We start from the raw sequence: 57,671 nt of genomic DNA on the forward strand, positions 1-57,671 counted from the left end.
GAAGATTTCCCATTACGCATTTAAAAGATAGAATGATAGGCACTGTGGATAACCAAAATGGAAGACAAGACAAGGAACGCAATGTGGTCTTAGGTACTGGTGATGTAAATATTGCCGCTGTAATGAAGGCTGCAAAGGAAACAGGTGTAAAATACCACTTTATTGAGGATGAGTCTTCTAGGGCCTCCCAACAATTGCCAATGCATTTAGCGTACTTAAAATCTTTGGACTATGATGTAAAAGCTGTGGATGCAACGGTACAAAAACTCCATAAAGCAATGATTGCGGCAGATTCCCTAAATCTATACAATCTCACCGCTGAAGAATTGACTTATGGACATTCCAGTGGAGCCATAGAAAATCAAGATGCTTATGTAAATGCATTGCTGGACGGCACCTCTGATTTTTCAAAAATCGATTTTAAAGACCAGGATATTACCATAAAAGGGGATGTGGCATGGGTTCGTGGAATTATGGATGCGGAATTGATAAACCCTGATAAAAGTCTTAATCCCATCACTCTTAAAATATTGTATGTGTTTACCAAGGAGAATGAATATTGGAAACTTCTGGCAAGGCAAGCAGTACGGTAAAAACACAGGGAACTATCAATAAAAGGATATAAACGTACTGGTACGTATATTCGCGCGTTGCTCGAAATTATGAAAAACATTCTGTTAGCCCTAATAATCTTGCTTTCATTGACTGCTTGTGATTCGAAAAAAGGCAACTCAGTAGAAAAAAACACTAAGGGAACTATAAAGCCAGTGTCAGATTTAGGCACTCAAAAAACAGAACTGACTGAATTAGAAAAAGAAGAAATTTTAAGAAAAGAAATTAATACTCAATATCTAGCTGAATTATCAAAATGTTCTCAAAATATAAACGCAGTAACTGATTTTAATGGTAAAAAAGAATTTTGGAGAATTTGCGAAACCGACAACGGAAAGAGAATAATCCAAATTAACTCACACGAAGGAACAGTACTTTATGGAGAAGTTTATTTTGAACTTAATGGCGAATTAATTTACGCAGAGGAATCCATAAAATATACGCCGATTAATCATTACGTTCTTCAACCTTGGACTTGCCAATTTTATGCAGAAAAAGGGAAACTTGTTTCTCTAATGTCTTTAGGTCATGGAAAAACAGAAGATGACGAATGGAATCCTGAAATAATATTTGAGATGCATAAAAAAAGAAAAACGGAATTGAATAATATTGTGGAAGATATAAAATAACTGTGCTAGTAATTACTAAACCGAGAAGCCTGTGCTTATTTACAAAAACTGCCAAATCTTTTGGATTTGACTTTAAATTGAAAAACTTTTAACAACTAAATAAATATCAAAAAAAATGAAAATCAAAATTATTGTCCTACTAGTAAGCTTTATGACATTCAATGCCAATTGCCAACAGGCTACTTCAGTAGATAAAAAGGGCATGGTAAAAGTAACCATATTATATCCTAACGATGAAGGAAAAACATTTGACATGGACTACTATACCAACAAACACATGCCAATGGTTGCAAATTTATTGGGAGATTCTCTAAAATTATTAGAAATTGATGAAGGGATATCCGGTAGAACACCAGATGAACCAATCCCATACTTGGCCATTGGATATTTATACTTTGATAAGCTTTCGGACTATCAAAATTCTTTTGGGCCAAATGCTGAAAAAATAGTCAGCGATATTCCAAACTATACCAATGTTCAGCCAGTGGTACAAATTAGTAACGTATTGCAATAACCTTGTAAAGGTAAGTCGCTAAAAGACCTATAAATAGAAAACTAAATATTATGAAACAAATACTTATTCTAACTGCCATTATGCTGCTTAGTGCGGTTAAATCACCTTTATTTGCTCAACAGGATAATTTTATTAAAGACTATTTAGAGCGCTGGGAAAATTCTCGCAAGTATTTAATTCTTGTGGCAGAAACAATGCCGGAGGATAAATACGACTTTAAAGCAACACCAGAATCATTGAGCTTTGCCGAAAATTTAATGCATATTGGGTTTGCCCTCGATTGGCATAGTCAATCATTGTTGGGTGGACGAGAAGCTAGAGATTGGAAGAGCGATACTACCTTTAAAACTGCAAATAAAACTAAGGATGAAATGATTGCAACAATTAATAAAGCATTTGATGAGTCTATTACTTTGATTAAACAGTTTGATACAACTCAACTTGAAGATAAGCTGGATTATTTTGGATTAAATAGATCTAAGCGACAAATTTTCTCATTGCTTGCTGACCACGTAACTCACCATAGAGGGCAAATGCTTGTTTATATGAGGCTAAACGGACTTGTTCCACCTAGATATGTTCTGTTTCAATAATTTTTAAACAAATTGAATACCTGTTATCAATTAAATTAGTGAATCAGATGTATTGCACTTGGGAATTCTAATGATTAAATATGCAATGCTCTATCATCAGTTGCTGCTAAGGCTGCTTCTTTAACAGCTTCTGCATAAGTTGGGTGTGCATGACTCATTCTAGAAATATCCTCGGCAGAAGCCCTAAATTCCATTGCAGTAACTCCCTCAGCTATTAAATCTGCCACACGAGCACCAATCATATGGATGCCCAGTACCTCATCAGTAGCTGTATCGGCTAATATTTTCACAAATCCGTCTATATCCATACTGGCTCTAGCTCTACCTAAAGCTCGCATAGGAAATTGACCAACTTTATAAGAGACACCAGCTTCTTTAAGTTCCTCCTCTGTTTTACCAACAGCGGCAACTTCTGGCCATGTATAAACTACACCTGGAATTAAGTTATAATCTATATGAGGTTTTTGTCCTGCCAAGATTTCTGCAACCAAAGTACCTTCTTCTTCAGCTTTATGAGCTAGCATAGCGCCTTTTACCACGTCACCAATTGCATAAATGTTAGAAACATTTGTCTGTAAATGCCCGTTTACCTCTACTCTACCTCTATCATCCAATTTTACACCGGCAGCTTCCGCATTCAATCCATCTGTATAAGGCCTTCTTCCTACGGAAACCAAACAATAATCTCCTATTAATTCTACTTCCTCACCTTTTTTATTGTCAGCCTTAACAATGATTTCATCGCCTTTTCTTTCAACGGATTTTACCTTATGGGAAAGATTGAATTTCATTTTGCCCTTTTTAAGTGCTTTCATCAATTCTTTGGAAAGTGCACTATCCATGCCCGGGATAATACGGTCCATATATTCCACAACGGTTACCTCAGCACCCAATCTTTTATATACTTGTCCCAATTCCAGACCAATTACGCCACCACCAATCACAATCATGTGTTTTGGAATCTCTTTAAGTTCCAAAGCCTCCGTAGAAGTAATGATTCGTTCCTTATCCAACTGTATAAAAGGCAAACTAGAAGGTTTAGAGCCTGTAGCAATAATAATATTCTTTGCTTCAATGGTTTCAGACTTCCCATCATTCTTGGTAATGTTTACATGCGTAGCATCTTTAAAACTACCAACCCCTTCAAAAACATCAATTTTATTTTTATCCATCAAAAACTGAATGCCTTTGGTGGTTTGATCCACAACGCCCTGCTTGCGAGCAATCATTTGCCCTAAATTCACTTTTACCTCTCCAGGAATTTCAATTCCATGTTCTTCAAAATGCTTTACTGCATCTTCATAATGATGTGATGAATCCAACAAGGCTTTGGACGGAATACATCCAACATTTAAGCATGTACCGCCCAAGGTTGGGTATTTTTCAATAATTGCAGTTTTCATTCCCAATTGTGCACAACGTATTGCTGCAACATATCCTCCAGGTCCTGAGCCTATAATGGCCACATCGTATGAACTCATATCTATTTTTTGAATTTAAAACATAACAAAATTAGCACTATTTTTTGTGTTAAGGCAATGTACGGCATCTAAAGTTTGTTGGCGTTGTGGACTATAAAGCTATTGCAGTAGTATTTTTTACTTCATTTATTACAAAAGAGCTTTGTGTACTGCCAATATGAGCAATAGCCGTTAGCTTGGTTACCATGAAATCTCTATACGCTTCCATGTCGCTTACATTTAATTTAAGAATGTAATCATAGTCCCCACTTATATGATAGCATTCTGTTACCTCTTCTAGTTTTAGTACCTGCCTTTCAAACTGTAACACAAATTCTTTTATATGCTGTACCAATTTTACATGGCACAATACCGTAAAAGCCTTGTTTACGGCCTTTTTATTGACCAAAGCCACATACTTTTCTATCACCTTATTCTTTTCCAAACGTTTTATGCGCTCATAGACCGCAGTGGTGGAAAGACCTAGGTTATTGGCATATTCTTTTGTGGTCTTTTTACTATCTGCTTGTAAAAGACCCAATAATTTTAAATCAAGCTCATCTAGTTTCAACATGATATATTTTCGGTTTATAGCTAAAAAAATGATTTATTTAATCTTAAATTCTATATATATTCATAAATATAGATTTATTTTCTATAAAAAACTTTTATAATTGATTTTAAAACTAAATAAATTTACTTTTATTTAAAAATAAATCATGAAACCCAATTCATCTGACAATATACAGGACTTGCAATACTTTGGAGAATTTGGAGGTGTAAACCCTTCAATATCAGATTCATCAACCTATACCTTTATATCAGCAAAAACCATGTTCGATACATTTGAAGGCAATACAGAAGGCTGTTATCTCTATAGTAGACACTCCTCCCCTTCCAATCTATACCTTGGGGAAGCATTAGCAGCCTTGGAAGGAACAGAAACCGCCAATGTATATGCAAGCGGCATGGGAGCCATTACTTCTGTACTTCTACAATTGTGTAATATTGGGGATGAAATAGTAAGCAGTAGAACTATTTATGGTGGTACTTATGCCTTTATGAAGAACTTTTTAAAGAAATTCAACATAGGAACTTCTTTTGTAGATATTACCAACATTGAATTGGTGGAGCAAGCCATCACCCCAAAAACCAAAATGATTTATTGCGAAGCCGTTAGCAATCCTCTCTTGGAAGTTGCAGACATAAAAGCGTTGGCGCAACTTGCTAAAAAACACAATATTCCTTTGGTCGTGGACAATACGTTTTCACCCTTATCCATTGCTCCCGCAAAACTAGGTGCAGATGTTGTTATTCATAGCCTTACAAAGTTTATTAATGGTAGTAGCGATTGTGTTGCAGGCGTTGTGTGTGGTACAACTGAATTTTGCCTCAGTCTAAAAGATGTAAATAGCGGTGCAGGAATGTTACTTGGAAGCACGTTAGATAGTCTTAGAGCAGCTTCCATCTTAAAAAACTTGAGGACATTACACATAAGAATGAAAAAGCACAGTGAAAATGCTTTGTACTTAGCTCAGAACTTTGAAAAAGACGGACTAAAAGTAGTCTATCCAGGGCTTAAATCGCATACAGGTCATACCTCCTTTAAAAATCAAATGGTGAGTGAGTATGGATATGGTGGACTCATGACCTTAGATGTTGGTTCTTTAGAAAAAGCCAATGAATTTATGGAATTAATGCAAGAGAAAAATCTTGGTTACTTGGCAGTAAGCTTAGGCTTTTACAAAACACTTTTTAGTGCCCCTGGCACATCTACCTCTTCAGAAATTCCAATAGAGGAACAAAAAGAAATGGGCTTGTCAGACGGGCTTATCAGATTTTCTATAGGATTGGACAATGATATTCACAGAACTTATGAAATGATGAAAAACTGCATGAAAAAATTGGGGATACTCAATAAAAAAGAAATGTCAGTTTAATCCGTTTGCAGAACAAAGGGCAAAATCGTAATATTACGAGGAAACCAATTGAATTTATATGCAAAGTCAGAACATTAATCCAACAGATCCACAAGACGAAAATATTGTAGAGAACAAAGAATTGAACATTTGGGAAGCTTTGATTCCCGTAATTGCCTTGGTAGGCATGCTTTTCTACAATGTGTATTTTGCTTTTGGGGATGATGCTTTGAGTGGCAGCAATCAATTTATTCTTCTTTTGGGTGCAGCAGTAGCTGCTATTGTTGGTTTTTTCAATAAAGTATCTTACAAGCAAATGTTGGAAGAAGTGGCAGAAAATGTTAAATCTACCACAGGAGCCCTGCTCATTTTACTTTTTGTAGGCTCTTTGGCTGGTACTTGGTTGATAAGCGGTATTATTCCATCCATGATTTATTACGGATTAAAAATCTTAAATCCATCTATATTTTTACCTGCCTGTGTGGTAATTTGTGCTATTATTTCTATTGCCACGGGGAGTAGTTGGACTACCTCTGCTACCGTAGGTATTGCATTGATTGGTATAGGGAACGCATTAGGCATCAATCCTGGAATGACAGCTGGTGCCGTAATCTCCGGAGCTTATTTTGGAGATAAAATGTCCCCATTGAGTGATACTACCAATTTGGCACCTGCAATGGCGGGGGGAGAATTGTTCAGTCATATAAAATACATGACCTATACCACGGTTCCTACAATAATTGTCACACTTATCATATTTATTGGTATTAGCCTTTCTTTGGATGTTAAGGGCGTTACGGATACAAGTAGTATGTTAAATGCAATTGAAGCGTCTTTTAATATTAGTCCCTGGCTATTTTTGGTTCCAGTAATTGTGGTGTTGATGATTATTAGAAAAACGCCGCCATTAGTTGCTTTAATGGTAGGTACTTTATTAGGAGGGGTTTTTGCTTTAATCTTTCAACCAGATATTGTTGCGAATATTACAGGGAGTTCCAAGTTGGATTTTCTTTCAGGATATAAAGGCATTATGACCGCCATGACAGTTGACACAGCGGTAGAAACATCGAATACCGTTTTGAATGATTTATTTTCATCAGGAGGTATGAGCGGAATGCTTGGAACCATTTGGTTAATTGTCTGTGCTATGGTTTTTGGCGGTGTTATGGATGCCATTGGCGCCCTGTCTAGAATAAGCGGTGCCATTCTTAATTTGTTTGATTCTATCTTTGGATTGTTCTTAAGTACGGTAATAAGCTGCGTAGGTTTAAACGCTATTGCTTCTGACCAATACTTGGCAATAGTAATTCCAGGAAGAATGTATGCCAAAGCATTTAGAGACAAAGGATTGGCACCTGAAAACTTAAGTAGGACTTTAGAGGATTCTGGTACGGTTACATCTGTTCTTATTCCATATAATACGTGTGGAGCCTATCAATCTGGTGTTTTAGGAGTGGACACCATGTCATATGCCGGTTATGCATTCTTTAACTGGTTAAGTCCGTTTACTACCTTAATTTTTGCTGGTTTCAGAATAAAAATAAAACAACTTACTTCTAAATAGTTTTATAATTATTTTGTTTAGGGACCTATAAAATACAATCAGCTTTTTTAACTATAAGGCAATTATAAGCAGGTGTTCATACGTATAAAAAATCTTTATAAACGTATCAAATATTTCAATGAAAATTATCGAATTGATTATTGTAAATTTGAGGAGATAGGTAAAAAAAATTAAACTAAATACATATGAATAATTCGTCTAATAATAGCAATGGTGAAAGTAAATGTCCATTTATGAGTGGTACATTAAATCAAAGTGCTGGTGGGGGCACTTCTAATCGTGACTGGTGGCCAAATCAATTAAAGTTGAATATTCTACGCCAAAATTCTCACTTGTCCAATCCAATGGGAAAGGGGTTTAACTATGCTGAGGAATTTAAGTCCTTGAACTTAGTTGATGTAAAAAAAGATTTATATGATTTAATGACAGACTCACAAGAATGGTGGCCAGCCGATTATGGGCATTATGGTCCATTTTTTATTAGGATGGCATGGCATAGCGCAGGTACTTACCGTATATCCGATGGTCGTGGTGGTGGTGGCTCTGGAACGCAACGTTTTGCTCCTTTAAATAGCTGGCCAGACAATGCCAACTTAGACAAGGCCCGCTTATTGCTTTGGCCTATTAAAAAGAAATATGGCAAAAAATTATCTTGGGCAGACCTCATGATTTTAGCTGGTAACTGTGCTCTTGAATCCATGGGATTTAAGACATATGGATTTGGTGGTGGTCGTGAAGATGTTTGGGAGCCGGAAGAAGATGTTTATTGGGGAGCTGAACAAGAATGGCTAGGTGGTGACAAGCGCTATACAGGCGACCGAGACCTTGAAAACCCACTAGCAGCAGTTCAGATGGGACTAATTTATGTAAATCCCGAAGGTCCTAATGGAAACCCTGACCCAATTGCTGCTGCAAGGGATATAAGAGAAACTTTTGGCCGTATGGCAATGAATGATGAGGAAACCGTTGCACTTATTGCTGGTGGTCACACATTTGGAAAAACCCATGGAGCTGCTGACCCAAACAAATATGTGGGGTTAGAACCTGCAGGCGCCAGTATTGAAGAACAAGGTTTAGGATGGAGAAATACTTATGGAAGTGGCAATGCAGAATATACCATTACAAGTGGGCTTGAAGGAGCTTGGACCACAACTCCTGCAAAATGGAGTCACAATTTTTTTGAAAATCTATTTGGATATGAATGGGAACTATATAAAAGTCCCGCTGGAGCCAATCAATGGAGACCAAAAGATGGTGCAGGAGCTGGTTTAGTGCCAGATGCCCATGATTCAACAAAAAGTCATGCGCCATTTATGTTAACAACGGACATTGCCTTGCGTATGGATCCAATCTATGAAGAAATCTCACGTCGTTTTCATGAGAATCCTGAAGATTTTGAAGATGCTTTTGCAAAGGCTTGGTATAAATTAACACACCGTGATATGGGTCCTATTGGTCGTTATCTTGGTCCAGAAGTACCATCAGAAGAATTAATCTGGCAAGACCCCATCCCATCAGTTAACCATAAGTTAGTAGATGATAATGATATTACTGCCCTCAAAGGTAAAATACTAGATTCTGGATTATCAGTATCAGAACTTGTATCTACAGCTTGGGCTTCGGCATCTACATTTAGAGGTTCTGATAAACGTGGTGGAGCCAATGGAGCTCGTATACGTTTAAACCCTCAAAAGTATTGGGAAGTAAACAATCCTGTTCAGTTAGGAAAAGTGCTTGATGCTCTTGAAGCCATTCAAAAAGAATTCAATAGTGCTCAATCCGATGGTAAATCAGTTTCCATGGCTGACTTAATTGTACTTGGTGGATGTGCTGGTATTGAAAAAGCGGCCAAAAATGCTGGTTTAGATATTTCTGTACCATTTAGCCCAGGACGAGCAGATGCAACATTGGAGCAGACAGATGTAGAATCATTTGCTGTACTAGAACCATTTGCAGACGGATTTAGAAACTATTTAAAAGGGAAATATACAGTTTCTGCTGAAGAAATGTTGATTGACAAAGCACAATTATTAACTCTTTCTACTCCAGAAATGACAGTTTTACTTGGCGGTATGCGTGTTCTCAATACAAATTACAATCAATCTAAACACGGTATCTTAACCAATCGTCCAGAAACTCTTACCAATGATTTTTTTGTAAATCTTTTGGACTTGGGTACAACATGGAAAGCTACTACGGAAGCCGAAGAGCTTTTTGAAGGACGCAGCCGCACCACTGGAGACCTAAAATGGACGGCAACACGTGTGGATTTGATCTTTGGTTCCAATTCTGAACTACGTGCACTAGCTGAAGTCTATGGATGTGAAGACTCAAAAGAACAATTTATTCAAGATTTTGTATCAGCTTGGAGCAAAGTAATGGACCTAGATCGTTTTTAAACACATTTTTATTTAAATAAAAAAAGCCTTTCCATAATTGGAAAGGCTTTTTTCTTGGGCAATACAAAATTTATGATTTCGAAAAAAATAATATATCCCCTTATTTTATTTAGAAGAGCATTATTAAGAATCAGGCTGTTTTTTTAACTATTTTTTTGAATATCTCTAAATTTTATAGGTGTTTTTTGGTGCAATTTGAGTTCATTATTCTTTCATAAATCTTTTCTATACACCATGTATAATATCATGGAAATAGAGTCTATTTTTGCAACATATTTAACCTTAAAAAAGTAATAAAGAATGGCAATTGTTGGAAAAAAATTCCCAAATATCAATGTTAATGCAATAGATGAGTTAGGCGATACATTTAAACTAAATATATTGGAAGAAGCTCAAAAAAATAACCAAAAAGTATTATTGTTCTGGTACCCAAAAGATTTCACTTTCGTTTGCCCAACAGAACTGCATGCCTTCCAAGCAGCTTTAGGTCAATTTGAAAGTAAAAACACTAAGGTGATAGGCGCTTCTTGTGACACAGCAGAAGTACATTTTGCTTGGCTAAGCACTTCAAAAGATAATGGTGGTATCGAAGGTGTTACCTATCCTATTTTAGCAGATAGCAACAGAAATCTAGCTACAACCCTTGGAATATTAGATATTAGCAACGAACAATATGATGATGAAACTGGTATTTTATTAGTTGATGGCGACAATGTTACCTATAGAGCAACATATTTAATTGATGAAGAAGGAAAGGTATTCCATGAGAGCGTTAATGATATGCCATTGGGGAGAAATGTAAATGAATATTTAAGATTGATTGACGCCTATACACATGTACAGGAAAAAGGAGAGGTATGCCCTGCAAACTGGGAAGAAGGAAAAGAGGCAATGAACGCAGATAGAGCTGGTGTTGCAGAATATCTTTCAGCACAAACTGTATAAACTATAAATTGTTATGATATTAGAATTAGAAAACGATAACCTGCAAGAACTGGTATCTAAAAACAAAACGGTTGTGGTACAATATTCCGCCTCTTGGTGTGGCAATTGTCGCATTATGAAGCCAAAGTTAAAAAAGGAGGCATCAGAAAATACAGATGTCATTTTTATAGTGGCCGATGCGGAAAAATTTCCAGAATCAAGAAAACTTGCCAAAGTGGACAACTTACCCACATTCGCAAGCTTTGTAAATGGAGAGTTCAAAAATCAGGTTCAGACGAACAAGTATGATGTTTTAAAAGAATTTGTACATGAAGTTGCCAGTAATTAAACATCTTACAGGGTTCATTGATGAGCATGATGAGGATTATGTAGTCGAAACAATTGAGACTTTGGAAGCTTTGACCGAAGTTTCATCCTTAAAAGATGAGGAATTAGATGTAATTGGTGAGCTAATATCTAATATGTATGGAGCGTTGGAAGTACACAAATCCATAAAAGAAGGTGTTCTAAAAAAAGACGCGCTCAATGAGTTTATGAAACGGGTTACTGGTTCTATCGATACATAAAAATTCTAAAAAGCAAAGTAAGCCTTTCCTATATGGAAAGGCTTTTTGTTTTTATGAAGGTAGATTTCATTTATATTTTTTAATTTCACGCAGAATTAAAAACACTATCTCATGGCTACAATAACCTTAAAAGGGAATCCAATACATACTTTAGGAAACTTACCAGAAATTGGGAGTTCCGCTCCTAATTTTAACCTTACAAAAAATGACCTTTCCACAGATAGTTTAAGCAACTATGAAGGAAGAAAAGTGGTTCTTAATATATTCCCTAGTATTGATACTGGTACTTGTGCGCAATCTGTGAGACAATTTAATACTGAAGCAGCCGAGCTAGAAAATACTGTTGTTCTGTGCATTTCCAAAGACCTTCCCTTTGCACAAGCTCGCTTTTGTGGCGCAGAAGGAATAAGTAATGTGGTAATGCTTTCAGATTTTAAAGATGGATCTTTTGGAAAAGCGTATGAATTAGAATTTACAGATGGGCCATTAACAAGCCTGCTTTCTAGATCTATTGTGGTTATAGATGAACAAGGGAAAGTAATCTACACGGAACAGGTTGCAGAAACAACCGAAGAACCAAATTACAAAGCTGTACTTGAAGCCTTGATGGATGCCTAAAGAGAATTTTTTTGTAAACAGATTTAAAAGTGTTGGGTTTGCCCTAAGAGGTGCATTGCTTTTGATTAGAACGGAAGCTAGCATTAAAACTCAGGTATTTATTGCTCTCCTAGTTACGGCAGCTGGTTTTTATTTTGAAATTTCTAGTATAGAATGGATCATGCAATTATTTGCTATTGGTATGGTTATGGGTGTTGAAGGGGTTAATACTGCCATAGAAAAAATAGCAGATTATATTCAGCCAGAGTTTGATAAAAAAATTGGGTTTATCAAAGACATTTCTGCAGGAGCTGTCATGTTGGTCTCCATAGTTGCTTCAATTATTGGACTCATAATTTACATTCCAAAAATATTTTAAAAGTTCATAACTAGAGCTTCGATTGTAAATTTGTAATTTAGCTCCAAATAAGCAAAACATTTAATGGCAAAGAAAAGAACAAAGTCAAAGCCAAAACCTAAACCCACTAAAAAAGGCTTTTCTTTTACCCTGTCCAAGCAAAATAAAATTATTTTGGGAAGTCTCCTTATTCTTCTCAGCATTGCTATGTTCTTTTCCTTTGTGTCCTTTTATTTTACATGGCAAGATGATCAAAGTTTATTGTCAGAATTTGCAAATAGAAACCAGCAAGCCAAAAATCTTTTGAATAAATTTGGCGCTAGTGTGGGTCACTTTTTTATGTATCAAGGCTTTGGGCTATCATCATTTATTTTTCCGTTTCTTGTTTGTATAACAGGACTTTACATGTTTCTAGGTCTAGACAAAAAAGGGTTGTTGGGTAAATGGATATGGGGATTTGTATTTGTCATCTGGTTGTCAATTGCTTTAGGGTTCTTTGCCATGACCAGACCACTTATGGGAGGTTTAATTGGCTATGAAATGAACGATTTTCTTCAGGATTACACAGGAAGAATTGGGGTACTCCTTCTTCTTATGTTTGGGTTAATGATTATACTGGTTCGCTTTTTTAAATTTACACCTGATGGAATCGTTAGCTATTTTAAGGAGCGTAAAAAATCAATAGCATCCGAATTTAATACCGAAGAAGCCAATGATGAAAATGGCGTTTTATTTGAAAAAGAAGATTCGGCTCCGGTAATTCTTGATACATACACTCACAAAGAAAATATTCCTAAGCTTAAAAAAGACCCTATTAAAGAGCAGCTAGAGATAAACATGGTTGAGGAAGAGGTTATTGAAGAGGAAAAGCTTGAAATGAAGGTCGAAAAAATTACTGAGGAAAAAGAGCTGACCAAGAATGTTGCCGATAAATTAGTAGAAGATTATGGTGAATTTGACCCAACACTAGAACTTGGGAATTACAAGTTTCCAGTTCTTAATTTATTGGAACAACATGGCTCAGGAACTGGCATTACCATAGACCAAGACGAGCTGGAAGAAAATAAAAATAGAATTGTAGATACCCTTAAAAACTACAAAATTGGCATTGCCCAAATTAAAGCAACCATTGGCCCAACAGTTACGCTATACGAGATTGTCCCTGAAGCTGGTGTACGAATTTCCAGAATAAAAAATCTTGAGGATGATATTGCCCTTTCACTGGCAGCATTGGGAATTAGAATTATTGCCCCTATTCCAGGAAAAGGAACTATTGGTATAGAAGTTCCAAATAAAAAGCCATCCACTGTATCTATGCGGTCCGTGATTGCTTCCAAAAAATTTCAAGAATCCAAAATGGAATTACCCATTGCTTTTGGAAAAACCATCAGTAATGAAACTTTTGTAGTGGACTTGGCCAAAATGCCCCACTTGCTAATGGCTGGTGCAACAGGTCAAGGTAAATCGGTTGGGCTTAATGCAGTGCTCACATCACTTCTATATAAAAAACATCCAGCAGAAGTCAAATTTATCTTAGTGGATCCTAAAAAGGTAGAATTAACGCTCTACAATAAAATTGAACGGCACTTTTTAGCAAAGCTACCAGATTCTGAAGAAGCCATTATTACGGATAATACAAAAGTGATTCATACCCTAAATTCTCTTTGTATTGAGATGGACAACAGATATGAGTTGTTAAAAATTGCAATGGTCCGTAATCTAAAAGAGTACAATACCAAATTTAAGGCACGCAAACTAAATCCAAATGATGGACATAAGTTTTTACCCTACATCGTATTGGTTATTGATGAGTTTGCAGATTTGATTATGACTGCTGGTAAAGAGGTAGAAACACCCATTGCTAGGTTGGCACAATTGGCCAGAGCTATCGGTATTCATTTAATTATAGCAACACAAAGACCATCCGTTAATGTAATAACTGGGCTTATAAAAGCAAATTTCCCTGCTCGTATTGCCTTTAGAGTTACTTCTAAGATAGATTCAAGAACCATTTTAGATTCCCAAGGAGCAGATCAATTAATTGGTCGAGGAGATATGCTGTTTACACAAGGAAATGATATTACTCGACTGCAATGTGCCTTTGTAGACACTCCAGAAGTTGAGAAAATAACAGAATATATTGGTTCTCAACGAGCCTACCCAGATGCTCATTTATTACCAGAGTATGTAGGTGAAGATTCTGGCACAAGTCTTGATAATAATATATCTGATCGGGATGCCATGTTTAGAGATGCGGCAGAAGTTATTGTTATAGCACAACAAGGTTCAGCATCTTTAATACAACGAAAATTAAAATTGGGATATAATAGAGCTGGTAGAATTATTGACCAATTGGAAGCAGCAGGAATTGTAGGCCCATTTGAAGGCAGCAAAGCTAGACAAGTTTTAGTCCCAGATATGTATGCTTTAGATCAATTATTGAACAACGAAACAAATTAAGACAAATGAAACGAGTATTTCTTTTTATTGCACTTTTTATAACTTCAATCACTATTAATGCCCAAAATTCTTCCAAGGCCAAATCGTTGTTGGACGAGGTGTACAGCAAAGTAAAGAGTTACGACAATATCTACATCAATTTTATACATTCTCTTAACAATGCCGAGGCCAATATAAATCATGAGACCAGAGGTGATGTAACAATGCAGGGGGATAAATATATATTTAATTATATGGGTTCTCAACAAATGTATGATGGTAATAAAGTTTACACTATTGTTCCAGAGAATGAAGAAGTAACCATTGAGGACAAATCAACAGATGACAATACCATAACACCTTCCAAAATGCTTACATTCTATAAGCAAGGACATACTTATGCATGGGACATTCTGCAAAATGTTCAAGGAAGAAAAATTCAATTTGTAAAGCTTACCCCTATTGATACCAATTCAGAAATTAAATCTATTTTATTGGGGATTGATGTAGAAACAAAACACATTCATAAACTTATTGAGACTGGCAGCAATGGTACTAAAACAACGATTACTGTTAATTCTTTTAAAACTGACCAGCCTTTGTCAAAAACCTTGTTTACTTTTGATGAGAATAAGTATAAAGATGAAGGATACTACATCATAAGAAGTTAGCCATTGCGAATTCTAGACCGATATATACTACAAAGGTTTCTATTTAATTTTTTCAGCTCGTTTGTTATATTGATGTTCATCTTCATATTCCAAACAATCTGGCTGTTTATAGACGATTTAGCAGGTAAAGGTTTAGATATCGTAATCATTGGTAAATTTATTTTTTATTTAATGCCTAATCTTACGGAAAAAGTACTTCCCTTAACCGTATTACTTTCCTCCATTTTAACTTTTGGGACTTTTGCGGAGAATTATGAGTTCGCAGCCATGAAAGCATCTGGTATTTCCCTACAGAGGGCTATGATGAGCTTAATCGTGTTTGTGGTTATTTTAGGTGGTGTTACTTTCTTTTTTGCAAACAGTGTTATCCCTGCATCAGAACAGAAAATATATAATCTTAGAAAGAATATTGCCAAAGTAAAACCTGCAGTTGCCATTGCAGAAGGTGTTTTTAGTGATTTTGAAGGTACTGGCGAAGGAACCAATATTAAAGTGAACCGTAAATATGGAGACAACGACCGATTTTTGGAAGATGTCATCATACACAAAAAGAATAAGACCAACATTAATAACACTGTCATAAAGGCAAAAACTGGTGAACTGGCGAGTAGTAAGGATTCGGATATTCTTCAACTTATTCTTAAGGATGGTCATTATTACGAAGAAATAAAATCTGATGGGAAAAGCAAAAGCAATGACCAAATGTACCCTTTTGCAAAATCTAACTTTGAAACCTATACTATAAATATTGACTTATCTGATTTTAACAATGTTGACTTAGAAGAGGAAAGAAATATAAGTACGGATAAGATGAAAAACATATCGCGCTTATCCAAGGACATAGACTCTATTAGAAAAGACAACCATAAAATAGTATCGGAATTTTCAAAAAATATTACTAACAGAATGGGGGCTTTTGTTGTAACCCCAAAAGATACTTTAAAAAAGAAAAAAATGTCCGCCCAGGATAGTATAAGAGCAGTTTCGGCAAGATCATATAAGGAATCCAACGAAACACCTAAAGACTCTTTTCAAAGCATCATAGGATTATTTAAGGAATGGCAAAGAGAACAATTACTCAGCCAGGCAAAAAATTCCACAACGAACATAATTAATTCCATCTCAGGAAAAAAAGAGGATATAGACAGACGATACAAAATTTACAATCTACATATTTTATCCCTACATAAGAAATATGCTTTGGCTTTCTCATGCATTATACTCTTTTTTGTTGGTGCGCCTTTGGGTGCCATCATAAGAAAAGGCGGGTTAGGCTTACCAATGGTCATTGCTATTGTTTTATTTTTAACTTATTATTTTATAGGGGTTTTTGCTGGTAATTATGCCAAAGAGGGTGTTATTCACCCTATGTTAGGAGCATGGGTTTCTACCTTAATAATGTTACCTTTGGGTGTTATCTTAACAAAAAGAGCTACAGCAGATAGAGGTCTTACGAGTTTTGGAAATGTCATAGATTCAATAAAAAACTTGTTCAAAAAGAGAGAAAAAGAAGAAGCTGAGGTATGAATGTAACCATGGAAAAAAGTATTCAACTCAATACCATAGAAGAAGCTATTGCCGATATAAAAAAAGGTAAAGTTATTATTGTGGTTGATGATGAGAACAGGGAAAATGAAGGAGATTTTGTTGCAGCAGCAGAATTGGCCACTCCAGAGATGGTCAATTTTATGGCTTCCCATGGAAAAGGGTTAATATGTACACCGCTAACAGAAAGCAGATGTACCACTCTTGGATTGCATATGATGGTAAGCCATAATACCGATGCCCTGGAAACTGCTTTCACCGTATCTGTAGATCTTAGAGGAAATGGAGTGACTACAGGTATCTCTGCATCGGACAGAGCCAAAACTATATTGGCATTAACCAATCCAGATACAAAATCACATGATTTAGCAAGGCCAGGACATATTTTTCCATTGGTTGCCAAGGAAGGTGGTGTTTTACGTAGAACGGGGCATACAGAAGCTGCCATTGATTTTGCAAGGTTAGCTGGATTAAAACCCGCTGGTGTTATTGTTGAGATTATGAACGATGACGGCTCCATGGCCAGACTGCCGCAACTAATAAAAGTTGCTAAAAAATTTGACTTAAAAATAGTTTCCATAGAGTCCTTGGTTGCCTATAGAATGGAGCATGACAGTCTTATTGAAAAAGCAAATGATTTTAATATTAAGACCCGTTTTGGCGAATTTAGATTGCGTGCTTACAAACAAACCACCAACAATCATGTACATATTGCATTAACGAAAGGAAGTTGGGGAAAAGATGACAAGGTATTGACAAGAATAAACTCCACCTTAATTAACAATGACATATTGGGGACATTGACCAACAACCCTGACCAAAAATTGGAAGATATGTTCAATACAATCAATAAGGAAGGTAAAGGAGCCTTTGTTTTTATTAATCAAGATTCGCAATCATTGAACTTATTGAACCGTTTGACACAATTAAAAGATAGTCAAAGCAAAAATGAAATGAAAGCTCCGAAAATAGAAATGGATACTAAGGATTTTGGTATTGGAGCTCAAATTTTACACGATCTTAACATTAGCAAAATGAGGTTGTTAACAAACACTACTCAAACAAAACGTGTAGGCATGGTTGGGTATGGTTTAGAGATAGTAGAGTACGTTCCCTACTAAGGGTCTAGACGATGTTCCTTAATACTTCTGCCATTTTCTCAGCACGTTGTTTTACTTCATCTTTTGTCCAGCCCAGCTTAATTAAACAAGAGATATTTCTACCCACCCAATGGTCAGATTGTGAAAAATCAGCTTTGTTATAATCTGGCAATTGCTCGTACACTTCTTTTGGTAATTTTCCCAATGAGTCTAAATTGGTTAGATGTGACCATTTTTTATAATAGTGCCAATTGTTATCATACCAATAAAAACAACCATCCAATCCAGCACTTGCAAATTCAACAGATGCTTTTTTTGCCAATGTTTTTGTCTGCATAAAGAAACTTAAAAAGGAATAATTCTCAACCCCGCCTTCAGGAACTGTTCTAAATACTACCCCGTCAATACCGCTCAAAGCATTCTTTATAATTGCATAATGTTCTTCTTGAATCTTTAGAAATTCATCCAACCGTTCTATTTGGGCAACACCCACGGCAGCATTTAATTCTGAAATCCGGTAATTATAACCTAAAAATGGATGGCCTTCTGCTCCCCTATTATTTCCAACGTGATTGTGTCCATGGTCGGAATAATGGTCAGCATTCTTATAATAGGTAGAGTTATTGGTGATTATGGCACCACCTTCCCCGCAGGTAATAGTTTTTACATAATCAAAAGAAAAACATCCCAAATCTCCATAGCTCCCCAAAGACTTTCCCTTGTAACTACCCCCTATCGCCTGGCAGGCATCTTCTAACAATATTAAACTATGCTTGGAACAAATTGCTTGTAGTGCTTCTAAATTAGCCATAGAGCCACACATATGAACTGGCATTACCACCCTGGTCCTCTTTGTTATTGCTTTTTCAACAGCGATAGAATCTAAAGTTAGTGTATCGTCCACATCTGCCAAAATAGGTACAGCACCCAATGCCAAAATGGCTTCAAAACTGGCAACAAATGTAAAAGTGGGCAAAATGACCTCGTCCCCTGCACCCACTCCAGAACTTGCCAAAGCAATGGTCAATGCAGCCGTTCCACTACTAACCAATTGCGTGTGCTCTACTTGCATACGCTTGGAAATAGCCTTTTCTAACTCCCGAGCTTTCCAGTGACCATTTCGCATACCATCGAAACCATAGCGCATTAACACTCCAGAGTCAAGGACATCTTGTACTTCTTTTTTTTCTTTTTCTCCAAAAAGTTCAAATCCAGGCATATAATTTTATTCTAAGAAATTTCTATGATACTATCGTTAAGGTCTTTTCTAACTTTTTTCAATTCAGAAAACATATCATCATCAGCTCTATAACCCACGGGCATTACCAAAACTGAGGATAAACCCATATCAGTCAAATTCAATAGTTTATCATATGCAGAAGGTACAAAACCAGCCATTGGACAAGCATCAATTTTTTCGATAGCACAAATTGTCAAAAGATTTCCCATTGCTAAATGAGCCTGATTGGTGGACCATTCCCTAATTTCTTGGGCACTCTTATTGGAAAAGATACCAATCATCCTTTCCTTAAACGGATCTAATATTTCATCGGTTGTACCACGCACTTCTTTTACTCTATTAAAATAATTGATGATATATTGAGTATCAATTTTATTTTCAATACAAATTATCAAAAGATGTGACGCTTGACTTACCTGTTTTTGATTAAAGGAATGCTCCACGAGTGCTTCTTGTAATTCTTTGTTTTGTACTACAACCAAGCGAATAGGCTGCAATCCAAATGAGGTGGCCGTAAGGCTAAAGGCCTTTTTTAATTTTTCTATTTCGGATGATGGCAATTCTCGTTCTGCATCAAACTTCTTAACCGCATATCGCCATTCTAAATCTTTTACACTTGACATATTCTCTAATTAAAAAACCACAATTTAATGGCCATAGCAATTACCATAATGACCAAAAAAGTCTTTATGAAGCCATCTCCTTTTTTTACTGATATTCTACTGGACACCCATGCACCAGTACCATTCCCAATGGCTAAAATTAGACCTACTTCCCAATTTACCTTATCATTTAAAATAAAAATCGCTAGTGCAGAAAGGGTATAAATAAAAACCACAGCTACCTTGGTTGCATTAGCCCTTACCAAGGTCATGTGGTTAACATAATGTAAAAATAAGATAATTATAAAACCTAGACCAGCATTTATGAACCCACCATAGATACCAAAAAAGAAAAAGGCAAGAACACCCAACCAAAGATATTTCCCAGTAACACGTTCTTGTACCTCTTTTAAATTGATTTTTGGCATAAAAATGATGATGAGCACAACAGCTATCATTATTATTGCCAGAATCTTATTAAAAACATCTCCGCTAATATCCACAGCAATTGAAGCACCTATAATTGCTCCCAATAAGGCAGAAATACCCAAATAAATATTAAAGGGGAAAGTAGAGACACCTTTGCTTTTAAATCCGCTAGTTGCCAAAGCCGTTTGTATTACTATGGCCACTCTGTTGGTACCGTTTGCAACACTTGGAGGCAGCCCTAAAAAAATAAGAACAGGAAGAGATAACAAAGAACCACCACCTGCTACTGTATTTATAAACCCTACAGCAAAACCAGTTACTATTAAAAGTATATAATGGTACCATTCCTCCATTATGCAAAAATACGGGCAAAAGATTAATTGATGCCCTTGAAAGTTAAAACTTAAGCAAAAAAAAGTACCTATCCACCCCACACGATAGACAGGTACTAATAATCACCCTGATTAAAAAAAATTAGGATTTTTAGATTAAAGTATTTTTTCTTCTATAAACTATTCTTTAGATTATTGGATTTCCTGCAGTTTCAAAAGCGCTTCAGACTTTGAGTTTACATTCAGTTTTAAGTAAATATTCTGTATATGAAAGTTCACAGCACTTGGTGTAACAAAAAGCTTTTCTGCAATAGTTTTATAGGTTGCACCGTGACAAAGATGTTCTATAATCTGATTTTCTCTTTTAGAAAAAATATCATATGTTTTTCGTTGAAACATTGAAATTACTTTTCTTGCAATATCATTACTTAAGACTGCTCCTTCAATTTTAACTGAGTCCATTGCATGAAAAAACCTTTCTGGACTCAATGGCTTGGACATAAAACCATTGCATCCATTAACAAAAGCTTCCCTAATAGTTTCATCGTCAATATCATTGCCCATCATAATGACTTTTACATTAGAATCTTTCTTTTTGAACAATGAAATTCCATCAATTCCAGATACTATAGGTAAGGAAACTTCTGAAACTATAATGTCTGGCTTAATTTTATTATAATCATGAAGAGCATCGTCTATTGAAGCATAAATGCCTCTTAAAGAATAATCTTCATTGTCTTTAAAGTACTCTGCGTATCTGTAATTGCTTACTGGGTCGTTATCAATCACAATAATTTTTAAAACATTTGATTTCATAACTCTTGGGGTTTTAGGGGAATTCTATATTATTAAACAAATAAGAATATCCATGGTTATTATTAAAGAACTTTAATATAATCGTCTGCTCTTTGTTCCAAAGCTTAAATCTTAAAGGTTACTGTTTAGGAAAGAAAACAACTAGCCCCACATTTACTTTACATAAAAATGAATGCCAAGAAATGGCCACAAAATTAGTCGCCTTAAAATTGCATTTACATCTTTTAATACAAGTATGCTGGGAAAAATAAAAAACTGAATTCTATACTAAATCAGAGTTTAAGACTCAGGTTCTAGAATTTCAGAAAGTGACAGCTTTTAACTAAGGAAGTTAAAGAGCTCCATTTTTTCATATTAAAGCTTAGTTTACCATTATGAGCATGGTTTGCAATACGGTTAAAAAGTAGGTTTGTAATCATAAGTTTGGGGGTTTTAGGGTATCAACTTCATTTAAATCAGTAATAAACTTATTCAAAATTTCATAAAACTTAGTATTTAAGTAGCATTTTTCGTTAAAATGCATACTCAAAAATCTAATTTATTCCACAAAAAACCCTAACCCGCACAAGATTTGTACATGATTAGGGTGCCTAAAACCTACGTTTTGGTATAATTAGGACATTTTATTTATTCATCTTCGTAAACTGAAGTAGAATAATCTACTTGCCAGCTTTTACGGATAGTTTCCATGGAATTGTATTTTTGACGCTCATCTAGCTCTTGGTCCTTATTATTAGTAGGTGTAAATGCCACTTTCTGAATATTAGAATCTCCACCTCTATTAGACATTACAAAACCACCTTCATCCTTAAAAGAAATTGAAAAATCATCTTTATTACTGTTTATTGGACTTCCCATATTCATGGCTAAATTAACCTTGCTTTGGCCAACTTGGGTCATATAAATATCCAATCCTCCGTGTCCTTTTCGTCCTTCAGAAGCAAAAAATAATGTGTTCCCATCGGCGAGACTTGGATATAAATCGTTCTTCTTAGTATTTACTTTTTGTCCTAAGTTCTTGGAAACCCCTACACTACCGTCTTGGTATAAATCAGCAACATAAATATCATAGTCGCCAAAACTACCAGGCATGTTAGATGCAAAGAACAAACGCTTACCATCAGCGGACACGGCTGGGTGTTTTGCTGAGTAGTTTTTGGGGCATACTGCTACTTTTTCAAAATTTGTCCATTCACCATTTACCTTTTCTGCTTTGTATATTTTATAAATTTGTTCCTTTTTAGAAAACATACCATATAAGGGTTTTACAAAATCTACTTTACTAAAATATGCTGTTCTCCCATTTGCCGTTACTGCAATTGGTGCATCATACTCTTTAGATTCCATAGAGGTTTTTCCAATAAAGTTTTGAATGGCAACAGGTTCTTCTTCTTTTATTACAAATTGAGAATTTGAGGGCTCAAAAACCAATTCTTTAAATTTCTCAGATGAAGAACTACTCTTTTTTTCTTTTGTAGTCATATTTTTTAACTGATAATCTGCTTTAACAACAGATAACCAATCTTTCTTATCCATATTGGAGAAAGACATTGCTTGGTTTACCTCTTTTTTCGCATAATTATATCGTTCTTGGTAACTAGGCTTTAATACGCCATCTGGGCTAATTTTAATAAGTTCATCATACCAGAAAGCAGCTTGGCTATAATTCTCAGTTAAAAAGTAGGCATTTCCAAGGTCTTCAAAAACTTCTTTATCACTATAACCAAGTGCTTTTAATTTCTTGTAGGTATCTTGATTAATCTCGCTATCAGCGTTATTATTCTGGGCAATCATTGCGTTGCTTAACAATGCAATAACACATCCAATGATTGCCTTGTAGGTAGTGGCTTTTTTCATAAGAGTAAGATTTGAGTTGTTTGTTTTACCAAAGTTGCCCAATTGTTTTTAATGTTCTACTAGTAAAATTTCATAGGTTTATAGAAAATTGAGTGTTTTTCTACTAAAATTGGGTAAATCACCTATAATAATTTGCCGTTCATCGGGTTTTTTAAAGATTGCATGAGTTTTTGCAGGCACTAAGAATTGATTCTGATTCTATTATAGTCTATAATTAAAATTTATATGATAGTTATTATCAAGATTTAAAAAAGGTTATTATATTTGCAGCCGCATTGGAGAAATGGCAGAGTGGTCGAATGCGGTAGTCTTGAAAACTATTGAGGGTCACACCTCCGGGGGTTCGAATCCCTCTTTCTCCGCAAAATAAAACCCATAACTCTAGTTATGGGTTTTTTGTTTATAAATAAATTCTTCTACAAATTAAGCCATTGCTTAAACTCCGCAGCTTTGTTTTTACTAATTATAATATCTACTTCTGAATTTGGATTTACAAGAATCTTAAGCTGATTATTACCATACTTTACAATTTTATCAATTGCAGAAATGGCAATAATAAACTGCCTATTGGCCCTATAGAAAAAACTACTGTCCAAACTGGAGAACAACTCATCCAGACTTACATTGGTAGTGGAACGTTTACCATCAAAACAAACCACATAGGTTATAGTGTTCTCTGTATAGATATGGGCAATATCTTCCGTAGCAATAGGCAAAAGCTCGTTTCTAACATAAGTAAGGATTCGTTTTTTGTTTTTCTCATTAGCACTGCTCTTTTTATTCTCTGGCAGGTTTTCGCTTACTTTTTGTTGATAATCACCAACTGCCCTATTCAATTTAGAAAGATTAATTACTTCATCTTCTAGTTTTTGGTTCTTTAACTCTAATCTTTTTTCATATGCACTACCAATAAGCCTTACTGTAATAACAGAGGAGAGAATAATGATAAAGCCCATTATGAGCAAAATATTATAGAACTTATTCCTAAGTGCTCCAATCTGTGACGATATTTTATTAGTGTTTGCGTGCGCTGCAATAATCCAATCAGAATTGGCAACTGGATATAAATAAATTACTTCAGATTCTTGCTCCGAATCCTCAAAATTTCTAACGCCACCAGCCTCTTGTTTACTCTGCAGTAAATCGTAAAAATCTTCCGAGGATAAATCATCCGTTACCGAAGAAACAAAAGATTGATTTGGGCTTACCAATTGCCCCACTCTTTTTATGTCTGGATGACTAACTTCTTTTCCAGACCAATCGAACACAGATACAAACCCTGTTTCTAGATTGGTGCTTTCTATGCTACGTTGTATGTTTTGTATTACCGTCTCCTTAGCAAGTCCGTTTTCCAATTGATACCCTACAAGATTTGCTATTTCCTTTGCTTCACGCTTGCTAGATTCTAACTGAGTTTCTAACAATTGATTGGCGCTTGCCTTAACAAAAAACTGTATAGCAATACTCGCAATCACTATAAAAATAATAGAGATGGATAAAAAAGTAAAAAAGTAAAGGCGGTCCTTTCTCATTGTAATGGTTTGACTGGCATTTTTGGAAGCCTAAGATAAGTATTTGATAAAAACTAAATCTATGATTTGCAAAGTCCTAACAATTTTAACTAAATATCCACTTAAAAAAATTCCCTTTTAAACCCAGATTTTCCCTTTCATAAACATTTTGTCTTTAAGAACCCCAGTAAAATGGTTGTTTTGAGAATAATACTAAAAGTCAATAAACAATTTAAAAAAACAGTTATGACAAAAAAAATGAAAATCCTTTGTGCATTATTCTCTGTCATTTTAATGGCATGCACCAATGACAGTGAAAGCGATCTATTGCTGGAATCTGGAAACAATGACGAAAAAGAAACTGAAGAACCCAGTGGAGCAATTACCTACAATGCAAACATAAAAGACATTATAGGAAGTAATTGTCTAGGATGCCACTCTAACCCTGTTCGGAATGGTGCTCCTTTCTCCTTAGTTACTTATGAACAAGTAAAAGCAAGGGCAGAAAATGGTTCTCTTTTAAGGGCAATATCTAAGCAGACAAGTGAAAATGGGTCCATGCCCCCTTCAAACAGATTACCACAGGCAACCATAGACCTTATTGAACAATGGATACAAGAAGGAACATTAGAAAACTAGTTAAACAATAAAAACAAAAAATTATGAAAATTAAAAACATTAAACTTTTAGCAATTGCGATTATAGCCTTTTTTAATGTATCAACAATAAGTGCTCAAGAAAAGTACATAGATAAAAATGGAACTATAATTTTTGAGGCTTCAGAAAAACTATTTGAAGAAGTAAAAGCAGAGAATAAATCTGTTACTGCAATCTTAGATAGTAAGACTGGAGAAATAGCCGCATTAGGTCTTATGAAAGGGTTTCGATTTAAAAATTCTTTAATGGAAGAACATTTTAATGAAAATTATATTGAATCTGAAACATATCCTAAGGCCATATTTAAAGGAATTCTTTCTGGTTTTGACTTTGCAAATCTTAATGAGAACGAACAAGAAATAGAGACCACAGGCACGCTAGAATTGCATGGCAAGAAAAAAGAAATTACCACTACCCTAAAAGTTAGTAAAGCTAACAATACAATTTCTATAAAAGGAGATTTTAAAGTAACCCCTGAGGATTTTGATATTGAGATTCCAAAAATTGTAAAGAACAAAATAGCAAAAGAAGTATGGGTGCAAATAGAATTTAATCTTATAGAAAAATGAGCAAGAAAAAATATATCGTATTAATATCCTTAATAGCACTGGTCTTTCTTATTGCACTTTTTGTAAAGCAGTATGTTTATGGTGAGCATAGAGATATTGCAACTGAAAAGGCGACCATAGAAATTTCTGCTGTAGAACTTGGATCAAAATTCACAACAAACCAGAGCCTTGCCTCCCAAGAACTTTTAGATAAAGTAATCGCTGTTTCTGGCAAAATAATTTCCATAGAAACTAACAGTATAATCATTGATGATAAAGTACAGGCAAATTTGTTGAATGGAACTATCAGGAATTCTTCTGTTGGTGATAACGTCACTATAAAAGGGCGATGTATAGGATATGATGATTTATTGGAATTAGTGAAAATTGACCAAGCAACACAAATAATTAAATAAAAACCTAAAAAATAGTAAAATGAAAACCTTAAATATTCTCTTCCTTATTCTCCCTTTTATACTCTTTTCACAGGATGATCTTTTCTCTGAAATAGATACTGAGGCAACTGACGATTTTGAAACAGCTGCTTTTAAGGGATTAAAAATTGTAAACTTTGAGTCTACCAAAATGATATCAGACAAGGAACTTTACTTTGTAGTATCTCACAGGTTTGGTTCTGTAAAAACAGGATTTAAGGACTTCTTTGGATTAGACCAAGCTGTTACTCGTCTCAACTTTATATATGGATTGTCAGATGGAATAAACATTGGAGTCTCAAGAAGTTCTTTTTTAAAAATCTATGAAACTTCTCTTAAAATGAGGTTGCTGCGTCAAAAAAACGGTGGTTCACCATTCACAGTAGTATCATTTAATACGCTACTAATAAATACGGCTTTAGAAAAAGAAAACCTTCCTGGGTTAGAATTTCAAAATCGTTTAGGATACACAGTACAGTTACTAATCTCTAGAAAAGTAAATAAAAACTTTTCATTGGAAGTTATCCCAACTTTTTTTCATGATAACCTTGTACAGCTAGATGAACAGGACAACTCTCAATATTCTTTAGGTTTAGGTGGAAGACATAAACTTTCTAAAAGGTGGTCCATTAATGCTGACTATGGTCACCATCTAAATAGAGTAGAGAATTCTCCTTTTAAAAATCCTTTTTCTATTGGTTTTGATTTAGAAACTGGTGGACATGTTTTTCAAGTGCACTTTACCAATGCACAACCCATGAATACAAATGGTTTTCTTGGCCAGGCAATTGGTGATTGGGGTAAGGGTGATTTTTTCTTTGGGTTTAACGTATCAAGAGTATTTTAAAATTTAGAGCTATGAAATCAGGATTCGCAACAGTTCACGTTCAAAATTCATTCTGCCAAAGATGTTCGTCAACTATAAAAAAGGAGCTTTTAAAAATTATGGATATTACAAATGTATATATATATCCTACGGACTCACTTATCGTTTTTAATTTTGTAAAAGCCAATGAGCTGGCAACAGCATTAAATATCCTTACCGATTTAGGATATCCACCAGAAGGTGAAAGAGCAAATTATAAAATCACCCCTAGTACGGTATGTAGATGCTAAGCTGTATTTTTAGATAAACACTTAATTAAACAAAAGCCTCCAATGGAACTATTCTATTGGAGGTTTTTTAGTAGCAAATACTATATAGAATTAGATGAGTTATTTTTTTACAAACACATTACACCCTACGCTCCTTATCAATTAAAATAGGCCCATTTTTAACCAAAATAACAATACATATACTGTTCATAGAGCTATAAAAATACATCTAACCAAAAAAGAGGGTTCCTATTTAACATTATGTGCTATATTTTAGAACATTCCCTATGAACACTGGGATAACCTAAGTTATTCTTTTAAAAAATCTCAAAAAATTTCATCCTAATTTATTCCCTTTCAGAGGTCGTTTTTCCCTTTCACGCACATTTTGTCTTTATAAGCTTCTAACAAATAGTTCTTTTGGGGCAACATTAATATTTAACCCATTTTTAAAATTTAAACAAAATGAAAAAGCTATTATTACTATTTATTCTATCATTGATTTACGTTAGTTGTTCTGACGATTCAAATGACCCTTACAACAACCCGAATTCTGAAACAGAAACAGAAACGGAGACCGAAACAGAATCTGAAGTTAAAAATGCGGTTGGTTTAAGAGCCGATGCAACTTTTGGAAATGTATTAACAAACGCTGAAGGAAAAACACTTTACTTCTTTGGAAAAGATGCCAAAGGGGCTTCTAACTGTAGTGGTGGTTGTGCAGATGTATGGCCAATCTTTTTTGCTAGCGAACTTACTTTAGATGCGGGATTGGATGCCGCTGACTTTGCTACCATTACAAGAGAAGATGGAGCAGAACAGACAACTTATAAAGGATGGCCTTTATATTTATTTGCCAATGATGCAGCTGCCGAAGATATAAATGGAGATAACACCAACAACTTTTTTGTAGCCAAACCAGATTACTCATTAATGATAACTGTTGCACAATTGGTAGGAAGAGACTCCAATGGGGCTGAAACCAATCTTAAAGGAGATTTTACTCCTGGTGATGAAGAAACGCTTTATGTTACTGATGATGAAGGGAATACCCTTTATATTTTTGTTGGAGACAAAAAAAATCAAAATAATTTTACAGCTTCAGATTTTTCCAATGATGCTGTATGGCCCATATTTAATACAACAATTGATGGTCTACCAAGTATTTTGAGTGCTGATGATTTTGGAACTATAGACGTATTTGGTCAATCACAATTAACATATAAAGGATGGCCTTTATATTACTTTGGGCAAGATCAAGAACGAGGAGATAATTATGGTGTTGGTTTCCCAGCTGCTGGAATATGGCCCATAATTAACCCAGATACAGAAGCGGCTCCAGAGCCAGACCCAAATGCGGTAAGAATTGCAGAAAATGGAACTTTTGGTAGCGTAATGACAAATGCAGATGGAATGACTCTTTATTTCTTTGGAAAAGACTCAAAAGGTTCTTCTAACTGTAGTGGTGGATGTTCTGATGTATGGCCAACTTTCTTTGCTGAGAATCTTACTTTAGACGCAGGATTAGATGCTGATGACTTTTCAACAATAACAAGAGAAGATGGGGAACAACAAACTACATACAAAGGATGGCCGCTATATTTATTTGCTAATGATGCTGCCGTGGGAGATGTAAATGGAGACAATGCCAATAACTTCTTTGTTGCAAAACCAGACTATTCTCTAATGATATCGGTAGCACAATTAGTAGGAAGAGATTCTAATGGCGTAGAAACTAATCTTACCGGGGAATATGTTGCTGGTGATGAAGAAACACTTTATGTTACAGACGCAGAAGGAAACACTCTTTACATTTTTACTGGAGATAAAAAAGACCAGAATAATTTTACAGCATCTGACCTTTCCAATAACGGTGTATGGCCAATATTTAATACAACAATAGACGGTTTGCCAAGCATTTTAAATGATGATGATTTTGGAACAATTGATGTATTTGGACAATCACAATTAACGTATAAAGGATGGCCTTTATATTACTTTGGGCAAGATCAAGAACGAGGAGATAATTATGGTGTTGGTTTTCCAGCTGCAGGAATATGGCCCATAATCAACCCAGATACAGAGGCTGCTCCAGAACCAGATAACACTTCTAGTGTTGCTGCTACCTATGAAGTTTCCAATGACGGAGCCTCTGCCTATACATTTAGTGGAGGTGGGTTAACAAATGCAAATAATCCAGATTTTACATTTAAAAGAGGCGAAACTTATGAGTTTAATGTAAATACTCCAGGGCACCCATTTTTAATTAAATCTGTGCAAGGCACAGGTACAGGAGATATATTTAACGATGGTGTTACCAACAATGGCGCCTCTACAGGAACTATAAGTTTTACTGTACCAAATGATGCTCCAGATACATTATTTTATAATTGCGAGTTTCACGGTCAAATGACAGGGACCATAACAATAATTGATTAAGGAAGTTGGATATTGGTGAAGAAATCATGGGAAGTTGCTATGCTTCCCATGATTTACCATTATAAAATAAAATAGTATTCTATACTGCTTTTGTTATAACTTTAATGCAGTTTTCTGTTTATAAAAGATGTTTATAGTATGAACAAGCTTAGCATAAAAACAATTGGGGCTTTGGTAATTTTATTACTTGGAGTTTGTTTTTATTGGTATGTGTCTAATAATTCCCATATCAATGTATTAGATGCAAAAACAGAAGTGCATACAGACGCCGAAAATTTAATGTCATCTTTTGTATTGGATAAGAATAAAGCAAATTCAAATTACAAAGAAAAAATAATTGAAATTAAAGGTATTGTAACAAAAGTTAGTTTTATTAATAAAAAATGTACTGTATTTTTAGAAGCTTCAAAAAGCAGAAAAGAAGGCTATATAATATGTGATATGCAAACCAACCAATTACACAATGTCCAAAAGCTTAATAAAGGGGACTCTGTTTTAATAAAAGGAGTCTTTAAAGGGTTCCTCATGGACGGCATTATGCTAAATTGTGTACTACTCAACACCAAAATTAATGAATAAGCTAATTAAGTTTCTTTTCGTTTTTTCATTTTTAAACGGAATTGGGCAAAACTCAGATCAAATTATTGCTCGTCAAGGGCAGGTATCGTTTTTTTCCTATACTTCCGTTGAAAATATAAAAGCAGAGAACAACCAAGCATTGAGTATTATTGATTTTTCCAATAATAAGATTGCCGCCACTATGTTAATGAATGTTTTTGTCTTTGAAAAAGCATTAATGAGAGAACATTTTAATGAAAGTTATATAGAATCTGATATTTATCCCAAAGCGACCTTTGAAGGTGAAATAGTGGATTTTGATGCTTCTATAAACGGCATTCAAACAAAAATAATTAAAGGAATTTTTACACTGCACGGTGTTTCAAAAGAATTGGAAATTAAGACAAATATTGATAATTCTGGTGAAAATTATATTCTAACCGGGACTTTTGAAACTTTTGTGAAAGATTATGATATTATGGTGCCACCGCTATTAGCTGGCAACATTGCAAAAACAATTTCAGTAACCTTTAGATTTGAATATGAGCCTTATGAAAAATAGAAAATTATTTTTAGTAGTGTTCCTAATTGCAGGTTTATATACTAATTTAAATGCACAAGATGATTTGTTGGAAATCTTAGAACAAGAACAGCCAAGTACCGTTGAATATACTTCGGCGACTTTTAAAATGACTAGAATCTCTTATGGGCAATCTATAGAAACCAGAAAAAAAGGAATTTTAGAAACCTATTGGGCCTATAGATTTTGGAATGTTCCAAATAGAGAAAAAAAGAGCATTTTTCCTGATAAACTTTCTGGAAGGTTAGCATTGGAATATGGTGTAACGGATAGATTTTCTATGGGTATTGGATATGCTGGTTATGATGATTTAATTGATGGTTTTTTTAAATACAAGTTGATTAGACAACGCCCAAAAGGTGAAGGTTCGCCGCTGAGCATTACCCTCTTTCAAGGCGGTAGTTCTAACTTAGAAGGCAATCCATATGGAACGGTTAGCGATGATGACTATAACCGGTTTTCCTTTACCACTCAAGCATTAATCGCTAGGAAATTCAGCTCCGATTTCTCTTTGCAAATTGCACCTACGCTTGTTCACCGGGGCACGGTTGCTTCGACAGATGACCCCACAGATACTTTTGCTCTAGGTTTCGGCGGAAGGTATAAGTTAACAGGACATTTATCTCTTGTGTCTGAATATTATTGGGTGACCAATCCCTTAAAATCAAATAATACTTATGACCCCTTTTCTGTAGGTCTTAATTGGGAAATTGGTGGGCTCATGTTTCAATGCATGTTAACCAATGCACGTAGTTTGGTGGAAGACACATACCTTACTCAAACCCCAACCAATTTTGCTTTTAAAGCACCAAATTTAAATGTGGGCCTAACTGCTATTTATGTTTGGCATTTAAAAAAGAAAAAATAGTTAAAGAAAACTATTAAGAAAAAATGGGGTTTAAGCTACTATACTTAGCCCCATATTTCCTCTAAAACTTCAATGAATTTTTTGGTCTCGTCAATAGTACCCATACTTACCCTACACCACTTCTTATCCAAATAATTCCTTTCACCTATTAAAATGTTTCTTTTTTTAAATTCTTCAACAAAGTCTCCTTTGAAAGATGAAATATCAAACAGTATAAAACTTGTTTGGGAAGAAATGTAATTTATTTTTAATTTCTCAAGAGCTTTATAGACCATACTTTTAGCCTCGTTGTTCTTTCTTTTGACAAACTCAATATGTTCATTATCCCCTAAAGCGGCCATGGTTGCCGCATAAGCCGCAGAGGAAATTGTTAGGCCAGGGAAAATTTGAAATTTCTCTATTCCTTTAACCGTACCCTCATGAGCAAACCCATATCCAATTCTAAGACCTGCCAAGCCATAAACTTTAGAAAGGGTTTTAATAATAATTACTTTGGGATTGTAAATTAAATGGATCATTGATTTCGGCTTATCGGAAAATTCCAAATAAGCTTCATCAATAAGAACATATGAATGTTTTGTAGCCTTTTCCATAAACAAAATGAGCTTTTCTGAATCAAGAGCAGTACCAATAGGGTTATTTGGGTTAACAATGTATACAAGCCCTGGAAATTGTTTTGTAGTCAACAGCATTTTATCCAAATCCAATACATGACTCATATTCAGAGGTATATAATGAGTCTTAATATTAAACTTTTGCAGCATAGCTGGCATAATATCAAAAGTTGGGGTTGCAGTAACAATATCCCCGCCTTTTTGTAACATAAATAAAGCAATAGTCTCCAATAAAGATGATGAACCGGCCCCCAATAAAACCTCATTACTGGTAACATTAAATTTATTGGCAAAAAAATCTTTTACTTTAGATATGGTTGCAAACACATAACGGTTTACATGTAAGCCAGCACTATTATATGCTTTCAAAGCTTTTGCCGAGCAACCATAAGGATTCTCATTAGAACTTAGTTTAATAACTTCTTCACCCTCCTCACTCAAATAGGTGTTGGAACTTCCCAAGTAGGGCGTTAACACAAGTCCCGTAGACAAAACTCCAGTCTGTCTAAACCATTTTCTCCTATCCATAATTAGTAATTTGATTATTAATTTACTAATTCTCTCAGATATAGTTTGCCTTTTACCCCTCTTACATTTTCTTTTTGTTATTTTTGGTGAATTTTGTACAAAATACTACCATAATGAAAAAAATAGCCTTAGTACTTATTGGATTGATAATGTCTTGCAACTCTTCTCAGAAAACCGTGGCGGAAAAAGAAGTAGTTAATAATGAGGAAACAAGTACCATCTACGCCAAAACAATTACACAAGAAGAATTAAAAGAACATTTATATGTCTATGCCTCAGATGAATTTGAAGGCAGGGAAACGGGAAAACCCGGGCAAAAGAAAGCGGTTGAATATATAAAAACTGCGTATGAAGAATTGAAAATTGATGCTGCCAAAGCTGATGGCGACTACATTCAAGATGTTCCCTTGGAAATGAGCAATCTACCAACTGGATCAATTAATATTGATAATAACGAATATCCTATAGGTGAGAATTTTGTGACTTTTTCCAAAGCAACAGGCACACATACCGATATTGTTTATGCAGGATATGGTATAGACGATGAAAATTATTCTGATTATAAGGGGTTAAATGTGCAAGGCAAGTTGGTATTGATAAAATTTGGTGAACCAAAAAATAGTAATGGCACCTACGCTGTTTCTGGCACAGAAGAAAAATCTGATTGGAGCAATATGTCAGAATCTTTTGGCAAACGTGCACAAGCAGCAACAGACAATGGTGCACTTGGAATGCTTTATTATGACGATGCTAATTTTGGTAGGTATAAAGGCTATTATGACTTCTCCAAAAGGAATAATAGAGGCAGAATGACATTGAAAGATAAATCAGGAGATTTTGCCAGTTTCATTATCAATTCTGAAATTGGAAAAAAACTATTACCAAACATAGATGAAGATGATGTTCCTAAAACAATTTCAGTTCCTTTAACATTAAGTATCGAAAGTGCCAATGAAGAAGTGAGCTCAGAAAATGTAGTGGCCTATATAAAAGGCTCAGAAAAGCCAAACGAATATGTTGTAATCTCGTCACATTTAGACCATATTGGTATCACAAGTGATGGAGAAGTTAATAATGGTGCCGATGATGATGGCTCTGGAACGGTTGCTCTTTTAGAAATTGCAGAAGCATTTAAAAAAGCTAGTGATGCAGGGAATGGCCCTAAGCGATCTGTTGTGTTTTTACATGTAACAGGCGAGGAAAAAGGATTGTTCGGTTCACAGTACTATACAGATTTTGAGCCCATTTTTCCATTGGCACAAACAGTTGCAAATTTAAATATTGATATGATTGGGCGTATAGACCCAAAAAGAGAAGGAAACAGAAATTATATTTACTTAATTGGTTCTGATAAGCTTAGTACAGATTTACATGAGCTTTCTGAAGCTGTAAACAAAAAGTACACTCAGATAGAATTAGATTATACCTATAACGATGAAAATGACCCCAATCGTTTTTATTACCGTAGTGACCACTACAATTTTGCTAAAAACAACATTCCTATTATCTTTTATTTTAATGGTACTCATGCAGATTACCACAAGCCGAGTGACACACCTGATAAAATAAATTATGATCTGTTAGAGAATAGAACAAGGCTAGTTTTCTATACTGCTTGGGAAGTAGCTAACCGAGACCAAAGGGTTATAGTAGACAAAGCTACCAACTAATCTGGTACTTATTAAAAAGCAAAAAACCCAATCTAAAATAGATTGGGTTTTTTATTTATGCTTTTAGGGTGGAAAACCGGGTTCACCTCGACAATGCTCGGCACAGGCTTCTCACCCACAAACTTTTCTACTTAAAACAAAAAGTCCCATCGTTAGACAGGACTCTTTTCTTGCTATTTAGGGTGGAAGACCGGGTTCGAACCGGCGACCCTCGGTACCACAAACCGATGCTCTAACCAGCTGAGCTACAACCACCATTTATAAGCGGTTGCAAATGTAATTTTTTTTATACCATCTTTCAAAATAAAAATGCTGATATTTTATTTAAAAAGCCCTTTGTACATAAAGAGAAATACCATTCAATTTTTAATGACTTCATGAGAACATCGACAAAATGCACTTTTTACACGATAAAACACACAAAAAAGAGCATTTCACAACATTAATTAGTAATAGGCTTATAGAGAAGGTATTTTTAAACCTGTTAAAATCTTACAATATTTTTTTAGTGCTAACCTACAGAACATTGAATTTTAAATTTACAAGACAATTTACTTTGCTCTCTGCCTTCGCAATACTTTGTATTGCTCAAAGCTATGCTCAACAAAATGTTAGAGATAGTCTGGAAAGCCGTATTTCTAAAATACAAGTTAAAAAGAATTTTAGCGTAAAAGATACCAGTTATATAAATCTTCTTAATAAGCTGGGAGCCGAATTGAGATTCTATAAAACCGACAGTCTATACCTTCTCTCTCAACAAACACTAAAATATAGTAAGTCATCTGGTTACAAAAAGGGAGAAGCCCATTCCTTAAACTTAATGGGTGACTATTTTTCTGATAAAGGTGATTTTTCAGAAGCAACAAACTATTATAGGTCAGCGCTGTCAATAGCCAATCAAATTAAAGATTCTGACTTAATTCTTAATACACAAAACAGTATTGCTGGAGAATATATGTATATGGGTGACTATGCAAAAGCCCTAAATGTATATTTAATAAGCTTAGAGTTTGCAGAAAGGGTAGATAATAAATTAATGCTATCCATACTAAATGAAAATGTTGGTAACCTATATGCCTCTCAAAAAGATTATGAACAAGCACTGACTTTTTACAAGAAAACAAAGAAAATAAATGAGGAAATAGGAAATGATATTTACTCAGCAGAGACCATGAGTAATATAGCCTCAATTTATGCAGACATAGAGAAACTGGATTATGCGATGTTCAATATTAATAAAAGTATAATAACCTTTGAAAAGCATGATATAACAGATTGGTTGGCATATGCCTATGAAGTAAAAGGAAAAGTTTATCTAAAAAAGAAAAAGTATATCTGGGCATTGCATTGGTACCATCAAGCAGAAATGCTCCATGGAAAAATTCAAGATGATAGAGGAAGAATTGATTTGATGAATGGAATGGCAGAAGCTTACTTTGGATTAAAAAAAGATAGTATTTCTGAAATCTATGCATTGGAAGCTTATGAAATATCTAACAGAATAAAAACCAAAGAAGGAACTCAAAAGTGTGCAAGAACATTATATAAAATAAGCAAGAACAAGGAAGACTTTGAAAATGCTCTTGTCTACCATGAGTTATATCAATCATTGTCTGATACCCTTTCAAGAAACGACAACAAGAAAAGTCTTACCATGTTGAAGACCAAGTTGGCACATGATAAGCAAAATGAAGTCCTGATTCAAAAAAACTTGGCAGCATTAGAAAAACAAAGAAATTATATATATGGTGCAATTATTATCCTCTTAATTTTAGCATTAATTACATTCTTGGTCTATAGAAATGAAAAAAATCAGAAAAAATTAAACAAAGAATTACAAGTTAAGCAAGAAATCTTAGAAAAAAGAAAGGTTGAACTTAAAGGAATAAATGATACCAAAGATAAGCTGTTCTCTATAATTGGTCATGATTTAAGGGGGCCTATTGGCGCTTTAGAGGGGCTTTTAAAAATGTTCAAGGAAGGTGAAATGCAAAAAAATGAATTCTTAAAGCTTGTTCCAAAACTATGGGATGATGTTAGCCATATTTCTTTTACCCTAAACAATCTTCTTTCATGGGGGCAAACACAAATGAACGGAGCGGTTACAAAACCAGCTGCTATTACGTTAGAACACATTGTTGAAGATAATGTAAACCTACTGTCAGAAATAGCAAACGGAAAATCAATAAGAATTGTCAAAAGAATAGCTGAAAACATTGTTGTTTGGGCAGACAACAATCAGGTAGACATTATTATTAGAAATCTTATGAGTAATGCCCTTAAATTTACTCCTGAACATGGTATGATTGTCATTGATGCAAAAGAGAATGATGATAATTGGGAAATCTGTGTAAGAGATACCGGTATTGGAATGGCCCAAGATGTTCAAGACAAGTTGTTTGTTAAAAATTCTAATTTTACAACATACGGCACCAACAATGAAAAAGGAACAGGCCTAGGTCTTTCTTTGTGTAAAGAAATGGTGGAAAATAATAAAGGTGAAATATGGGTTTCAAGTGAATTAAAGAAAGGAACCAGTTTTTTCTTCACCTTGCCAAAGGCTAAAACCAAAAAAGAATATAAGAATGTTGGATAAAACCTACATTAAATCACCAAGGTGATTAACGGCAACGTGCCTTTCTGTTGTAAAACCTTCTGCATATTCTACTCCCACTAATCTTCCTAAATCCCTTGCTCTATAACCTACACTATCAGTGAAATTTTTACTGCTTATTGGTGTTTCTGGTTCTTTGCTGTTTGGGTCGTGAAATTGTGAACTATAAGCCATAATGGCGGTCACTTTCTTATCAATAAACCCAGATACATCCACAACAAAATTTGGTTCAATATTTTTCCATTGAATGTAATGGTATACATGTTTTGGACGCCATGGGTCTTGCCATTCATCATCTCCTTCAAATTTTGTATCAATCTTAATCAATCCACTTAAAAAACAGGAATCGCTCACTAAACTGCTACCTTTTGCGTGATCAATATGTCTATCATCCACAGCATTGCACAAAACAATTTCCGGTTGGTACTTGCGAATCATTTTTATGACCTCCAATTGATGCTCCTTATCATTTACAAAAAAACCATCTGAAAACTCCAAATTTTCCCTAACCGATACTCCAAGAATTTTTGCGGCAGCTTTTGCCTCTTTATCTCTTATTTCTGCCGAACCACGAGTTCCTAATTCTCCACGTGTAAGGTCCACAATACCGACTTTCTTTCCGCTGGCAACTTCTTTTGCAATGGTTGCTCCTGCTCCTAGTTCAGCATCATCAGGATGTGCGCCAAATACCAATATATCTAATTTCATTTATCCTTTTTATGATTGTAGAACAACCTTATTATTTGTTTTTACCTTATTAATTGCCTGCTCTATATCTTCTATTAAATCCGTTGGTTCTTCTATTCCTACTGAAAAACGCAATAACCCATCTGTAATGCCTTGCTTCTCTCTATCTGCTTTATCCATTCTACTATGCGATGTTTTCACAGGCATAAGAATGGTACTTTCCACACCAGCAAGACTCATAGAAGGCTTTATTAATTTTAATTCTTTTTGAAATTCAACTGCATCAACTTCTTCACTTAGTTCAAAAGACATCATTCCGCCAAAACCTTTCATTTGCTTTTTTGCAATTTCATGTCCAGAATGTGATGGCAAACCTGGATAATATACCTTTATAATATCTTGATGATTGTATAAATAATGAGCCATTTTCATGGCATTATCATTGTGCTGTCTTACCCTGAGCCCCATTGTCTTTATACTTCTTTCCAACAACCAAACAGTATATTCGCTAAGGTTACCACCTAAGTCAATAGCCATATTGTATACCTTTTCCATATGCTTTTTGGAAGTAGCTACAGCACCAGCACTAATATCTGAGTGACCACCCATGTATTTGGTGGCACTATGGATGACCACATCAATTCCAAAATCTATGGGGTTTTGGTTTATAGGGCTTGCAAAAGTATTGTCTATCATGGTAATTAAACCATGTTGTTTTGCCAAATTGGCAACGGCTTTCATATCAGTAATCGTCAACAAAGGATTGGATGGTGTTTCTATATACAGAACCTTTGTATTCTGCTTTATCTTGCTTTTAAAATCTGAAGCCTCCCAACCATTTGTAAAGGAATATTCAATGCCAAAACGTTCAAAATGCTTGGTTACCAGGGCATAAGTACCACCATATAATGTTTGCTGCAAAATTACATGGTCACCAGCGCTTAAAAATCCCAACAAGGCTGTACTTATTGCTGCCATTCCACTGCTGAAAATCATTGCTGTTTCTGCATGCTCCAAAGCGGCTATTTTTTTACCTAAAGCTTCTTGATTGGGCGTATTATAGGTTCTTGGGTATCTGGAAACATCCACATCCATATAAGCATATGAAGTACTCATATACAAGGGTGAAACCGCCCCTTTATATTCCTTATCCTCCAAATCTCCGGCGTGAGTGCACAGTGTATTTAACCCTTTCTTGGTTGTTTCCATTACATGAATTTTGTTTAAAATTACAAAAACTTGTTTACACCTGGACTTTCTTCCAGTCCCCTTTTTTAAACCAAATGATGGAAATAATGGCCAATAGAACCTGCGCCGCAGTAATGGCAATAAAAACTCCCGTAGCACCCCAATTAAAGGTGATTGCCATTAAATAAGCAACAGGAAGTTGAAATAGCCAAAAGGCAATAAGGTTGATCTTTGTGGGTGTTTTTGTATCTCCAGAGCCATTGAATGCCTGCGGAACCACCATGCCATATCCATAGAAAACATAACCAATAGCTACAATCTGCAAACAAAGGGCTCCATATTTAACTACATCTGGTGTGGTATTAAACCAACTTACAATTTCTTTGGCAAAAAATAGATAGACCAAAGAAACGGCAAACATAAAATAGGCATTGTATTTTCCTGTTATCCAAACCGATTTCTCTGCACGCTCTGGCTGCTTTGCCCCTAAATTTTGACCTACCAACGTTGCAGCCGCATTGCTCATGCCCCAAGCGGGCATAATAGTGAACATAACCACACGTATAGCAATAGTATAACCCGCAAGTACTTCGCTTCCAAATTCTGACATCATTCTCATAAGGAACACCCAACTAGAAGTTCCTATCAAAAATTGACCTATTCCGCCAAGGGAAATTTTAATCATATGGACCATCAATTTAATGTTGAGAACCACATCGGTAAGAGCAATTTTTATGCGACTCCAACCAAAAAATAGGATGAATATTTGAAAGAGCACGGCAGTTCCCCTACCAATATTGGTCGCAATTGCTGCGCCCATAACGCCATATTCTGGAACGGGTCCCCAACCAAAAATAAAAATAGGGTCCAAAATAATATTAAGTCCATTGGAAAGTATCAACGTCCACATGGCCACAGATGCATCCCCGGCACCTCTAAAAATAGCATTGATAAGAAACAAAAGCACAATAGTAATATTACCTCCGATTAAAAGCTTGGTGTATCCATACCCTTCATCAATTAGGTCTTGCTCTGCTCCCATAAGAGCCAATATATCTTTGGCATACAAAAAACCTAGGACGCCAATTATAATTGCAACAGCAACGCCTAAAAAAATGGCTTGTACCGCAGATTCTTTGGCACCTTTTATGTCCTTTTCCCCTACTCGCCTAGCAACCAAAGCAGTTGCAGCCATACTCAGCCCAATGGCAATTGCATATACAAGGGTAATGACAGATTCCGTTAAACCAATGGTAGCAACGGCATTTACACTGACTTTGGACACATACATAATATCTACCAGCGCAAAAATGGATTCCATACACATTTCCAAAATCATGGGAATGGAAAGCATAAATATAGCCTTACGAATACTGCCTGTAGTAAAGTCGTTTTGTTTGCCAGTTACGGCATCTATAAAAAAATTAAATAGTTGTTTTATTGAAAATTTATTTTGAGTCATTAGAATGAAATTATGTTAAACGAAGAGAAAATATGTCATGGCACCCAACCAGTACAGTAGGTTGACTACATTCTGGTCTTACCGACCCCTATGACATCTATATGGAACATAATTTCTATAACTTCATGATGAAGCAAAGATGTGAAAAAAATTTAAATGAACTTAAAAAAGGGAGATTTTTTTTATTCAGATTAGTTTTAGACGGCAATGCGTTTTTGTTTTTTAATTACTCTAAGAACATTATCAATGCACTTGCAACAGGTACTGATACCGTGCAGGATGAATTGGAAATAGCGTTTTTTTCTATTTTCTGGGGAATCCATGGAGAATCTGGTTTCATTTCAGTACCTGCCAAAAGGAATTCTTTTCTTGCGTCAAGCGATGGTGCGGTTAAACGCCAAAGAGTACTAGATTTAATATGTTTTGGCACTTTTAAATTAAGATTAACTGAACGATTAATTTCTTTGTTAAAAATTAACAACCTCCATTGGTTATTTTTTACCCCGGCGAATGCCGTTACATCTAAACCATGGCAATCCACCTGTACCCTTATCATTTCATAACCTACCAGTTGATTTACCATATACATGGCAAGATAAAGTGGTCTTGCAATAAAACCAGTATTTGTTTCTCCTGCAATTGGAGTATAAAAACTACCCTTAGAATCACTCCCAGAGGCAGAGGCAACATTCTCACCGGGCAAATGGTTGTTCAACGCCGCTTTGAGTATATTTCGGCTGCCACCATGAAGATTTACACCTACACATCCCTCGGTAGCCAAAATGGCCAGATATTCACCCCCCCATAAAGCAGAAGCCATAGTATCACTTGTGCCTGGTTTTCCACCTCTATAACAGGAATTACCCTCGGTCATCCTATATCCAAAATTGTATTGAGAAGCCATATCTACAATAACTTTGGTTAATGCCCCAACTTTTTTATTTGTCTTAAACAAACGTTCTGTATTAACAGTTGGGTCGTCTGGAGGTCCCATAGGATAATAGTGTCCGCTTACAGCAATCAACTTTTCTTTTAACCTAGCTGATGCTTTAGGAATAAAACGTTCTATCCAATCTGAACTTGCTCCAACATCGGGCCCGCCAAACACTGCTGTTGGTACAGCTTTTAGTATTTCTTCAGCGCAATTGACCCATTCCTCTAAATATTGGTCAAAGCCCCACCCTTCGGGTCTTGTGCGGTTATTGGGCTCTGGATAAAAATCTGGTTCATTCCCAATTTGAAAATAGAGTAGGTTGTCTTTTACATGTTCATAAATAAATGCGGCCTCATTTGCCAATTGTTCCTTGGTACTATTTCCAAAATTGAAACCATATATGAGTGACCAACCTGTAGCCTTTAAAAAAGCTGCCAAAGAAACAATGGAAGACGCAGGCAACATGAACAATTCACGTGGCATCCAGTGCTCATCGTCAGCAGTATCAACTCTTCGCATGGTCGGTGCAGTAGTACTTTCATTTACCTTAAGCCAACAAGATTCGCTACTGTTTCCTCCAAGTCTAAGTACTCCCTTGGAACTAAGCATTTTAAACAATGCAACTAATTCTGTGTTTTTAGGCGAGAAAAAATCTGGATCCATCAATTGAGCCAATTCATAACTGAAGCCCATGAAATTGTCAGGCATTACGGGACCTTCACTTGTATAATCTATATTCAAAGATCCTTCAATCTTATTACCAACGGATGAGGAGCATGATATAATAGAGCTTCCGTATCCCAGAGATAAAAGTGTAGCACCACCAGCCATGTTAGTAATAAAGGTACGTCTATCAACTAATGACTTTTGATTTTTTGAATTTGTACTGACCAAGTAATGTTTTTTATTTTCCATTTTAGAACGATTTATTTTAGCAGGGCAAGTATATTTATATATAGGATCGTAAGCGTTTTAGCCAACGCCCCGCTAAACGTAGTGAGGTTCTGGCTTTTAAAAATAGTGAATTTATTCACTTGTTTTTAAGGGACAATTGAACCTTGCCAAATTGCTTTTAGCGATTGTTGTGTAATGTGCACGGTTAGAACCGGCAGCGCCAAAGCTGTTTGTAGGTATTGGGCACAAGCAATTTGTTTTAGCGGGGCGTTGTGTAAAATTTCCTGTGGGGCGGGAACAACGGAGTTGTGTAGCAACATAGGTCAGCTTCAGCTGAATTTTACACAACAAGTGAGTATAGATCATATGATCTATATATCTTCTATATGCTGCATTAAAGTAAGTCTTTTATTTTCAAAGTCCAAGGCTTTTCCTATTTAGAATAATTCGCCTTATACTTCCAATAACTAAACCCTCCCAAAACCAATACGCCAAGAACGGCATACCAAATAAAGGTTGGGGTTATTACCTGCTCTCCACTAGCATAACTATGTAGGCCAACCAAATAAAAATTAACTCCAAAATAGGTCATCATAATACTTGCAAAGGCCACTACGCTCATAAAATTAAAGAACCATTTGCCACGTAGACCAGGTACCAAACGGGCATGGATAACAAAGGCATAGACCATAATGGAAATCAATGCCCAGGTCTCTTTGGGGTCCCAGCCCCAATAGCGCCCCCAACTTTCATTGGCCCATTGTCCTCCTAAAAAGTTACCAATGGTCAACATCACCAAACCAATGGTCAATGCCAGTTCGTTTATAATGGTCAATTCTTTTAAGTTAATTTCCATTTTCTTTTTATTTTTCTTATTTGTTAGAATAATAAGAATAAGAGAAGTAATTCCCAAAATCATCCCCACAGTCAAAGGGCCGTAACTACCCACAATAACAGCTACATGTATCATAAGCCAATAGCTGTCTAACACAGGTACTAAATTGGCAATAGCTGGATCTACCCAACTTTGGTGGGCAATCCACAATAACATAGAGGCCACAAAAGTGGTAGCGGCGATAGTAAGGTCACTTTTTCTTCCCAAAAACAGTCCCATTGCCATAGTGGCCCAAGAAACGTATAAAATACTTTCATAGGCATCACTCCATGGTGCGTGACCAGAAATGTACCAACGCAATACCAATCCTGCAGTGTGCCATAAAAAAAGAAGGATAATGGTTCCTTTAAAGAAATAGGTGGCCACTTTCCAGATTTCACGGTCTTTAAAAATCCTAAATATCAATACAAAGAACATTAAAAGCCCAATAAGGGCATATCCTTGGTACAATCGGTTAAAAATATCCAGTCCATTATAGATAACCTCGGTCTCTACTCTTTTATCCGATGGCAATACCTCAGCTCCATGGTTGAGCTGGTTCTGTTTAAAAGCCTCCAAAAGCTTGTCCGAACCTGTATAATCCCCAGTTTTTATAGATTCTTGTAAGGACATTAAATAATAGGGCACTGCATTTTTTACAAAATTGCCATAAAGCGAGTCAGAGATTTGGTGCCTACCTGAACGATATTCCACCGCTGATATCCATTTATTGTTTTCGTCGTTCAACAAAGGAAATATTTTAACAATATCGCCCCCCAAAGCCCTATTAAGAAGCCCTAAACGTAAATCTGCTTCCTTAAAATCCTTTTCAAACTGATTGGGATTACTTTTAGCATATGCCTTTTCTACATAGGCCGCCAGTTTGTAATTTCCTTCTGCATCAAAAAAATCGGTTGCCTTTACCTGTTCTTGGTCTTTTGGCACGCCAATTATTTTTCTAATACTATCATTTTGTCCTTTCTTATCCAATGCCATAAACTCCACATTGTACCACAATCTAGGATTCAACATCATAGAAAGAAAAACTTGATCCGTATTAAAATCCTTGTATTTATTTTTAAGGCTCAGCTTTCTAATTAGTTCCGAAGCAAATGTATTAATGGGTTTCATCCTACCATTGTCATCCTGAATCACCAAATGGGCAAACTTGGCCGCGTGTTCCTTTGAAGCTATAGTGGTTTTTAGAATAGAATCTAACATTTCTTGTGATGGTGGTGCCACATGGTTGTGGCTATCATCTTGTTCTTGAGCAAAACCATTAAGTGCAAAGCCCATTACCAAAATAATGGTCAATACAGCTTTTTTCTTTTTTAATTTATCCAAGGACTTTACTAAATCCTTAAAACGGGTCTTACCAAAAAACATGATTCCCAATAAGCCAATATACAAGAGGGTATAACCTGTATATGTAATCCATTTTCCCCAAAAGTCGTGACTTACGGACAATACGGTTCCTTTTTCATCTGGATGAAAACTAGACTGAAAAAAACGATATTTCTGATGGTCCAATACATGGTTCATATATATATCATAATCAAAAGAACGCTCATCTTCCACAGTGACTTTGCTCATAAAGGAAGCATAGCCTTTTTCTGTGCCAGGATATTTTTCTGCGATAAAATCGTTCAGTTTTATAGCAAAGGGCAACTCATAAACTTTGGAACCATAACTTAAACTAAAGTCCAACCCGCCCACATTAAATTTTTCAGAAAAATTAGAAGAGCCTTGTCCACCTAATAATTTTTTCTGTACCGTTTGGCCACCAGATGTAACATCCACAACCAAAGCATCCAAAGAAGCTTCTGTTATTTCATTTTTTGGTAAAGCCACAACGCCATACGAGCCCTTAATGACAGGGTCTGGAATTACAAATTGCATTCCTGCAGTGTTATATAAAGACCGTAATTGCAAGGTTTGTAAGCTATCTTTAAGCAACTTACCCTGAAATTGGTCTGCCATGCGCATAAAACTGCCTTCAAAAGGTGAATGTATTTGGTAGGTACTATCTGTGGTAAAAATATTTATGGCGCCGTCTGTATTTTTATTCAATGCAAAGAGCACATTGTGCACACTGGCCACCTGGCCGTTTTCTAAAAAATGTTCATGACGCTGCCCATCCCCTGCTTCAACAATTTTAAGATATTCCTTACCATTCTCATCTTCAATCAAACCTTCTTTGGCACCCTGTATAAAATCTACGTAGGAAATAGAAAAGGGCTGTCCATTATAATCAGACTTCCATGGTAGGTTAGACTTTAACGCTTCTGTAGTTACAATTAAATCATCTTCCAATATTTTACGCTTGGGTTCACCATCTATTTCACCATCTACAAAAGCCGTAAGAAATGTTTTATCTGAATAAAATACATTTTCAGTATTTCCCTCACGAATAGGCATCATACCCTCAAAACTAATATAGCGAGTTACAAAAGCCCCAACCATAATTAAAATCCAAGATAAGTGTAGAAAAAGTACGGGCCATTTTTCTTTTCTAAAAAGACGGTATCTAGAAATATTACCAATAAAGTTAATGACAAAAAATACCATGATTGCCTCAAACCATTTGGTATTATATATCCAAATCCTAGCTGTTTCTGTACTGTACCAGCTTTCAATAAAGGTTCCAAATGCCATTGCCGTGGCAAAAACCAGGAAAAGAATAGCAGTTAAACGGGTAGAAAAAAGAAGGTTTTTGAGCTTATTTAACATTGCGGAAACGCTTTACAATTCTTAGTCTGCAAAAGTAAGGCATGGAGGGATAAAACACTATTCTATTTAAGGATTCTTATTTGGGTCTGGCGTTAAAAATTCCCACATGAAAAAATGTTCCCATATTCCTTGCCCTATTTTTGGCAAGGTTGGCCTTTTCGCCCGTGAAAAGTTCATCTACCGTCTGAAACCATAAATTTAACCACGCTCCAAAATGATGCTCATTAATAGTATGGTTTTCACCCTTATCTACCAAAATATGTTTGTACATGGGATTGCCCTTAAACTTTCCCACAAAGAACAAATTGGTCTCCCAAAAATCCGTAAGTTTTTCAAAGTGGCCGTCCCAATCGTTTATATGCTTGTTAAAAATAGGGCCCAATAGCTCATCTTTCCTAACTTTTCCATAAAAGGTGGTGACCAACTCGTATACTTCCTTGCGCGAGGAGATTTCCTTCTTCATACCATCAAAATTAGTTCTTTATTCCTAATTTTACGCCATGATCAATGTGGTAATCCTTGGTTCTGGCAATGTTGCAACACATTTGTTGAAAGCTTTTGAAAAGAGTAGTCAAATTACAGTGCTACAAGTGTATAGCAGGTCTAATAAAATATCTGGAACCAATATTCCTTTCACCAATAAATTTTCAGATATAGTTGATGCGGATATTTATATCATTGCCGTAAATGACGATGCTATAACATCTGTATCAGAAGAACTTACAAATAAAAAGGGACTGGTGGTACACACTTCTGGAAGTGTACCAATGAAGGTTTTGGACCATAATAAAAAGTATGGGGTTTTTTATCCCTTACAGACTTTTAGCAAGGAGGTGGAGGTGGATTTTAAAACTGTTCCAATTTGTATTGAAGCCAATACTAAAGCAGATTTAACGCTTCTAAAAACCATTGGAGAAGTGGTTTCAAATAATATCCATAAAGTATCATCCGAGCAAAGAAAAACACTTCATGTAGCAGCTGTTTTTGTAAATAATTTTACAAATCATTTATATTATATAGGGCAAGAACTGTGTGAGGAAAATAATCTGTCATTTGAATTGTTGAAACCCTTAATTTTGGAAACCGTAAAGAAATTGGAATCTGCCTCTCCTTTTGATGCACAGACAGGTCCTGCCAAGCGTGGTGACAAAGACACTATGGATAGCCATTTAAACCTTATACAAGATGAAAGTCTTAAAAAAATATATTCAATTTTAAGCCAATCTATCAGTAATACATATGGAAAAAAGTTATAAAGAATATTTAAACAACATAACCACCTTTGTTTTTGATGTGGATGGGGTTTTTACAGATGGGAGTATCCTAATTACTTCTAAAGGAGAAATGCTCCGAAAAATGAGCGTTAAAGATGGGTTTGCTCTAAAAACGGCAGTTGACAAAGGATATAATGTTTGTATTATTTCTGGAGGCACCAATGAAGGTGTTCGTGAACGCTTAAAAGGTTTGGGTGTAACCAATATTTATATGGGTGCTCATCATAAAATTGAACCATTAGAAGAATATCTGGACATTTATAACATAAAGCCAGAAAATGTACTCTATATGGGTGATGACATTCCAGACATCCCTCCTATGCAAATGATTGGACTGGCAACTTGTCCGCAAAATGCAGTTCCAGAAGTGAAAAGTATTGCTAAATACGTTTCTCATAGATTTGGGGGAGATGGTTGTGTTAGGGATGTAATTGAACAGGTTTTAAAAGTAAGAGGAGATTGGGAAGGAAATTTTAGTGCGAAAAATGATTAATCTATGCTTGCAGAAAAGTTAAAGGATTATCAACTAATACTGGCATCTGGTTCGCCAAGAAGGCAAAACTTCCTCCGAGAAATGGGACTGGATTTTGAAATAAAACTGCACCCTATTGAGGAAGTGTATCCAGAAACATTAAAGGCCGAAGCCATTACAGATTATTTATCAAAACTCAAAGCAGAACCCTTTAATGGGAAGATTGAGACCAATCAAATAATAATAACATCAGATACAATTGTATGGCATAACAACAAGACTTTAGGTAAGCCTATTAGTGAGAAAGATGCTTTTAAAATGCTACGAACTCTGTCCAATGATTGGCATCAGGTAATTACATCGGTCTGCTTTACAACTACAAATGAACAAAAGATTGTAAACTGTACCACAAAGGTAAAATTAGCGGAGTTGACTGATGATGAAATTCAATTTTATATTACTGCCTACCAGCCTATGGACAAGGCGGGGTCCTATGGTATACAAGAATGGTTTGGTCTTATAGCTGTTGAAGAAATACAAGGCTCATATACCAATATTGTAGGTCTTCCTACTCAATTGGTATATAATACCTTGATGGATATTGTTAAATAATCTAATTAGTTAAGCATGAGAGAATTTATTTTCAATCACCAAAATGAAATTTTAAGCACATCTATCTGCATTGCTATTTTGCTCATATTAAAATTTATTGCCACCAAAACCATTCGAAAAATTGGGAGAATAAGTGATTTAAATATTGCACGCACTAAGCTAATAATCAAGTATGCATCATTTTTATTGTCATTGATAGGGTTTGTGGCACTTACTTTTATTTGGAAAGTAAATTTTGAAGAATTAGGACTAATTTTCACCTCCATATTTACCGTGATTGGGGTAGCTTTATTTGCCTCATGGTCTATTTTAAGCAATATTACAGCTGGGGTTATCCTTTTCTTTTCTTTTCCTTTTAAAATAGGAGATAGAGTTAAAATACATGATACAGATATTACAGACGAGGCTGTGATTGAAGATATTAAGGCATTCCACATTTATTTAAAAAAGGATAATGGGGAGCTACTTACCTATCCAAATAATTTATTGTTACAAAAAGGGGTGACCCTTATCCAAAAATTGGATGACATTTCCAATTCAAAAAATTGATACCTTAATTTCTTGTTAAAGAAGTTCTAAATTTAATGGGCAAGATACTTATCTTGCTATCTTTGGGTACGATCATAAATATCCAAACCATGCGTAAGATACTGGTATTTATTCTGGTAACACTTTTTGGAAGTTCATCTATTTTAGCTCAGGCTCCAAAAAAATTGTCTTCATCAGAAATTCATCAATCCATTCAAAAATTAAACTTTTTAGGAACAGCTCTGTACATTGCGGCACATCCAGATGACGAGAACACACGGCTTATTTCCTATCTTTCCAATCATGTAAATGCAAGAACCGCCTATTTGGCACTCACCAGAGGAGATGGCGGACAAAACCTAATTGGTCCAGAGCTTAGAGAACTTCTAGGGGTTTTAAGAACACAAGAATTATTAAAAGCCAGAAGTGTTGATGGTGGTGAACAATACTTTACGAGAGCTAATGATTTTGGGTATTCCAAGCATCCAGATGAAACCTTAAAAATATGGAATAAGAAAGAAGTTCTAGGTGATGTGGTACAGGCAATAAGAAATTTAAAACCAGATGTAATCATCAATCGTTTTGATCATAGAACACCAGGTTCAACACATGGACACCATACCTCATCTGCTATGTTAAGTGTAGAGGCTTTTGATTTAGCTAATAATCCTAATGCCTATCCAGAACAATTAAAATCTACCACCGTATGGCAACCCCGAAGAGCCTTTTTTAACACATCTTGGTGGTTTTATGGAAGTCAGGAGAATTTTGAAAAAGCCGACAAATCAAAGATGGTCAATATGGATGTTGGGGTATACTATCCCTCCAGAGGGCTATCTAATAATGAAATTGCTTCCATGGCAAGCAACAGTCATTTATGTCAAGGTTTTGGAAGAATTACAACAAGAGGTAGTGAAAATGAATATATTGAATTGATTAAGGGAGATATGCCCAATGACCCCACCAATGTATTTGATGGCATTAATACAACGTGGTCCAGAGTTGAAGGTGGTGATGCTATTGGGAACATTTTATACACCGTTGAAAAAGAGTTTGATTTTAAAAACCCTTCTACACATTTGCCAGAGCTTATTAAAGCGTATAAATTGGTTCAGGATATATCTGATGAACACTGGAAGAATAGGAAAACTGAAGAATTAAAGAATATCATAGCTTCAGTTTCTGGCCTTTATCTTGAAGCTTCTGCCCAGGCTTCCTATACCAATCCAGGTGCAATGGCCAAAATAAATGTTGAGGCTTTGAACAGAAGTAATGCCAACATTACGCTATCATCTGTTTCTCTGATACCTGAAAATGTATCAATCAATAACATGCCTCTAGAAGAAAATAAAAAGGTAAGCTTGGAATTAAATCTTAATGTTCCCGAGAACATTCCTTACTCTAGCCCATATTGGCTAAGTGAAGAGGGAAGTTTAGGCATGTATGCTGTAAAAGACAAAAGTCTTATTGGAAAACCTGAAACACCAAGACCCTTTAACGCCTATTTTGTTTTGGATTTTAACGGCTACCCTATCTCTTTTGTAAAACCAGTTGTATATCGTCATTCTAAACCAGACAAAGGAGAGTTATATCAACCTTTTGAAGTATTACCAATAGTCACTTCTAGTATGGCAGATGATGTAATTATCTTTGCAGATTCTAAAAGTAGGGATGTTTCAGTAAAAATAAAGGCTGGCAAAGATAGTTTGGTAGGGAAAGTAGAATTAAAAGCCCCAAATGGCTGGTCGGTCTCTCCAGAAAAAATAGATTTTTCCATCAACCAAAAAGGAGATGAGCAAACTGTTAGTTTTTCCGTATCTCCCCCTGAGTTTGAAAATGAAGGTGAAATTATGCCTGTAATCACAATTGGGAGCTCAACCTATACTAAAGAGTTGATTGAAATTGCTTATGATCATATTCCGACCCAATCTGTTTTACTCCCATCAAAGGCTAAGATTGTTCGTCTCAACATTCAAAAAATTGGAGAAAATATTGGTTATATAGTTGGTGCTGGTGATAAGATTCCTGAAAGTTTAGAACAAATTGGTTACAAAGTGCACCCAATAGATGTTTCGACCATTCAAGAAGGATCTTTAAATAAATACGATGGTATTGTTGTTGGTATTAGAGCCTATAATGTGGTGGACGAGCTTAAATTTAAACAACCCTTTTTGTTAGATTATGTTAAGGAAGGCGGTAATCTTATTATTCAGTACAATACATCCGGAAGAAGAGGCCTTAACATTCCTAACCTAGCGCCTTACCCATTGACAGTATCTAGAGATCGGGTAACCAATGAAAACTCCGAAGTAACTGTTTTAGCCAAAGACCACGCATTGGTGAATTTTCCGAATCCTATTACTCAAAAAGATTTTAATGGTTGGGTGCAAGAGCGCGGATTGTATTTTCCAAATGAATGGGGAGACGAATTCACCCCTATTTTTTCTATGGCCGATGAAGGTGAATCTGTTAAAAAGGGTGCCTTACTGGTAGCTCCTTATGGTAAGGGAAATTATATTTATACCGGACTAAGTTTTTTTAGAGAGTTACCGGCAGGCGTATCTGGTGCCTATAAAATATTTGCAAATATGTTATCTTTAGGTAAAGGAGAGCTGGAAAAAGACATTGAAATTAAAGGGTAGTTATGGAGAATAAGTTTATTTGGAAAAAAGAATATACCATAGTAATAGCACTTAACATTTTATATGTTTTGGCTTTCTATCTATTGATGACCGCAAACAATTAATATGGCAATACTAGATTGGATTATTCTTGCCGGAACATTATTCTTCATTGTTGGTTATGGTGTTTGGAAAACAAAAGGGAGCAAAAGTGTAAAGGATTATGTTCTTGGAGGTGGTGAAGCCAAATGGTGGACTATAGGACTTTCTGTTATGGCAACTCAGGCGAGTGCCATTACCTTTTTATCTACTCCAGGACAAGCTTTTCATGATGGTATGGGTTTTGTCCAATTTTATTTTGGATTACCACTTGCCATGATAATTATTTGTGTGGTCTTTATTCCTCTTTATCACAAACTAAAAGTATTTACTGCCTATGAGTTTTTAGAAAAACGTTTTGATCTTAAAACCAGAACGCTAGCAGCTATTCTCTTTTTATTGCAACGCGGATTAGCTGCGGGGATTACCATTTTTGCGCCGTCCATCATCTTATCAGCAGTATTGGGGTGGGATTTACGTTTGCTCAATATTATTATCGGAATTTTGGTCATTATATATACAGTTACAGGAGGGACAAAGGCTGTAAGTGTTACACAAAAACAACAAATGTTCATAATTATGATGGGCATGTTCATTGCATTTTTCTTTATTCTTGGGTATTTACCTGCAGATATTTCTTTTAGTAAAGCTTTAAAAGTAGCTGGAGCCAGTGATAAACTCAATATTTTGGACTTTGATTTTAATACCAAGAGTAGGTATACATTTTGGAGTGGTATAACTGGAGGTCTCTTTTTGGCCCTCGCCTATTTTGGAACAGATCAAAGCCAGGTACAAAGGTACCTTTCAGGAAAATCTGTTAGAGAAAGTCAGTTGGGGCTTATTTTTAATGGAATATTAAAAATCCCTATGCAATTCTTTATCCTATTGGTTGGGGTAATGGTTTTTGTCTTTTATCAATACAACCCATCCCCATTAAATTTTAATCCAGTAGCTACAAAGGCCGTTATGGAATCTGAATATGCCGAAGATTATGCAGCTTTACAGCTGGGACATAGGGAGTTAGAGGTAGAGAAGAAAATGGCTCAAGATCAATTCTCAGCAGCTTTGGATTTAAAAGAATATGATGCTATAATAGAGGCTAAGCAGCATATAATAAATGTTAATGCAAAGGACATAAGTAATAGAGAAACTGCAAGAGCATTAATTGATAAAGTCGGGAGTAGTGTTGAAACAAATGATAAGGATTATGTTTTCATACACTTTATACTAAATTACTTGCCAAGAGGTTTAATTGGTTTGCTATTAGCGGTAATACTGTCGGCAGCCATGTCGTCAACCGCCTCAGAATTAAACGCATTGGGTACAATTACTGCTTTAGATATTTACAAGAGAAACAAGGTAGGAAACTTTACTGAAGAGCATTATGTAAAAGCCTCCAAATTTTTCACCTTAATATGGGGAATTATTGCTATTGCCATTGCTTGCGTTGCCAATTTATTTGATAATTTAATACAATTGGTAAACATCATAGGTTCTATTTTCTATGGCAACGTATTGGGTATATTTTTACTGGCATTCTTTTTTAAATTCGTAAAAGGAAACGCTGTATTTGTTGCAGCAATAATTACTCAAGTGATTGTAATTATTGGTTATGCAAATGACTGGATGTCCTATTTATGGCTGAATGCATTTGGTTGTGTTTTGGTTATTCTTTTAGCTTTTATACTTGAATCTTTTGACAAACTCTTAAAAAACCCACCCATAAGAACATAAAAAAGCCCGTATGCATACGGGCTTTTCAAATTTTATTTCAGATTAAAAATTACTTTACCCCCCACTCTTTCAAGGAGTCTTTATTCATTTTTACATAATCCATATTTCCAGCTTCTTCCGCTCCAGCCAAAGATAGTTTTGCAATGGCAATAGCTCCTTTCTTATCACCTGCTTTAGCATAAATAAGAGACTGTTGTCTTAACTGCCAAAATGCTGGGGATTCATTCATTGAGATTGCTTTGTCTATCCATTCTTTTGCTTGGTTTATATCCTTTCCAGAATTTAGGTAATATACCGCTGAGGCAAAATAATCATTGGCACTTGGGCCAGCCATAGTACTTTCTATTCCTGCCATTACAGTTGCATCTGTAGGAACTTCAAAAGTAACACCAACATATGTTTTCTCCCACATTATTCCAATAACAGCACTACTATCTGTAATGTCATCAATAGATATAGTAAAAGACTGTATATCCATTGGTATTGGATAGGTAGGAGCTGTAACTTTGGCTGCTACTTTGCTATCATCCCATTCTTGCGGAGCTCCACCTCCATTATAATCGGTATAAAAATACACTTCCCAAGAAGTAGCACTTGGTTTTGTAAAGATTGCATAGGTACCAGCTTTTAAAGTCTGGCCAGCTACAACAACATCATCGCTAAAAGTGACTTTAGTTCTTGCGTTAGCTCCTGTACGCCAAATTGCACCATAAGGTACTAAATCACCAAAAATAGTTCTACCACGCATAGCGGGTCTAGAATACTCTATGGCAACATCTGTTAAACCAACTTTTTGCTCCATTTTAGAGAATGGGCTTGCAGCTGGTGCTTGTATCTGTGCTTCTATTGAAAAAGACAGAGAAGCGATAAACATAAATAGAATTAATTTTTTCATTTTTATAAATGGTTTTGAGTTTTCACAAAACTAAAGATAAACCATGGGGCTCTTTGTTAATAAATCCTTAAATAAAAAACATTAATTCTTAATGAATGGTTTGGAAATAACACCACTCTGTAGATAAAAGGTAAGATAATATATGGCGGCTTCAAAATTAGATATATCTATTGGAGACAATAAAATATTACCACTTTGTTCATGAGAAATTCTTTGCCCCAAACTATTAAAAATGGCTTGTCCATATATTTCATCTTCTGTATTAAGTTGATAATACAAGACATTCACCCCATTGGTCTTATATAATATCAATGGCTCTTCCACAACCATTTCTTCATTCTCCTCCTCTTCTTCAAAAGGAATATCTATTTCGTTAGTGATTTGTAAAGAATATAACTTCGCATCCAATGTTATAGATGGATTGGAATTCACAAACTTCTCTGAAGAAATAATAAAATGATTTTCTTCGACTTGAGCAATTGCTTCAACTTGAGCCAATCCAACATTTAAATTAATCTTTTCAATAGTATTAAATAAGGCGCCACTATTTATATTGTTGGAAATAGCAATAAATGGTAATAAGGTTTGAGAATAACCTATCAAAAAGAGCTTATTTGCAGCTACATCCACAGTGGCTCCCGTTACCAAACCATTTATGGTATAAGATTCTATTTTTTTTGCTACATGTACTCCAGGTTCTGTTGAAATGGAATAGGCAGTGGTATTTTTACTTTGCCACTGCTTTGTAAAAACAATCAGTTCATTATTATATACTATTAAAGCTTCTGCATCCCAATCACTATCTTGAGAAGTAGAAAAATCTGTCTGATCCTCATAGGAGAATTCAATTTTATCAGCTATAACATTATCAGAGGAGATATAATCAATCTTGGGTATTCTATAAATAACTAGATTTTGTCTATCACCATTGTTATTTCCAAAATCACCAACATAAATATAGTTGACATCTTGCGCAATGTCTTCCCAATCTATGTTTTCAGCATTAGAAATTGTGATTGTTCTAGTAATGCTCATTGAAAGAGTATCAACTTCAAATAGTTGAGCAGTATTCCCAGAATCATTATGGGTGATGAGTTTTTCATTAAAAAATATTAACCCAGAAGTTTCATATACACCCATAGGTAAACTACCCATTTCTGACAGGTTTTGCTGAGAAAACACTCCTAAGGTGAATATATATAGTAAAAAAACAGTGTTTTTCATTGGATTAAAATTACAAACGCCGTAAAAATTACGAAATAGATTTGTTCCCTAACAGAATAATAGTCAATGAGTTCGGTTTTGACCATGTAATTTATTTTATTTTCATAATTGTTACAAATACATCTGTTTTGGAATATAAAGTTAAATAATGTACATTCATTAAATAATACACTAGCTAATATACGTTTATGAAAACCAAGAAAACCTTATTGTTTGGTTTGCTATCAGTAATAGCGACCCTTACTTATGGACAAAAAATCAATGCCAACAAAAAAGCAGTTATGGCTGCTGTTGAAAACCACAAAACAGAATTAATTAGAATTAGTGATTCCATATGGTCACTTGCAGAAACTGCTTTTGAAGAACATAAATCCTCTGAAATTTTAGCAAACTATGCTGAAAAAAACGGATTTACAGTTGAACGAGGCGTTGCTGGAATGCCAACGGCCTTTGTTGCTACCTACGGTTCTGGAAGTCCAGTTATAAGTGTCTTAGGAGAATTTGATGCCTTACCAGGGATTTCACAAAAAGCAGTGCCAACCAAAAATCCGCTTGTTGAGGGAGCCGCTGGTCATGGATGTGGTCATAATCTTTTTGGGGCTGCCAGTTTAGGCTCGGCCATTGCAATAAAAGAACAGATAGAGCAAGGAAAATTAAAGGGAACTATTAAGTTCTTTGGGACTCCTTCCGAAGAAAAGTTTTTTGGTAAAATCTGGATGGTCAGAGAAGGTTTATGGGATGGTGTGGATGTAAACCTTAGTTGGCATCCTTCTGCATCAACTAAAGCAGATGTGCAAAGCTCTTTGGCGTTGGTTGATTTTAAAGTAGAGTTTTTTGGTCAGGCTGCCCATGCTTCTTCAGATCCATGGAATGGGCGTAGTGCTTCAGATGCATTAGAATTATATACAACTGGAATAAATTATTATAGAGAGCATATAAAACCTACCGTGCGCATACATTACCATATCCAAGATGGTGGGCAGGTTGTGAATGTAGTGCCAGACTATTCCAAACTTTGGGTAAGAGTACGGGATACCAAAAGAAGTGGTATGATGCCTGTCTATGAACAAGTAATGAAGATGGCCGAAGGGGCTGCAATTATGGCCAATGTAGACTATAAAATATCATTGATTTCTGGTATATATGAAGTGCTTGTTAACAGAGCAGGCGGGGAAATAATGCAAAACAATTTGGAACTGTTAGGGGAGATACCGTATACTGCAGACGAGATTGCATTTGGAAAAAAAATACAAGAAGTTACTAAAAAGCCACAAGTAGGTATGGATAGTAAAATTCTACCATTAGAAGAAACCAAAGAACATCCTGGCGGTGGCTCTACGGATGTCGGAGATGTAAGTTGGAACGTTGCCAACATTAATCTGGGTGTTACTACAGCTCCAAAAGATACACCTTGGCATTCATGGGCAGTTGTAGCTTGCGGCGGAATGAGTATTGGACATAAAGGTATGGTGTATGCTGCTAAAGCCATGAGTATGACCATGGTGGACCTATTTGAAAATCCAAAACTGGTAGAGAAAGTAAAAAATGAGTACATAGAAAGGAAGGGTAGCGAAGTCTATGAGGCTATAGTGCCAGATGGTCCACCTCCAATTGGCCAAAACTAAACCCAACTTATATGTCCAAATTCCATATCGACCCAAAAAAATTTTTGGTGCTTTTTGTCATGGTCATTATCATTGACCAAATACTGGAAAATTTTATTCTAGTAGATAAAGTAGCATTTACGTCACCAATTATAGATCTCTTACTTTTCATTTACTTTGCAGTAAATGGAAAAAAACTCCCAAAGAAGGTATATATTTTTATGTTGTTGGGTCTGTTTTTTTCAATTATTGGAATGATGGTTTTAACCTTTGACGCTTCTGCCAAAATTTTCTTTTCACATCTGGCATTTATATTTCTCTTATCAAATATTTCCTTTTCCCTTGCAATACTGGGACAATGGAAAAAACCAAAAAGTATTAGCTTTTGGATTATGCCAATACTTTTCATTGTTTATGCTTTTTTTATTTATTCAAAATTAGAACCAAATTTAGGTCGGTATAATATCCTTATTATCTTAAATACGATTAGTATAATATTTATGGTCACAGTTACTTTGGGACGTTCTCAAACCGTG

The 57,671-nt window shown here is 35.4% G+C and carries 52 protein-coding genes and 2 tRNA genes (2 of these 54 cut by a window edge); 36 read left to right on the top strand and 18 right to left on the bottom strand.

The window, feature by feature from the left end; all coding sequences use genetic code 11:
- From AC000W_RS11485 to AC000W_RS11500, 4 genes are all read left to right on the top strand, one after another.
- A protein-coding gene (locus tag AC000W_RS11485; RefSeq protein WP_474748446.1) for a TIM barrel protein crosses the window boundary here: on the top strand, positions 1-593 show its final stretch. 601 nt of this gene lie to the left of the window's left edge; only the last 593 of its 1,194 coding nucleotides appear in the window; its start codon lies off the left edge, out of view; the stop codon is at positions 591-593.
- Positions 594-662: 69 nt separating this feature from the next.
- Complete coding sequence (locus AC000W_RS11490; protein WP_474748448.1) at positions 663-1,241, top strand: hypothetical protein; 579 nt, start codon at positions 663-665, stop codon at positions 1,239-1,241.
- A 115-nt stretch (positions 1,242-1,356) separates the two neighbouring features.
- Entirely contained in the window at positions 1,357-1,755 is a 399-nt protein-coding gene (locus AC000W_RS11495; protein WP_474748450.1) for an EthD family reductase, read from the top strand.
- 50 nt (positions 1,756-1,805) lie between these two features.
- Positions 1,806-2,348, top strand: a complete 543-nt coding sequence (locus AC000W_RS11500; protein ID WP_474748451.1) for a DinB family protein — start codon at positions 1,806-1,808, stop codon at positions 2,346-2,348.
- Between the two features lie 74 nt (positions 2,349-2,422).
- On the opposite strand, the gene lpdA is transcribed toward AC000W_RS11500, so the two are convergent.
- On the bottom strand, positions 2,423-3,829 hold the full coding sequence (gene lpdA, locus AC000W_RS11505) for a dihydrolipoyl dehydrogenase (RefSeq protein ID WP_474748452.1): 1,407 nt from the start codon (positions 3,827-3,829) through the stop codon (positions 2,423-2,425).
- A 91-nt stretch (positions 3,830-3,920) separates the two neighbouring features.
- Positions 3,921-4,382, bottom strand: coding sequence for an Lrp/AsnC family transcriptional regulator (locus AC000W_RS11510; protein WP_474748454.1), 462 nt, complete (start codon positions 4,380-4,382; stop codon positions 3,921-3,923).
- Positions 4,383-4,527: 145 nt separating this feature from the next.
- Here AC000W_RS11510 and AC000W_RS11515 point away from each other — a divergent pair, with 145 nt between their 5' ends.
- From AC000W_RS11515 to ribB, 12 genes are all read left to right on the top strand, one after another.
- On the top strand, positions 4,528-5,748 hold the full coding sequence (locus AC000W_RS11515) for an aminotransferase class I/II-fold pyridoxal phosphate-dependent enzyme (RefSeq protein WP_474748455.1): 1,221 nt from the start codon (positions 4,528-4,530) through the stop codon (positions 5,746-5,748).
- Positions 5,749-5,806: 58 nt separating this feature from the next.
- Positions 5,807-7,291 carry a Na+/H+ antiporter NhaC gene (gene nhaC / locus AC000W_RS11520; protein WP_474748457.1) on the top strand — a complete coding sequence of 495 codons (1,485 nt, stop codon included), beginning with the start codon at positions 5,807-5,809 and terminating at the stop codon, positions 7,289-7,291.
- A gap of 185 nt (positions 7,292-7,476) precedes the next feature.
- A complete protein-coding gene (gene katG / locus AC000W_RS11525; protein WP_474748458.1) occupies positions 7,477-9,690 on the top strand; it encodes a catalase/peroxidase HPI in 2,214 nt (737 codons plus the stop codon).
- A gap of 300 nt (positions 9,691-9,990) precedes the next feature.
- Entirely contained in the window at positions 9,991-10,635 is a 645-nt protein-coding gene (locus AC000W_RS11530) for a peroxiredoxin (RefSeq protein WP_474748460.1), read from the top strand.
- A 13-nt stretch (positions 10,636-10,648) separates the two neighbouring features.
- A complete protein-coding gene (locus AC000W_RS11535; protein WP_474748461.1) occupies positions 10,649-10,963 on the top strand; it encodes a thioredoxin family protein in 315 nt (104 codons plus the stop codon).
- On the top strand, positions 10,944-11,201 hold the full coding sequence (locus tag AC000W_RS11540; protein ID WP_474748463.1) for a DUF6952 family protein: 258 nt from the start codon (positions 10,944-10,946) through the stop codon (positions 11,199-11,201). Before AC000W_RS11535 ends, AC000W_RS11540 begins: the two co-directional genes overlap by 20 nt.
- Positions 11,202-11,312: 111 nt before the next feature.
- Positions 11,313-11,819 carry a thiol peroxidase gene (gene tpx, locus AC000W_RS11545; RefSeq protein ID WP_474748464.1) on the top strand — a complete coding sequence of 169 codons (507 nt, stop codon included), beginning with the start codon at positions 11,313-11,315 and terminating at the stop codon, positions 11,817-11,819.
- Positions 11,812-12,177 carry a diacylglycerol kinase gene (locus AC000W_RS11550; protein WP_474748466.1) on the top strand — a complete coding sequence of 122 codons (366 nt, stop codon included), beginning with the start codon at positions 11,812-11,814 and terminating at the stop codon, positions 12,175-12,177. Before tpx ends, AC000W_RS11550 begins: the two co-directional genes overlap by 8 nt.
- A 63-nt stretch (positions 12,178-12,240) precedes the next feature.
- Positions 12,241-14,616 (top strand): FtsK/SpoIIIE family DNA translocase, encoded by a 2,376-nt coding sequence (locus tag AC000W_RS11555; protein ID WP_474748467.1) that lies wholly within the window; start codon positions 12,241-12,243, stop codon positions 14,614-14,616.
- 5 nt (positions 14,617-14,621) lie between these two features.
- Positions 14,622-15,266 (top strand): outer membrane lipoprotein periplasmic chaperone LolA1, encoded by a 645-nt coding sequence (gene lolA1 / locus AC000W_RS11560; protein ID WP_474748469.1) that lies wholly within the window; start codon positions 14,622-14,624, stop codon positions 15,264-15,266.
- A gap of 72 nt (positions 15,267-15,338) precedes the next feature.
- Positions 15,339-16,793, top strand: coding sequence for an LptF/LptG family permease (locus AC000W_RS11565; RefSeq protein WP_474748470.1), 1,455 nt, complete (start codon positions 15,339-15,341; stop codon positions 16,791-16,793).
- Positions 16,790-17,932, top strand: a complete 1,143-nt coding sequence (ribB, locus tag AC000W_RS11570) for a 3,4-dihydroxy-2-butanone-4-phosphate synthase (RefSeq protein WP_476658679.1) — start codon at positions 16,790-16,792, stop codon at positions 17,930-17,932. Before AC000W_RS11565 ends, ribB begins: the two co-directional genes overlap by 4 nt.
- Positions 17,933-17,936: 4 nt before the next feature.
- On the opposite strand, the gene AC000W_RS11575 is transcribed toward ribB, so the two are convergent.
- From AC000W_RS11575 to AC000W_RS11595, 5 genes are all read right to left on the bottom strand, one after another.
- Positions 17,937-19,130 (bottom strand): DegT/DnrJ/EryC1/StrS family aminotransferase, encoded by a 1,194-nt coding sequence (locus AC000W_RS11575; RefSeq protein WP_474748472.1) that lies wholly within the window; start codon positions 19,128-19,130, stop codon positions 17,937-17,939.
- A gap of 11 nt (positions 19,131-19,141) precedes the next feature.
- Entirely contained in the window at positions 19,142-19,774 is a 633-nt protein-coding gene (locus AC000W_RS11580; RefSeq protein ID WP_474748474.1) for a nitroreductase family protein, read from the bottom strand.
- 5 nt (positions 19,775-19,779) lie between these two features.
- Positions 19,780-20,535, bottom strand: a complete 756-nt coding sequence (locus AC000W_RS11585; protein WP_474748475.1) for a sulfite exporter TauE/SafE family protein — start codon at positions 20,533-20,535, stop codon at positions 19,780-19,782.
- 171 nt (positions 20,536-20,706) lie between these two features.
- On the bottom strand, positions 20,707-21,330 hold the full coding sequence (locus AC000W_RS11590) for a response regulator (protein WP_474748477.1): 624 nt from the start codon (positions 21,328-21,330) through the stop codon (positions 20,707-20,709).
- A gap of 627 nt (positions 21,331-21,957) precedes the next feature.
- Complete coding sequence (locus AC000W_RS11595; protein ID WP_474748478.1) at positions 21,958-23,187, bottom strand: cell envelope biogenesis protein OmpA; 1,230 nt, start codon at positions 23,185-23,187, stop codon at positions 21,958-21,960.
- A gap of 277 nt (positions 23,188-23,464) precedes the next feature.
- Between AC000W_RS11595 and AC000W_RS11600 the strand changes: the two genes are divergently transcribed.
- Positions 23,465-23,549 (top strand) — tRNA-Ser (locus AC000W_RS11600).
- 54 nt (positions 23,550-23,603) lie between these two features.
- On the opposite strand, the gene AC000W_RS11605 is transcribed toward AC000W_RS11600, so the two are convergent.
- Positions 23,604-24,719, bottom strand: a complete 1,116-nt coding sequence (locus AC000W_RS11605; protein WP_474748480.1) for a LytR/AlgR family response regulator transcription factor — start codon at positions 24,717-24,719, stop codon at positions 23,604-23,606.
- A gap of 225 nt (positions 24,720-24,944) precedes the next feature.
- Here AC000W_RS11605 and AC000W_RS11610 point away from each other — a divergent pair, with 225 nt between their 5' ends.
- The 9 genes from AC000W_RS11610 (at position 24,945) to AC000W_RS11650 (ending at position 31,877) form a co-directional block, all read left to right on the top strand.
- Positions 24,945-25,337, top strand: a complete 393-nt coding sequence (locus tag AC000W_RS11610; RefSeq protein WP_476658680.1) for a hypothetical protein — start codon at positions 24,945-24,947, stop codon at positions 25,335-25,337.
- A gap of 23 nt (positions 25,338-25,360) precedes the next feature.
- Positions 25,361-25,924 carry a YceI family protein gene (locus AC000W_RS11615; protein ID WP_474748483.1) on the top strand — a complete coding sequence of 188 codons (564 nt, stop codon included), beginning with the start codon at positions 25,361-25,363 and terminating at the stop codon, positions 25,922-25,924.
- A complete protein-coding gene (locus AC000W_RS11620; protein WP_474748484.1) occupies positions 25,921-26,319 on the top strand; it encodes an OB-fold protein in 399 nt (132 codons plus the stop codon). The genes AC000W_RS11615 and AC000W_RS11620 overlap by 4 nt, the downstream gene beginning before the upstream one ends.
- Positions 26,320-26,338: 19 nt before the next feature.
- Positions 26,339-27,184, top strand: coding sequence for a DUF5777 family beta-barrel protein (locus AC000W_RS11625; RefSeq protein ID WP_474748486.1), 846 nt, complete (start codon positions 26,339-26,341; stop codon positions 27,182-27,184).
- Positions 27,185-27,195: 11 nt separating this feature from the next.
- Positions 27,196-27,453 (top strand): heavy metal transporter, encoded by a 258-nt coding sequence (locus AC000W_RS11630; RefSeq protein WP_474748487.1) that lies wholly within the window; start codon positions 27,196-27,198, stop codon positions 27,451-27,453.
- A 444-nt stretch (positions 27,454-27,897) separates the two neighbouring features.
- Positions 27,898-29,871, top strand: coding sequence for a hypothetical protein (locus AC000W_RS11635; protein ID WP_474748489.1), 1,974 nt, complete (start codon positions 27,898-27,900; stop codon positions 29,869-29,871).
- A 138-nt stretch (positions 29,872-30,009) separates the two neighbouring features.
- On the top strand, positions 30,010-30,450 hold the full coding sequence (locus AC000W_RS11640; protein ID WP_474748490.1) for an OB-fold protein: 441 nt from the start codon (positions 30,010-30,012) through the stop codon (positions 30,448-30,450).
- Entirely contained in the window at positions 30,443-30,991 is a 549-nt protein-coding gene (locus AC000W_RS11645; RefSeq protein ID WP_474748492.1) for a YceI family protein, read from the top strand. Before AC000W_RS11640 ends, AC000W_RS11645 begins: the two co-directional genes overlap by 8 nt.
- Positions 30,981-31,877 carry a DUF5777 family beta-barrel protein gene (locus AC000W_RS11650; protein ID WP_474748493.1) on the top strand — a complete coding sequence of 299 codons (897 nt, stop codon included), beginning with the start codon at positions 30,981-30,983 and terminating at the stop codon, positions 31,875-31,877. The genes AC000W_RS11645 and AC000W_RS11650 overlap by 11 nt, the downstream gene beginning before the upstream one ends.
- Positions 31,878-31,921: 44 nt before the next feature.
- Here AC000W_RS11650 and AC000W_RS11655 read toward each other — a convergent pair whose 3' ends face one another.
- Complete coding sequence (locus AC000W_RS11655) at positions 31,922-33,019, bottom strand: pyridoxal phosphate-dependent aminotransferase (protein ID WP_474748495.1); 1,098 nt, start codon at positions 33,017-33,019, stop codon at positions 31,922-31,924.
- 113 nt (positions 33,020-33,132) lie between these two features.
- Here AC000W_RS11655 and AC000W_RS11660 point away from each other — a divergent pair, with 113 nt between their 5' ends.
- On the top strand, positions 33,133-34,689 hold the full coding sequence (locus AC000W_RS11660) for a M28 family peptidase (RefSeq protein ID WP_474748496.1): 1,557 nt from the start codon (positions 33,133-33,135) through the stop codon (positions 34,687-34,689).
- Between the two features lie 180 nt (positions 34,690-34,869).
- On the opposite strand, the gene AC000W_RS11665 is transcribed toward AC000W_RS11660, so the two are convergent.
- Positions 34,870-34,945: transfer RNA gene (locus AC000W_RS11665), tRNA-His, on the bottom strand.
- A 270-nt stretch (positions 34,946-35,215) separates the two neighbouring features.
- Here AC000W_RS11665 and AC000W_RS11670 point away from each other — a divergent pair.
- On the top strand, positions 35,216-37,285 hold the full coding sequence (locus AC000W_RS11670) for a tetratricopeptide repeat-containing sensor histidine kinase (protein ID WP_474748498.1): 2,070 nt from the start codon (positions 35,216-35,218) through the stop codon (positions 37,283-37,285).
- 3 nt (positions 37,286-37,288) lie between these two features.
- Here the strand turns inward: AC000W_RS11670 and bshB1 are convergent, their stop codons facing one another.
- The 6 genes from bshB1 to AC000W_RS11700 all read right to left on the bottom strand — a co-directional run bounded on the left by bshB1 (position 37,289) and on the right by AC000W_RS11700 (position 46,535).
- Positions 37,289-38,011 (bottom strand): bacillithiol biosynthesis deacetylase BshB1, encoded by a 723-nt coding sequence (bshB1, locus tag AC000W_RS11675; RefSeq protein WP_474748499.1) that lies wholly within the window; start codon positions 38,009-38,011, stop codon positions 37,289-37,291.
- Between the two features lie 9 nt (positions 38,012-38,020).
- Positions 38,021-39,199 (bottom strand): trans-sulfuration enzyme family protein, encoded by a 1,179-nt coding sequence (locus AC000W_RS11680; RefSeq protein ID WP_474748501.1) that lies wholly within the window; start codon positions 39,197-39,199, stop codon positions 38,021-38,023.
- Positions 39,200-39,233: 34 nt separating this feature from the next.
- Entirely contained in the window at positions 39,234-40,640 is a 1,407-nt protein-coding gene (locus AC000W_RS11685) for an MATE family efflux transporter (RefSeq protein WP_474748502.1), read from the bottom strand.
- 226 nt (positions 40,641-40,866) lie between these two features.
- A complete protein-coding gene (locus tag AC000W_RS11690) occupies positions 40,867-42,489 on the bottom strand; it encodes a hypothetical protein (protein WP_474748503.1) in 1,623 nt (540 codons plus the stop codon).
- 412 nt (positions 42,490-42,901) lie between these two features.
- Positions 42,902-46,072 carry a cytochrome c biogenesis protein gene (locus AC000W_RS11695; RefSeq protein WP_474748505.1) on the bottom strand — a complete coding sequence of 1,057 codons (3,171 nt, stop codon included), beginning with the start codon at positions 46,070-46,072 and terminating at the stop codon, positions 42,902-42,904.
- A gap of 76 nt (positions 46,073-46,148) precedes the next feature.
- Entirely contained in the window at positions 46,149-46,535 is a 387-nt protein-coding gene (locus AC000W_RS11700) for a group III truncated hemoglobin (RefSeq protein ID WP_474748506.1), read from the bottom strand.
- Between the two features lie 37 nt (positions 46,536-46,572).
- Between AC000W_RS11700 and AC000W_RS11705 the strand changes: the two genes are divergently transcribed.
- The 6 genes from AC000W_RS11705 to AC000W_RS11730 all read left to right on the top strand — a co-directional run bounded on the left by AC000W_RS11705 (position 46,573) and on the right by AC000W_RS11730 (position 53,412).
- Positions 46,573-47,328, top strand: a complete 756-nt coding sequence (locus AC000W_RS11705; RefSeq protein ID WP_474748507.1) for a Rossmann-like and DUF2520 domain-containing protein — start codon at positions 46,573-46,575, stop codon at positions 47,326-47,328.
- The gene (locus AC000W_RS11710) at positions 47,312-47,839 is read left to right on the top strand and encodes a KdsC family phosphatase (RefSeq protein ID WP_474748509.1); all 528 of its coding nucleotides are present in this window, start codon (positions 47,312-47,314) and stop codon (positions 47,837-47,839) included. Before AC000W_RS11705 ends, AC000W_RS11710 begins: the two co-directional genes overlap by 17 nt.
- A 3-nt stretch (positions 47,840-47,842) precedes the next feature.
- On the top strand, positions 47,843-48,430 hold the full coding sequence (locus tag AC000W_RS11715; protein ID WP_474748510.1) for a Maf-like protein: 588 nt from the start codon (positions 47,843-47,845) through the stop codon (positions 48,428-48,430).
- Between the two features lie 15 nt (positions 48,431-48,445).
- A complete protein-coding gene (locus tag AC000W_RS11720; RefSeq protein ID WP_474748512.1) occupies positions 48,446-48,979 on the top strand; it encodes a mechanosensitive ion channel domain-containing protein in 534 nt (177 codons plus the stop codon).
- A gap of 89 nt (positions 48,980-49,068) precedes the next feature.
- Positions 49,069-51,600, top strand: coding sequence for a PIG-L family deacetylase (locus tag AC000W_RS11725; protein WP_474748513.1), 2,532 nt, complete (start codon positions 49,069-49,071; stop codon positions 51,598-51,600).
- A 105-nt stretch (positions 51,601-51,705) separates the two neighbouring features.
- Positions 51,706-53,412, top strand: coding sequence for a sodium:solute symporter family protein (locus AC000W_RS11730; protein ID WP_474748515.1), 1,707 nt, complete (start codon positions 51,706-51,708; stop codon positions 53,410-53,412).
- A gap of 49 nt (positions 53,413-53,461) precedes the next feature.
- Here AC000W_RS11730 and AC000W_RS11735 read toward each other — a convergent pair whose 3' ends face one another.
- Together AC000W_RS11735 and AC000W_RS11740 are read right to left on the bottom strand one after the other, a co-directional pair.
- A complete protein-coding gene (locus tag AC000W_RS11735) occupies positions 53,462-54,307 on the bottom strand; it encodes a DUF2911 domain-containing protein (RefSeq protein WP_474748516.1) in 846 nt (281 codons plus the stop codon).
- A gap of 81 nt (positions 54,308-54,388) precedes the next feature.
- A complete protein-coding gene (locus AC000W_RS11740; RefSeq protein WP_474748517.1) occupies positions 54,389-55,531 on the bottom strand; it encodes a T9SS type A sorting domain-containing protein in 1,143 nt (380 codons plus the stop codon).
- Between the two features lie 188 nt (positions 55,532-55,719).
- Here AC000W_RS11740 and AC000W_RS11745 point away from each other — a divergent pair, with 188 nt between their 5' ends.
- Both AC000W_RS11745 and AC000W_RS11750 read left to right on the top strand, forming a co-directional pair.
- Entirely contained in the window at positions 55,720-57,156 is a 1,437-nt protein-coding gene (locus AC000W_RS11745; RefSeq protein ID WP_474748519.1) for an amidohydrolase, read from the top strand.
- Positions 57,157-57,167: 11 nt separating this feature from the next.
- Positions 57,168-57,671: the 5' portion of a lysoplasmalogenase family protein gene (locus AC000W_RS11750; RefSeq protein ID WP_474748520.1), read on the top strand. It continues 186 nt past the right edge of the window; 504 of the gene's 690 nt are visible here — the first part of the coding sequence; it begins with the start codon at positions 57,168-57,170; its stop codon lies off the right edge, out of view.

The sequence above is a fragment of the Saonia sp. genome, assembly GCF_056326165.1.

Coding starts and splice junctions, on each gene's coding strand:
- AC000W_RS11490 (WP_474748448.1), top strand. CDS start 663: ATGAAAAACATTCTGTTAGCCCTAATAATCTTGCTTTCATTGACTGCT.
- AC000W_RS11495 (WP_474748450.1), top strand. CDS start 1,357: ATGAAAATCAAAATTATTGTCCTACTAGTAAGCTTTATGACATTCAAT.
- AC000W_RS11500 (WP_474748451.1), top strand. CDS start 1,806: ATGAAACAAATACTTATTCTAACTGCCATTATGCTGCTTAGTGCGGTT.
- lpdA (WP_474748452.1), bottom strand. CDS start 3,829: ATGAGTTCATACGATGTGGCCATTATAGGCTCAGGACCTGGAGGATAT.
- AC000W_RS11510 (WP_474748454.1), bottom strand. CDS start 4,382: ATGTTGAAACTAGATGAGCTTGATTTAAAATTATTGGGTCTTTTACAA.
- AC000W_RS11515 (WP_474748455.1), top strand. CDS start 4,528: ATGAAACCCAATTCATCTGACAATATACAGGACTTGCAATACTTTGGA.
- nhaC (WP_474748457.1), top strand. CDS start 5,807: ATGCAAAGTCAGAACATTAATCCAACAGATCCACAAGACGAAAATATT.
- katG (WP_474748458.1), top strand. CDS start 7,477: ATGAATAATTCGTCTAATAATAGCAATGGTGAAAGTAAATGTCCATTT.
- AC000W_RS11530 (WP_474748460.1), top strand. CDS start 9,991: ATGGCAATTGTTGGAAAAAAATTCCCAAATATCAATGTTAATGCAATA.
- AC000W_RS11535 (WP_474748461.1), top strand. CDS start 10,649: ATGATATTAGAATTAGAAAACGATAACCTGCAAGAACTGGTATCTAAA.
- AC000W_RS11540 (WP_474748463.1), top strand. CDS start 10,944: ATGAAGTTGCCAGTAATTAAACATCTTACAGGGTTCATTGATGAGCAT.
- tpx (WP_474748464.1), top strand. CDS start 11,313: ATGGCTACAATAACCTTAAAAGGGAATCCAATACATACTTTAGGAAAC.
- AC000W_RS11550 (WP_474748466.1), top strand. CDS start 11,812: ATGCCTAAAGAGAATTTTTTTGTAAACAGATTTAAAAGTGTTGGGTTT.
- AC000W_RS11555 (WP_474748467.1), top strand. CDS start 12,241: ATGGCAAAGAAAAGAACAAAGTCAAAGCCAAAACCTAAACCCACTAAA.
- lolA1 (WP_474748469.1), top strand. CDS start 14,622: ATGAAACGAGTATTTCTTTTTATTGCACTTTTTATAACTTCAATCACT.
- AC000W_RS11565 (WP_474748470.1), top strand. CDS start 15,339: ATGTTCATCTTCATATTCCAAACAATCTGGCTGTTTATAGACGATTTA.
- ribB (WP_476658679.1), top strand. CDS start 16,790: ATGAATGTAACCATGGAAAAAAGTATTCAACTCAATACCATAGAAGAA.
- AC000W_RS11575 (WP_474748472.1), bottom strand. CDS start 19,130: ATGCCTGGATTTGAACTTTTTGGAGAAAAAGAAAAAAAAGAAGTACAA.
- AC000W_RS11580 (WP_474748474.1), bottom strand. CDS start 19,774: ATGTCAAGTGTAAAAGATTTAGAATGGCGATATGCGGTTAAGAAGTTT.
- AC000W_RS11585 (WP_474748475.1), bottom strand. CDS start 20,535: ATGGAGGAATGGTACCATTATATACTTTTAATAGTAACTGGTTTTGCT.
- AC000W_RS11590 (WP_474748477.1), bottom strand. CDS start 21,330: ATGAAATCAAATGTTTTAAAAATTATTGTGATTGATAACGACCCAGTA.
- AC000W_RS11595 (WP_474748478.1), bottom strand. CDS start 23,187: ATGAAAAAAGCCACTACCTACAAGGCAATCATTGGATGTGTTATTGCA.
- AC000W_RS11605 (WP_474748480.1), bottom strand. CDS start 24,719: ATGAGAAAGGACCGCCTTTACTTTTTTACTTTTTTATCCATCTCTATT.
- AC000W_RS11610 (WP_476658680.1), top strand. CDS start 24,945: ATGACAAAAAAAATGAAAATCCTTTGTGCATTATTCTCTGTCATTTTA.
- AC000W_RS11615 (WP_474748483.1), top strand. CDS start 25,361: ATGAAAATTAAAAACATTAAACTTTTAGCAATTGCGATTATAGCCTTT.
- AC000W_RS11620 (WP_474748484.1), top strand. CDS start 25,921: ATGAGCAAGAAAAAATATATCGTATTAATATCCTTAATAGCACTGGTC.
- AC000W_RS11625 (WP_474748486.1), top strand. CDS start 26,339: ATGAAAACCTTAAATATTCTCTTCCTTATTCTCCCTTTTATACTCTTT.
- AC000W_RS11630 (WP_474748487.1), top strand. CDS start 27,196: ATGAAATCAGGATTCGCAACAGTTCACGTTCAAAATTCATTCTGCCAA.
- AC000W_RS11635 (WP_474748489.1), top strand. CDS start 27,898: ATGAAAAAGCTATTATTACTATTTATTCTATCATTGATTTACGTTAGT.
- AC000W_RS11640 (WP_474748490.1), top strand. CDS start 30,010: ATGAACAAGCTTAGCATAAAAACAATTGGGGCTTTGGTAATTTTATTA.
- AC000W_RS11645 (WP_474748492.1), top strand. CDS start 30,443: ATGAATAAGCTAATTAAGTTTCTTTTCGTTTTTTCATTTTTAAACGGA.
- AC000W_RS11650 (WP_474748493.1), top strand. CDS start 30,981: ATGAAAAATAGAAAATTATTTTTAGTAGTGTTCCTAATTGCAGGTTTA.
- AC000W_RS11655 (WP_474748495.1), bottom strand. CDS start 33,019: ATGGATAGGAGAAAATGGTTTAGACAGACTGGAGTTTTGTCTACGGGA.
- AC000W_RS11660 (WP_474748496.1), top strand. CDS start 33,133: ATGAAAAAAATAGCCTTAGTACTTATTGGATTGATAATGTCTTGCAAC.
- bshB1 (WP_474748499.1), bottom strand. CDS start 38,011: ATGAAATTAGATATATTGGTATTTGGCGCACATCCTGATGATGCTGAA.
- AC000W_RS11680 (WP_474748501.1), bottom strand. CDS start 39,199: ATGGAAACAACCAAGAAAGGGTTAAATACACTGTGCACTCACGCCGGA.
- AC000W_RS11685 (WP_474748502.1), bottom strand. CDS start 40,640: ATGACTCAAAATAAATTTTCAATAAAACAACTATTTAATTTTTTTATA.
- AC000W_RS11690 (WP_474748503.1), bottom strand. CDS start 42,489: ATGGAAAATAAAAAACATTACTTGGTCAGTACAAATTCAAAAAATCAA.
- AC000W_RS11695 (WP_474748505.1), bottom strand. CDS start 46,072: ATGTTAAATAAGCTCAAAAACCTTCTTTTTTCTACCCGTTTAACTGCT.
- AC000W_RS11700 (WP_474748506.1), bottom strand. CDS start 46,535: ATGAAGAAGGAAATCTCCTCGCGCAAGGAAGTATACGAGTTGGTCACC.
- AC000W_RS11705 (WP_474748507.1), top strand. CDS start 46,573: ATGATCAATGTGGTAATCCTTGGTTCTGGCAATGTTGCAACACATTTG.
- AC000W_RS11710 (WP_474748509.1), top strand. CDS start 47,312: ATGGAAAAAAGTTATAAAGAATATTTAAACAACATAACCACCTTTGTT.
- AC000W_RS11715 (WP_474748510.1), top strand. CDS start 47,843: ATGCTTGCAGAAAAGTTAAAGGATTATCAACTAATACTGGCATCTGGT.
- AC000W_RS11720 (WP_474748512.1), top strand. CDS start 48,446: ATGAGAGAATTTATTTTCAATCACCAAAATGAAATTTTAAGCACATCT.
- AC000W_RS11725 (WP_474748513.1), top strand. CDS start 49,069: ATGCGTAAGATACTGGTATTTATTCTGGTAACACTTTTTGGAAGTTCA.
- AC000W_RS11730 (WP_474748515.1), top strand. CDS start 51,706: ATGGCAATACTAGATTGGATTATTCTTGCCGGAACATTATTCTTCATT.
- AC000W_RS11735 (WP_474748516.1), bottom strand. CDS start 54,307: ATGAAAAAATTAATTCTATTTATGTTTATCGCTTCTCTGTCTTTTTCA.
- AC000W_RS11740 (WP_474748517.1), bottom strand. CDS start 55,531: ATGAAAAACACTGTTTTTTTACTATATATATTCACCTTAGGAGTGTTT.
- AC000W_RS11745 (WP_474748519.1), top strand. CDS start 55,720: ATGAAAACCAAGAAAACCTTATTGTTTGGTTTGCTATCAGTAATAGCG.